This is a genomic window from Roseobacter sp. (genome assembly GCF_045106495.1).
In the GTDB taxonomy this organism is placed as follows: Bacteria; Pseudomonadota; Alphaproteobacteria; order Rhodobacterales; family Rhodobacteraceae; genus Roseobacter.
This window is the reverse complement of sequence record NZ_JBGCEQ010000024.1, coordinates 1-57,671: the sequence shown is the minus strand read 5'-3', so window position 1 is coordinate 57,671 and position 57,671 is coordinate 1. Positions and strand designations below refer to the sequence as shown.

48 protein-coding genes and 1 tRNA gene (1 of these 49 running past the window's edge) are annotated in these 57,671 nt (G+C 56.4%); 28 read left to right on the top strand and 21 right to left on the bottom strand.

Going from position 1 to position 57,671, the window contains the following annotated elements:
* On the bottom strand, window positions 1-68 hold the beginning of the coding sequence (locus AB8B75_RS15995) for a hypothetical protein (protein WP_405363721.1). The gene continues 481 nt to the left of window position 1, outside the view; 68 of the gene's 549 nt are visible here — the first part of the coding sequence; it begins with the start codon at window positions 66-68; the stop codon falls past the left edge of the window.
* 38 nt (window positions 69-106) lie between these two features.
* Here AB8B75_RS15995 and trkA point away from each other — a divergent pair, with 38 nt between their 5' ends.
* The 4 genes from trkA (at window position 107) to hflX (ending at window position 4,706) form a co-directional block, all read left to right on the top strand.
* Window positions 107-1,486 (top strand): Trk system potassium transporter TrkA, encoded by a 1,380-nt coding sequence (trkA, locus tag AB8B75_RS15990; protein ID WP_405363719.1) that lies wholly within the window; start codon window positions 107-109, stop codon window positions 1,484-1,486.
* Window positions 1,487-1,540: 54 nt separating this feature from the next.
* Window positions 1,541-3,043, top strand: coding sequence for a TrkH family potassium uptake protein (locus tag AB8B75_RS15985; RefSeq protein WP_405363718.1), 1,503 nt, complete (start codon window positions 1,541-1,543; stop codon window positions 3,041-3,043).
* Window positions 3,044-3,171: 128 nt separating this feature from the next.
* Window positions 3,172-3,411 (top strand): RNA chaperone Hfq, encoded by a 240-nt coding sequence (gene hfq, locus AB8B75_RS15980; RefSeq protein WP_007119530.1) that lies wholly within the window; start codon window positions 3,172-3,174, stop codon window positions 3,409-3,411.
* On the top strand, window positions 3,408-4,706 hold the full coding sequence (hflX, locus tag AB8B75_RS15975) for a GTPase HflX (protein ID WP_405363716.1): 1,299 nt from the start codon (window positions 3,408-3,410) through the stop codon (window positions 4,704-4,706). The genes hfq and hflX overlap by 4 nt, the downstream gene beginning before the upstream one ends.
* A gap of 6 nt (window positions 4,707-4,712) precedes the next feature.
* On the opposite strand, the gene AB8B75_RS15970 is transcribed toward hflX, so the two are convergent.
* Window positions 4,713-5,276 (bottom strand): pseudouridine synthase, encoded by a 564-nt coding sequence (locus AB8B75_RS15970; RefSeq protein WP_405363715.1) that lies wholly within the window; start codon window positions 5,274-5,276, stop codon window positions 4,713-4,715.
* Window positions 5,277-5,280: 4 nt separating this feature from the next.
* Window positions 5,281-7,746 (bottom strand): penicillin acylase family protein, encoded by a 2,466-nt coding sequence (locus tag AB8B75_RS15965; RefSeq protein ID WP_405363713.1) that lies wholly within the window; start codon window positions 7,744-7,746, stop codon window positions 5,281-5,283.
* A gap of 103 nt (window positions 7,747-7,849) precedes the next feature.
* Here AB8B75_RS15965 and AB8B75_RS15960 point away from each other — a divergent pair, with 103 nt between their 5' ends.
* Window positions 7,850-8,722 (top strand): NAD(P)-dependent oxidoreductase, encoded by an 873-nt coding sequence (locus AB8B75_RS15960; protein WP_405363712.1) that lies wholly within the window; start codon window positions 7,850-7,852, stop codon window positions 8,720-8,722.
* 55 nt (window positions 8,723-8,777) lie between these two features.
* Here AB8B75_RS15960 and AB8B75_RS15955 read toward each other — a convergent pair whose 3' ends face one another.
* Window positions 8,778-9,344, bottom strand: a complete 567-nt coding sequence (locus AB8B75_RS15955) for a YSC84-related protein (protein ID WP_405363710.1) — start codon at window positions 9,342-9,344, stop codon at window positions 8,778-8,780.
* Window positions 9,345-9,456: 112 nt separating this feature from the next.
* Window positions 9,457-10,455 carry a porphobilinogen synthase gene (gene hemB / locus AB8B75_RS15950; protein ID WP_405363739.1) on the bottom strand — a complete coding sequence of 333 codons (999 nt, stop codon included), beginning with the start codon at window positions 10,453-10,455 and terminating at the stop codon, window positions 9,457-9,459.
* Window positions 10,456-10,612: 157 nt separating this feature from the next.
* Here hemB and AB8B75_RS15945 point away from each other — a divergent pair, with 157 nt between their 5' ends.
* Both AB8B75_RS15945 and mfd read left to right on the top strand, forming a co-directional pair.
* Window positions 10,613-11,104, top strand: a complete 492-nt coding sequence (locus AB8B75_RS15945) for a component of SufBCD complex (protein WP_405363737.1) — start codon at window positions 10,613-10,615, stop codon at window positions 11,102-11,104.
* A gap of 33 nt (window positions 11,105-11,137) precedes the next feature.
* Complete coding sequence (mfd, locus tag AB8B75_RS15940; RefSeq protein ID WP_405363709.1) at window positions 11,138-14,602, top strand: transcription-repair coupling factor; 3,465 nt, start codon at window positions 11,138-11,140, stop codon at window positions 14,600-14,602.
* On the opposite strand, the gene AB8B75_RS15935 is transcribed toward mfd, so the two are convergent.
* The 3 genes from AB8B75_RS15935 to AB8B75_RS15925 form a co-directional block, all read right to left on the bottom strand.
* Window positions 14,603-15,823, bottom strand: a complete 1,221-nt coding sequence (locus AB8B75_RS15935; protein ID WP_405363707.1) for a multidrug effflux MFS transporter — start codon at window positions 15,821-15,823, stop codon at window positions 14,603-14,605.
* A gap of 128 nt (window positions 15,824-15,951) precedes the next feature.
* Window positions 15,952-16,593, bottom strand: coding sequence for a DsbA family oxidoreductase (locus tag AB8B75_RS15930; protein WP_405363706.1), 642 nt, complete (start codon window positions 16,591-16,593; stop codon window positions 15,952-15,954).
* The gene (locus AB8B75_RS15925) at window positions 16,590-18,104 is read right to left on the bottom strand and encodes a class I adenylate-forming enzyme family protein (RefSeq protein WP_405363705.1); all 1,515 of its coding nucleotides are present in this window, start codon (window positions 18,102-18,104) and stop codon (window positions 16,590-16,592) included. Before AB8B75_RS15925 ends, AB8B75_RS15930 begins: the two co-directional genes overlap by 4 nt.
* A 64-nt stretch (window positions 18,105-18,168) precedes the next feature.
* Here AB8B75_RS15925 and AB8B75_RS15920 point away from each other — a divergent pair, with 64 nt between their 5' ends.
* Window positions 18,169-18,792, top strand: coding sequence for a helix-turn-helix domain-containing protein (locus tag AB8B75_RS15920; RefSeq protein ID WP_405363703.1), 624 nt, complete (start codon window positions 18,169-18,171; stop codon window positions 18,790-18,792).
* Window positions 18,793-18,801: 9 nt separating this feature from the next.
* On the opposite strand, the gene AB8B75_RS15915 is transcribed toward AB8B75_RS15920, so the two are convergent.
* Window positions 18,802-20,619, bottom strand: a complete 1,818-nt coding sequence (locus AB8B75_RS15915) for an extracellular solute-binding protein (protein ID WP_405363702.1) — start codon at window positions 20,617-20,619, stop codon at window positions 18,802-18,804.
* Between the two features lie 364 nt (window positions 20,620-20,983).
* Between AB8B75_RS15915 and AB8B75_RS15910 the strand changes: the two genes are divergently transcribed.
* Together AB8B75_RS15910 and AB8B75_RS15905 are read left to right on the top strand one after the other, a co-directional pair.
* Window positions 20,984-21,757, top strand: a complete 774-nt coding sequence (locus AB8B75_RS15910; protein WP_405363736.1) for a 3-hydroxybutyrate dehydrogenase — start codon at window positions 20,984-20,986, stop codon at window positions 21,755-21,757.
* A gap of 62 nt (window positions 21,758-21,819) precedes the next feature.
* Window positions 21,820-22,857, top strand: coding sequence for a patatin-like phospholipase family protein (locus AB8B75_RS15905; protein WP_405363701.1), 1,038 nt, complete (start codon window positions 21,820-21,822; stop codon window positions 22,855-22,857).
* A 9-nt stretch (window positions 22,858-22,866) separates the two neighbouring features.
* Here the strand turns inward: AB8B75_RS15905 and AB8B75_RS15900 are convergent, their stop codons facing one another.
* From AB8B75_RS15900 to AB8B75_RS15885, 4 genes are all read right to left on the bottom strand, one after another.
* Window positions 22,867-23,580, bottom strand: a complete 714-nt coding sequence (locus AB8B75_RS15900; RefSeq protein WP_405363699.1) for a DUF502 domain-containing protein — start codon at window positions 23,578-23,580, stop codon at window positions 22,867-22,869.
* 75 nt (window positions 23,581-23,655) lie between these two features.
* Window positions 23,656-24,588: a pseudouridine-5'-phosphate glycosidase gene (locus AB8B75_RS15895; protein WP_405363698.1), complete on the bottom strand. Its 933-nt coding sequence runs from the start codon at window positions 24,586-24,588 to the stop codon at window positions 23,656-23,658.
* The gene (locus tag AB8B75_RS15890) at window positions 24,581-25,477 is read right to left on the bottom strand and encodes a PfkB family carbohydrate kinase (RefSeq protein WP_405363696.1); all 897 of its coding nucleotides are present in this window, start codon (window positions 25,475-25,477) and stop codon (window positions 24,581-24,583) included. Before AB8B75_RS15890 ends, AB8B75_RS15895 begins: the two co-directional genes overlap by 8 nt.
* A 42-nt stretch (window positions 25,478-25,519) precedes the next feature.
* On the bottom strand, window positions 25,520-26,326 hold the full coding sequence (locus AB8B75_RS15885; protein ID WP_405363695.1) for a DUF4198 domain-containing protein: 807 nt from the start codon (window positions 26,324-26,326) through the stop codon (window positions 25,520-25,522).
* Here AB8B75_RS15885 and AB8B75_RS15880 point away from each other — a divergent pair.
* Complete coding sequence (locus tag AB8B75_RS15880) at window positions 26,325-27,473, top strand: HupE/UreJ family protein (RefSeq protein WP_405363694.1); 1,149 nt, start codon at window positions 26,325-26,327, stop codon at window positions 27,471-27,473. The two genes, AB8B75_RS15885 and AB8B75_RS15880, sit on opposite strands and share 2 nt — an antisense overlap.
* Before the next feature lie 3 nt (window positions 27,474-27,476).
* Here the strand turns inward: AB8B75_RS15880 and AB8B75_RS15875 are convergent, their stop codons facing one another.
* Window positions 27,477-28,097, bottom strand: coding sequence for a thiamine phosphate synthase (locus AB8B75_RS15875; RefSeq protein WP_405363692.1), 621 nt, complete (start codon window positions 28,095-28,097; stop codon window positions 27,477-27,479).
* A gap of 142 nt (window positions 28,098-28,239) precedes the next feature.
* Between AB8B75_RS15875 and AB8B75_RS15870 the strand changes: the two genes are divergently transcribed.
* The 3 genes from AB8B75_RS15870 to AB8B75_RS15860 all read left to right on the top strand — a co-directional run bounded on the left by AB8B75_RS15870 (window position 28,240) and on the right by AB8B75_RS15860 (window position 31,688).
* Window positions 28,240-28,995, top strand: a complete 756-nt coding sequence (locus AB8B75_RS15870) for an RNA methyltransferase (RefSeq protein WP_405363691.1) — start codon at window positions 28,240-28,242, stop codon at window positions 28,993-28,995.
* 66 nt (window positions 28,996-29,061) lie between these two features.
* A complete protein-coding gene (gene ctaA / locus AB8B75_RS15865) occupies window positions 29,062-30,207 on the top strand; it encodes a heme A synthase (protein WP_405363689.1) in 1,146 nt (381 codons plus the stop codon).
* Window positions 30,208-30,212: 5 nt separating this feature from the next.
* Window positions 30,213-31,688, top strand: coding sequence for a carboxypeptidase M32 (locus AB8B75_RS15860; RefSeq protein ID WP_405363688.1), 1,476 nt, complete (start codon window positions 30,213-30,215; stop codon window positions 31,686-31,688).
* Window positions 31,689-31,690: 2 nt separating this feature from the next.
* On the opposite strand, the gene AB8B75_RS15855 is transcribed toward AB8B75_RS15860, so the two are convergent.
* Both AB8B75_RS15855 and gyrA read right to left on the bottom strand, forming a co-directional pair.
* Window positions 31,691-32,041, bottom strand: coding sequence for a DUF6614 family protein (locus AB8B75_RS15855; RefSeq protein WP_405363687.1), 351 nt, complete (start codon window positions 32,039-32,041; stop codon window positions 31,691-31,693).
* A gap of 55 nt (window positions 32,042-32,096) precedes the next feature.
* Window positions 32,097-34,808 (bottom strand): DNA gyrase subunit A, encoded by a 2,712-nt coding sequence (gyrA, locus tag AB8B75_RS15850; protein ID WP_405363735.1) that lies wholly within the window; start codon window positions 34,806-34,808, stop codon window positions 32,097-32,099.
* A gap of 230 nt (window positions 34,809-35,038) precedes the next feature.
* Here gyrA and AB8B75_RS15845 point away from each other — a divergent pair, with 230 nt between their 5' ends.
* A complete protein-coding gene (locus tag AB8B75_RS15845; protein WP_405363686.1) occupies window positions 35,039-35,308 on the top strand; it encodes an usg protein in 270 nt (89 codons plus the stop codon).
* 848 nt (window positions 35,309-36,156) lie between these two features.
* Here the strand turns inward: AB8B75_RS15845 and AB8B75_RS15840 are convergent.
* Window positions 36,157-37,104 carry a radical SAM protein gene (locus AB8B75_RS15840; protein ID WP_405363684.1) on the bottom strand — a complete coding sequence of 316 codons (948 nt, stop codon included), beginning with the start codon at window positions 37,102-37,104 and terminating at the stop codon, window positions 36,157-36,159.
* A 173-nt stretch (window positions 37,105-37,277) separates the two neighbouring features.
* On the opposite strand from AB8B75_RS15840, the gene zwf reads away from it, so the two are divergent.
* The 3 genes from zwf to pgi are packed head-to-tail and all read left to right on the top strand — an operon-like array spanning window position 37,278 to window position 41,010.
* On the top strand, window positions 37,278-38,744 hold the full coding sequence (gene zwf, locus AB8B75_RS15835) for a glucose-6-phosphate dehydrogenase (RefSeq protein ID WP_405363683.1): 1,467 nt from the start codon (window positions 37,278-37,280) through the stop codon (window positions 38,742-38,744).
* On the top strand, window positions 38,741-39,412 hold the full coding sequence (gene pgl, locus AB8B75_RS15830; protein WP_405363681.1) for a 6-phosphogluconolactonase: 672 nt from the start codon (window positions 38,741-38,743) through the stop codon (window positions 39,410-39,412). Before zwf ends, pgl begins: the two co-directional genes overlap by 4 nt.
* Window positions 39,409-41,010 (top strand): glucose-6-phosphate isomerase, encoded by a 1,602-nt coding sequence (gene pgi / locus AB8B75_RS15825; RefSeq protein ID WP_405363734.1) that lies wholly within the window; start codon window positions 39,409-39,411, stop codon window positions 41,008-41,010. Before pgl ends, pgi begins: the two co-directional genes overlap by 4 nt.
* Window positions 41,011-41,033: 23 nt before the next feature.
* Here pgi and AB8B75_RS15820 read toward each other — a convergent pair whose 3' ends face one another.
* Window positions 41,034-41,516, bottom strand: coding sequence for an acyl-CoA thioesterase (locus tag AB8B75_RS15820; protein WP_405363680.1), 483 nt, complete (start codon window positions 41,514-41,516; stop codon window positions 41,034-41,036).
* 123 nt (window positions 41,517-41,639) lie between these two features.
* Between AB8B75_RS15820 and AB8B75_RS15815 the strand changes: the two genes are divergently transcribed.
* Both AB8B75_RS15815 and AB8B75_RS15810 read left to right on the top strand, forming a co-directional pair.
* Window positions 41,640-43,256 carry a long-chain-fatty-acid--CoA ligase gene (locus AB8B75_RS15815; protein WP_405363678.1) on the top strand — a complete coding sequence of 539 codons (1,617 nt, stop codon included), beginning with the start codon at window positions 41,640-41,642 and terminating at the stop codon, window positions 43,254-43,256.
* A gap of 118 nt (window positions 43,257-43,374) precedes the next feature.
* Window positions 43,375-43,818 (top strand): hypothetical protein, encoded by a 444-nt coding sequence (locus AB8B75_RS15810; RefSeq protein ID WP_405363677.1) that lies wholly within the window; start codon window positions 43,375-43,377, stop codon window positions 43,816-43,818.
* A 200-nt stretch (window positions 43,819-44,018) separates the two neighbouring features.
* Here the strand turns inward: AB8B75_RS15810 and AB8B75_RS15805 are convergent, their stop codons facing one another.
* The 3 genes from AB8B75_RS15805 to AB8B75_RS15795 form a co-directional block, all read right to left on the bottom strand.
* Window positions 44,019-44,639, bottom strand: coding sequence for an NTP transferase domain-containing protein (locus AB8B75_RS15805; RefSeq protein ID WP_405363676.1), 621 nt, complete (start codon window positions 44,637-44,639; stop codon window positions 44,019-44,021).
* Between the two features lie 42 nt (window positions 44,640-44,681).
* Window positions 44,682-47,099 carry an FAD-dependent oxidoreductase gene (locus AB8B75_RS15800; RefSeq protein ID WP_405363675.1) on the bottom strand — a complete coding sequence of 806 codons (2,418 nt, stop codon included), beginning with the start codon at window positions 47,097-47,099 and terminating at the stop codon, window positions 44,682-44,684.
* A 104-nt stretch (window positions 47,100-47,203) separates the two neighbouring features.
* Window positions 47,204-48,019, bottom strand: a complete 816-nt coding sequence (locus AB8B75_RS15795) for an alpha/beta fold hydrolase (RefSeq protein WP_405363673.1) — start codon at window positions 48,017-48,019, stop codon at window positions 47,204-47,206.
* Window positions 48,020-48,183: 164 nt separating this feature from the next.
* On the opposite strand from AB8B75_RS15795, the gene AB8B75_RS15790 reads away from it, so the two are divergent.
* The 8 genes from AB8B75_RS15790 to AB8B75_RS15755 all read left to right on the top strand — a co-directional run bounded on the left by AB8B75_RS15790 (window position 48,184) and on the right by AB8B75_RS15755 (window position 57,467).
* On the top strand, window positions 48,184-49,407 hold the full coding sequence (locus tag AB8B75_RS15790; protein ID WP_405363671.1) for an aminotransferase class V-fold PLP-dependent enzyme: 1,224 nt from the start codon (window positions 48,184-48,186) through the stop codon (window positions 49,405-49,407).
* A gap of 68 nt (window positions 49,408-49,475) precedes the next feature.
* A complete protein-coding gene (locus AB8B75_RS15785; protein WP_405363670.1) occupies window positions 49,476-50,894 on the top strand; it encodes a cryptochrome/photolyase family protein in 1,419 nt (472 codons plus the stop codon).
* Between the two features lie 73 nt (window positions 50,895-50,967).
* Window positions 50,968-52,176: a class I SAM-dependent methyltransferase gene (locus tag AB8B75_RS15780; RefSeq protein ID WP_405363668.1), complete on the top strand. Its 1,209-nt coding sequence runs from the start codon at window positions 50,968-50,970 to the stop codon at window positions 52,174-52,176.
* Between the two features lie 26 nt (window positions 52,177-52,202).
* The gene (locus AB8B75_RS15775; protein ID WP_405363667.1) at window positions 52,203-52,643 is read left to right on the top strand and encodes a TrgA family protein; all 441 of its coding nucleotides are present in this window, start codon (window positions 52,203-52,205) and stop codon (window positions 52,641-52,643) included.
* 16 nt (window positions 52,644-52,659) lie between these two features.
* Window positions 52,660-53,766 (top strand): NUDIX domain-containing protein, encoded by a 1,107-nt coding sequence (locus AB8B75_RS15770; protein ID WP_405363665.1) that lies wholly within the window; start codon window positions 52,660-52,662, stop codon window positions 53,764-53,766.
* Between the two features lie 55 nt (window positions 53,767-53,821).
* The gene (locus AB8B75_RS15765; protein WP_405363663.1) at window positions 53,822-54,859 is read left to right on the top strand and encodes a cysteine synthase A; all 1,038 of its coding nucleotides are present in this window, start codon (window positions 53,822-53,824) and stop codon (window positions 54,857-54,859) included.
* Window positions 54,856-57,174, top strand: coding sequence for a DUF3772 domain-containing protein (locus AB8B75_RS15760; RefSeq protein ID WP_405363661.1), 2,319 nt, complete (start codon window positions 54,856-54,858; stop codon window positions 57,172-57,174). Before AB8B75_RS15765 ends, AB8B75_RS15760 begins: the two co-directional genes overlap by 4 nt.
* A 203-nt stretch (window positions 57,175-57,377) precedes the next feature.
* Window positions 57,378-57,467, top strand: a tRNA-Ser gene (locus AB8B75_RS15755).
* The last annotated feature ends 204 nt before the right edge of the window (window positions 57,468-57,671 follow it).

Below are 57,671 nucleotides of genomic sequence, written 5' to 3'. Positions count from 1 at the left end.
ATCGTTGCAGTTTGCCCCGCTTTGCGCCCAAGGACAATTGAATTGACCGCCCACAGGCCTTCTGCCATTCAGAAAGTCGCGAAACGGCGTGAAGGACCTCAGGCGCATGAAGGTGATTATCTGTGGCGCAGGGCAGGTGGGTTGGCAAATTGCGCGCCACCTTTCCGGCGAACGCAATGATGTCACGGTCGTTGACAGCAATCCTGACCTGGTACGCCGCGCGACGGATTCGCTTGACGTGCAGGGGATTGCCGGTTTTGCCAGCTACCCTGATGTTCTGGACCGAGCGGGCGCGCGGGATGCTGAGATGATCATTGCCGCTACCTATTCTGATGAGGTAAACATGGTCACCTGTCAGGTGGCGCATTCGGTTTTTGGCATCAATCGCAAAATTGCCCGGCTGCGCAGTCAGTCATATCTCAATGCGATTTATTCTGATCTTTACCGCCGCGATCATATGCCCATTGACGTTGTCATCAGCCCCGAAAAAGAGGTTGCAGCCGCAGCTTTGCAAAGGTTGTCGGCACCGGCGGCGTTTGACACAGAGACTTTCATGGACGGCAGGGCACACCTGATGGGCATCACGATTGAGGAGGAATGCCCCGTCGTCAACACGCCCTTGCGACAGCTCACGGACCTCTTTTCGACCTTGCGTGCCACAGTTGTTGCCGTGCGCCGCGAAGGGACGCTCTTTGCGCCAGAAGCGAAAGACCAATTGTTTGTCGGCGATGATTGCTATGTTTTCACCCATGCGGATGATATCCCGCGTACACTGGAAATATTCGGTAAGAAAGTGACCAAGCAGGACCGAGTTGTACTGGTTGGCGGCGGCAATGTCGGCCTCGCCGTTGCACAGACTTTGGAATCGCAAACGACAAAACGCGTTCGGGTCAAGGTGATCGAGAAAAACCGCATCTGCGCCGAGAAAGCTGCGGAAGCTCTGGAACGCACGATTGTTCTCAATGGTGACGGTCTGGACGCGGGGCTCTTGGCCGAGGCCGGTATTTCCCGCGCAGACGGTATGTTGGCCATCACAGATGATGACAAGACGAACTTGCTGGCCTGTGTGCGTGCCAAATCAGAGGGCTGCCCATATACCATAGCCCTGATCAATGACCCGACCCTGGTGCCGTTGATGAATCCTCTTGGCATTGACGCCTATATCAATCCGCGCGCCACGACGGTCAGCTCGATCCTGCGTCATATTCGGCACGGCCGCGTGCGCGCGGTTTATTCGATTGGCGACGCCGAAGCCGAAGTGATTGAGGCAGAGGTTCTGTCGACCTCGCCTTTGGCAGGTAAGCGCATTTCCGAAGTCGATTTCCCGGAAGGTGTTCTGGTGGGTGCGGTCAAAAAAGGCGAAGAGGTCATCAGACCCCTTGGCAGTACGCGCATTGACGAAGGTGACGTGATCGGCATTTTTGCCCTTGCGGGCGACGTGCCGGAAGTGGAGCGGCTGCTTCAGGTCTCCATCGACTTTTTCTGATCGATGCCGCAGATTCCCCATCGCAAAAACCGCCGCGGCGCATTTGTTCAACTGATGGACTTGCCGCTGTTTTTGCTGATCTTTGGCGTCGCTTCCGTGTCGATGTTGCTTCCGGCCTTGCATGGTGGCGCGGCGCGAAACCTCGATACAGCCCGCATGTTCTTTTATTGCGCTTGTCTGGGCATGGCGCTTTTTGTCATGATCTCCATCGCGCATGCCGGGCGGCGGCAGCGCAACGGCGTCTTGGGGTCATTGATTTCCCTGTTTGCGACCTTCGTTTTTCTGCCAGCCTTTCTGGCTGTTCCGTTTTTTGAAGGTCTGGGCACGACCACATATCTAAACGCCTATGTTGAAATGGTCAGTGCGATCACGACAACCGGTGCAACACTTTTCGAAGAGCCCGAACGGCTGAACGGCACGCTGCACCTGTGGCGGGCGCAAGTGGGATGGATGGGGGGAGCTGTGATGTGGATTGCGGCCTCAGCCATCCTGGCACCGTTGAATCTGGGCGGTTTCGAGGTCACGGCGCAGGCCGAACCGGGCCAGCGAGAAGCTCGTTTCAATCTGATGGACCGGGCGGACCCGAGGAAACGTTTGCTGCGCGTAACGAAAACTCTGCTGCCGATTTACATTGGTCTCACGGTCCTGCTTTGGATTTTGCTTCTGATCAGCGGCGACACACCTTTAGTGTCGCTTAGCCATGCTATGTCGATCATGTCTACGTCAGGCATTTCGCCTGTCGGCGGCGTCGAAAACGGTGGGTCCGGGATGACCGGAGAAGCGCTGATGGTGCTCTTCATGGTTTTTGCCCTGTCACGTTTAACGTTTTCCTCCGACACGATTACTGCGACTCAAGGAGGCTTGCGCACCGATCCGGAATTCAAGCTGGGCATTTTTCTGGTCTTTGGTGTGCCTGCGATTTTGTTTCTGCGCCATTGGTTGGGCGCGTTTGACGTGGCGGCCGAAGACGATCTTGACCTGGCGGTGCGGTCGCTCTGGGGCTCCGTTTTCACGGTTATGTCTTTTCTGACGACAACCGGTTTTGTGAGTGAAGATTGGGCGCAAGCGCAAGCCTGGTCAGGATTGCAGACGCCGGGTCTCATCCTCATGGGGCTTGCGTTGATTGGCGGTGGGGTGGCGACAACTGCTGGTGGCGTGAAGCTGCTGCGCGTTTTTGCTCTGTACCTCAATGGGTTGCGCGAAATGGAGCGGTTGGTGCACCCTTCATCGGTCAGTAGTGCAGGGTCCGCAACTCGGCGGCTGCAACGCAATGGTGCCTTTATTGCCTGGATATTTTTCATGATGTTTGCGCTGACGCTGGCTGTGCTCACCTTGCTGCTGGCGTTCCAAGGCGTGTCCTTTGAGGAGGCGTTGGTCTTGAGCATCGCGGGGCTATCGACCACCGGGCCTTTGACCACTTTTGCCGCAGACACGCCGATTTCATTGGTGGAACTCGAACCCTTCGCCAAGGCTGTGTTTTGCGCGGCAATGGTCCTCGGACGGCTCGAAACTCTAGCAATTATCGCCCTTTTGACGCCTGATTTATGGCGCGACTGACGCGTTTTCGCCGTTAGGTCCGTAACGGACTGTTTTTTGGGGTGGAATCTCTGCGTCTGGCGCTCCATAATCACTCTGAGGGGGGGCTCGATCTGCGAGCACCGGCAAGAAAAAAAGCGAGTTCTAGAATGGCGTCGGACAGACAGAACCTTCAGGATGCTTTCCTGAATCATGTACGCAAAACAAAAGTTCCTGTGACAATTTTTCTGATCAATGGGGTGAAGCTGCAAGGCGTCATTACATGGTTCGACAATTTTTGTGTGCTGTTGCGCCGCGACGGCCAATCTCAGCTTGTCTATAAACATGCGATTTCGACCATCATGCCCAGTCAGCCAATCAGCCTGTATGAGGGCGAAGACGCTTCTTGAGCAAGCCACCCTTTCAAGTCGAAAACGACGATGCATCACGCGTAACCCGTGCATGGGTTCTGCACCCCGAAATCAAATCCGACCCGGAGCGCCGTCTCGCTGATCACGCCTTGGCTGAAGCCATGTCCCTGGCACGCGCCTTGCCGGAACTGGAAGTTGTCGGTGGAGACATCATCCCGTTGAAAACGGTACGAGCCGGCATGTTGTTTGGGTCTGGCAAGATCGAAGAGATCAAAGCCGCGCTGCAAAGCCATGAGATTGAGTTGGTATTGGTCGATGGCCCGGTCAGCCCGGTACAGCAGCGTAACCTTGAAAAAGCCTGGGGTGTCAAACTGCTGGACCGTACCGGCTTGATACTGGAGATTTTCAGCGACCGTGCGGCGACTCGCGAGGGTGTGTTGCAGGTCGAGATGGCCGCACTTAGTTACCAACGCACCCGTCTGGTGCGGGCATGGACGCACCTGGAACGGCAGCGCGGCGGATTGGGCTTTGTGGGTGGCCCTGGAGAAACCCAGATCGAAGCGGACAGGCGTGCCATTGATGACCAGTTGACTCGACTGCGACGTCAGCTCGAAAAGGTCGTGAAAACTCGAGCGTTGCACCGTGCCGCGCGCGCCAAGGTTCCTTATCCGATCGTTGCCCTCGTAGGCTATACCAACGCCGGGAAATCTACCCTTTTCAATCGGCTAACCGGTGCAAACGTGATGGCAAAGGACATGCTCTTTGCCACGCTTGATCCGACCATGCGCCGACTTCAACTGCCTGACGGGCCCGAAGTGATCCTGTCGGACACGGTAGGTTTTATCTCTGATTTGCCGACTGAACTGGTTGCCTCCTTTCGAGCGACGCTCGAAGAGGTTCTGGCGGCTGATGTGGTGTGCCATGTGCGCGACATTTCCCACCCCGAAACCGAAGAGCAGGCGCAGGATGTACGTGACATCATGACGTCTTTGGGTGTGGAAGCGGAACGCCCCAGCTTTGAGGTCTGGAACAAGTTGGATGTGATGACACCGGACGCTGCAGATGCCATGCGCGCGCGCGCTGACCGTGAAGCACAGGTGTTTGCGATCTCTGCGCTGACGGGAGAGGGGATCAATGACCTTTTGGCGGCGATCACCCATCAGGTGCAGGGTGCCAAACGCGAAGCCGACATCTCACTCAGCTTTGCAGAAGGTAAAAAACGTGCTTGGCTCTTTTCTCAGGATTTGGTCGAGGCGGAAAACCAAACCGATGAGGGCTTCGACATTACGGTGCGCTGGACCGCCCAGCAGGAAGCTCAATACCAAAAACTCTAGCGCCTTTCAGGACCCATCGACCGATGCAAACCGCCAGCTTCCAGGCGCCATGTCGTTCAGGTGCCAGTCGCCAATCTGGGCGCGGATCAACCGCAGGCAAGGCAATCCCACATGGGCCGTCATGCGCCGCACCTGTCGGTTTTTTCCTTCGCGGATGGTGAGGCGCAGCCAGGCATCCGGCACGGTTTTGCGGAACCGCACCGGGGGATCACGAGGCCAGAGCGGATCAGGCGTGTCGATCAGTGAAACTTCCGCTGGTTTTGTCTTGCCATCTTTCAAATCGACACCGTTTCTCAGTGCGGCCAATGCCGTCTCATCCGGCGTGCCTTCGATCTGTACCAGATAGGTTTTGGCCATCTTGTGGTCGGGGTTGGCAATGCGCGCCTGCAGCTTGCCATCATCGGTCAGCACCATCAGACCTTCGCTGTCTTTGTCCAGGCGTCCCGCCGGGTAAAATCCGGGTTCATCGATAAACCCCGACAGCGTTGGTCGCGGCGATCCCAAAGTGCCCTTGTCGGTGAATTGCGACAGGACGCCAAAAGGTTTGTGAAAGAGAATCACACGCGGCATGAGTTTACCGTTTCGGTCGCAGAACCGTCACGCCCACGGCCGCTGCGCGCGCCAGATCTTCATCCAGTGACATGGGGATGTACTCACCACGCCGCCAAAGCTGTGCCATATCGTCGTAATGCCGTGACAGGAAATGACCTGACTGGCCGGTTGACGTGATGAAAACTGAGCTGTCGGGATCGGCAAAGTCATAGACACCCCGATAAGCAGCCCCGTGCACGTTGTGAAAGGGATCAGGCCCGGTGCCACGGGTCAGCCCGCGTTGCAGCGTGTTGTCCCCGCCGTTGGTCGATTGCCGAATGTTCACAAAGAACCTCAGGATCGGCACCTTTCCCAGTACTTGATGATCATGCGTAGCCTGATGCGCATCGCCCCAACGTAGGGTTTCCAAGTCCGATCCCCAAGTTTCTTCAATCCAGATCAGAGCATCGTCCAACGCCAATTGCGCCATGTCCGCGCACGTCTCTGTGCGGGCAGATTGAATGACGTCACACCAGATGGCCGCGCCGTTGATGTCCCGAAAGGCGCGTTCAATGAAAAGCGGTTCCACGTGAGTCAGCGTGTTGGCCAGTGGGCCAAGTTCATCGCGTACCAAACGGTCCTGCAGGCTGCGCAGCCATGCCGCGTAAATCAGCGGCTCTGGCATATGTTCGTTCATTTCACCCGACCACCCGGCGAGCAGTGTCAGCGCGCGTTGGCGTCGGCGCTGAGGCGTCCCTTCTGGTGCAGCCTCTCCTGTGAACCAAAGTTCTGAGCCGATCAAAGGCAGCAGTGAGCGTGCCGTGAAACTGACAGTATCCAGTTGCGCCTCGATAAAGCTGTCACGGGTGTGGACTTCGCGCGCCTGCATCAAACGTTGCCAGCGTTGGATGCGCTGGGTGTCGCCCCATTCAAAAGAAACATGGTTTGGGAAGGGGCGATCGACGGTTTTGTTGTTGGTGTTGCCAAGGATGCCGCCATTGGGCGAGATGAACTCGGGATTGGCGGAATAGGGCAAACGTCCTTGCCACCGATTGGCTTCGATCCAGCCTGGCGTGGGCAAACGCCCTTGGCTCTGATGGTTGGCATCACGGCGTGGCATGGCGCCGATCATTTTCATGCCAATTTCTTCGCCGTCGATCAGCATCAGGTTTTGCGCAGGCGCAATATAATCCTCGATGGCTGTGATCCCATCACGCACGGACTTTGCCTCCATCAGGCGCATGGCGGCGGTCATGGTTGTGTCGTTGGGGCTCAGAACGGTCCAGGCCAGCGAGGCCACGTGCCCCGGTGGCGTGATGCTGGCCAGATTATATTGCGTACTGGGCAGGACGGGGCCATTGTCGGTCCAGCGCAGCGTTATGGTGACGGGCTGGGCGTCCTTTACCTTGATGATGGAGCCGCGTTTCTCAAAGGCTTTGAAACCGTCGGGTGTGTGGTACTCTTCCGGGTTGTCCGGGTTTACTTGTTCGATATAGACGTCCTGATCGTCCATCCCCGCCGAGGTCAAACCCCATCCCAATGCCTCGCTGCGGCCGCTCAAAACAACGGGCATGCCGGGTATTGTAGCGCCGATCACACTGCCGGATTCCAGTTTGAGCCGTGCAAGATACCAGATGGAAGGTGCCGTAAAACCCAGATGCGGATCATTCGCCAGTAGCGTTCCTCCTGAGGTTGAGCGCGACGGCGCTGCAGCCCAGACATTTGACGCACCGCCAAATCCACGCGGATTAAAGGGCGACAGCGGATGCGATTCCGGCGGTTCTCCGGCTGCAAAACGTCTCACGCCGGGTACCAGTTGCGAGTACTCCGGTAGGGCGGCCAGGCCGCTACCCGGCGCATCAGGCAGGATGTCAGCCAGTCGATCTGGGTCTGGTACCGTGAGCGACATTCGCGCACGCAGAACTTCGTGACTGAGATGGCCGGAGAGCTGCAAGCCCATCAGCTTTGCAATAGCCAGCGAGTCCGAAGGACGCCACGCGGAAACCGGCGCGTTGAAAATGAACATCTCCGGTGCACCGCGCCCCAAAGCGCTGGCATTGATCTCATCCAAGCGGGCATTCACCCCTGTCGCGTAGGCACGCAGCATAAGCTTGGTGCGCTCATCTTGCGCATCCACCGATGCGCCGGCTAGCGCATAGAGGTCAAGCCGCCGGATCAGCATGTCCGTTTCCAGCGTGGCAGGACCCAGGATTTCCGACAGGCGCCCTTGGACCGTGCGCCGCAGCATCGTCATCTGCCACAGTCTGTCTTGCGCATGCGCATACCCTAACGCGTAGAAAACGTCTGTGTCGTTTTCGCCAAAAATATGCGGAACGTTGGCGTTATCACGGACAATTTCCACCGGATCGATCAGGTAGTCGAGGTCCAACACCTTGTCGTATTCAGGTAGAGACCGCGAGGCGAGGTAGTAGACAATGACCACTCCAAGCACGACACAGACCACCAAAGTGGCTGCCAGCCGCATTAACCATCTAAAGATCAGACCCATCTGCGCTCCGTGACTAATATCTGTCGTCTTATTGACCCTTGGGCCTTGACTGTTAGGTAGGACAACAGCGTAACGCAACACGGAAAAAGAGAAGGGCAACAATATGGCCAAGCTGGCATTTTTGGGATTGGGCGTCATGGGAGGCCCGATGGCGGGTCATTTGCAAAAGGCCGGGCATGATGTGACGGTCTACAACCGTACGGCGAGCAAGGCAGAAGACTGGGTCACAACCCATGGTGGAGCCATGGCACACACACCGCGGGAAGCCGCTGCGGGTGCGGATTTCGTGATGGCCTGCGTCGGCAATGATGATGACCTGCGTTCGGTATGTCTGGGCGATGACGGTGCCTTTGCGGGCATGGCGTCAGGCGCGGTGTTTGTTGATCACACAACGGTTTCTGCAGCTGTGACCCGCGAGCTTTATGCTGCGGCCAATGAAAAACAAATCAGCTTTGTCGATGCGCCAATCTCCGGTGGTCAGGCAGGTGCCGAGAACGCGGCGCTGTCCATTATGTGCGGTGGCGAGAGCGGAGCTTACGAGCGGGCCGAACCGATCATGGCAGTGTACTCAAAAATATGTCGTCGCATTGGTGACAGCGGAGCGGGTCAAATGACCAAGATGTGCAACCAGATCGCCATTGCCGGTCTGGTTCAAGGCTTGAGTGAGGCTTTGCATTTTGCCGACAAGGCCGGGTTGGATGGTCGCGCCGTTGTAGAGGTCATCAGCCAGGGGGCCGCCGGCAGCTGGCAAATGTCCAACCGTTACGAAACCATGCTTGACGATCACTTTGATCATGGGTTTGCGACGGATTGGATGCGCAAGGATCTGGGGATTTGTCTTTCCACCGCAGATGAAACGGGAGCAAGTCTTCCGGTCACTGCACTGGTCGATCAGTTCTACAAGGATGTGCAGAAGATGGGCGGTGGCCGATGGGATACGTCGAGCCTGTTCAAGCGCCTGAAAGCGGGCGGCTAATACCTGTACCGGTTTATGAAAAGGCGCTTGCAACGTGCAGAGCGCCTTTTTGCATTTAGGGAATGATGCGCGTGTATTTGGTGCCTTGAAGCGTTGCGCCGATCAGCAGACCTGCGCGACCGAATACAGCCGCGAGCACCGGTGACAACGTGGTTGTTGTATCCGCCTTGAAGCCGTCACCAACATCCGAGAAGACGTATTCAACATCACCGCCCGCGACCCAGCCCGGCGAGCTGCGAAATTCGGTCAGGGCTGCCTCGGTCATGAAGAACAGAACATGTGAATATTGCTGACCGCCGATCTGCAGGCCGCCCGACACTTGCGTTGTCGAATAGTAGTCAACAGTTGTATCATTCACCCGCAACGCTCCGCGACCATAAGCGCCGCCAAATCCAAAACCTGCCTCTGTAATCAGCGGCATCACCAACATGCCGTTCGCCTTTTCCGCCAGATTCTTCGTGTTGGGGAATTGGTTGTACATCTGTGTCAGGGTCGATTCGACACGCGCATCGATGGTGGCAGCGCCTGACGATCCGATGCCATTGCCACATGCCGCCGTTACCGACGCCCCGGCCAGCGCGCCCAGAGTAAATACCCTGCGTGAGAGTTTTGGATGATCCATTGTGTCCGCCTGTATTTTGTTGCTCGTGTGCCGGTTACTCCGGCTTATGGGCAAACATACGCCGATTGGTCTTGGGTGTCACCCGAAACGTGCGATCTTGCGCGGCATATCGCTATTGGTTCAGCAATCGCGCGGCGGCGGGAGCGAAATATGTCAGGATGCCATCACAGCCCGCGCGTTTGAACGCCATCAGGCTCTCCATCATGGTGTTTTCACCATTGATCCATCCGTGCTCCGCCGCTGCCTGGATCATGCTGAACTCACCTGAAACCTGATAGGCATAGGTTGGCGCGCCAAAGCTGTCTTTGACGCGACGACAAATGTCCAGATAGGGCATGCCGGGTTTGATCATCACCATATCCGCGCCCTCGCGCAGGTCGCGTTCAATCAGGCGAATGGCTTCGTCCGCATTGGCGGGATCCATCTGATAAGTTTTTTTGTCACCACTCAAAGCACCCGAAGCGCCGACAGCATCCCGGAACGGCCCATAGAACGCGGATGCATACTTTGCTGAATAACTCAGGATCATCACGTTCTGATGCCCCGCATGTTCCAGCGCGTGGCGCATCGCACCAATTCGACCGTCCATCATGTCAGAAGGTCCAATGATATCCGCGCCCGCATCAGCCTGCGCCAGTGTCATCTTGACCAGCGCTTCCACCGTGCGGTCGTTGACGATTTCCCCATTTTCGACAAAGCCGTCATGGCCGTTGATGTTATAGGTGTCCAGCGCCACATCCGTCATGATTGCGATTTCGGGAACCGCCGCCTTGACAGCGCGAATGGCCCGATTGGCATTGTTTTCCGGGTCCCATGCGCCTGCACAATCCTCGGTGCGTTCATTGATCCCAGTGTAGGGAAAGATGCAGATTGCTGGAATACCCAGGTCCGCTGCTTCGCGCGCTGCTTCGACGATTTTGTCAACAGACCGGCGATACACACCGGGCATGGAGGGGATCGGTTCTTCGATCCCTTCGCCGGAACGTACAAAAACCGGCCAGATGAAATCATCCACGCTCAAGCTGTTTTCGCGCGTCAGAGCCCGGATCGCCGGGCTTTGGCGTGCCCGACGCAGGCGGGTTGCAGGGAAGGGGGCTTGGGTGGGGCGCATGTCTGAAATGTCCAGTTTGAGTGACACTGCCTGCTTGCCACGGATTTTTCCGCAAGCCAAGGGTAGGAATTGCCGGAAACCAAGGCTAAGAGGGTCCGTCAAAACAACAAAAGTCATCCCCTTGAGTTTCTATCAAAGCGTTTTCGAACTTATTGACATGCGATCCTTTTCGAACCTGTGGTTCTGGATCGCATTGGCGGTGCTGTGGTCTTCGGCCAGCCATTGGGTGCTCGGCGTCCCCTACGACATGGTGTTGCGGGCCAAGCGCAACGGTGGACAAGCCGAACAGGACCTCGAAGACTTGGTGCGGATCAATACCAACCGATTGCTTTATATCGCAAATGTATCCGGTCTATGGCTGTTGGCGCTGGGGTGCTTTTTTCTGACAACACTTTGTGTGCTGGGTTTTCTCTATCGTGTTGAGATTGCCCAAGCCTTGTTCCTGCTGGGTTTTCCGATGTCGATTGTCGGTTTGATGTCCCTTTCAACCGCCCGGCTGATTCAGCAGGAAGATTTGCGCGGCGTACCGTTGCACAGCAGGCTGGCCCGGCATCGGCTATATGTCCAAATCACCGGGATGCTGTCGATTTTCGTCACTGCGCTTTGGGGGATGTACCAAAATCTCTCCGTGGGTCCACTGGGCGGTTGACACCGTCGCTGCGAACGCCAATTGAACCATCCCATGGCCGATCCATCTCATATCACTGTTTCAGGGGTCCCTGAAGGCTTCGACGCCCGCTATCTGCTCTCGGAGCTTGAACGCCAGACGGGCCCGGTTCTGCACATCGCCCGGGATGACGAGCGGCTTGTAGGCATGCAGGCGGCACTGCGGTTTTTTGCCCCCGACATGCCGGTTGTGGTTTTTCCAGGCTGGGATTGCTTGCCCTATGATAGGGTATCGCCCAATGCGGACATTTCGGCGCAACGGATGGCGACGCTGGCAGCGTTGGTGCATGGTATGCCGGCGCAGTTCATTTTGCTCACAACCCTGAATGCAGCAACCCAGCGCGTGCCGGCGCGCGCGACCCTGAAGGATGCAGCCTTCAAAGCACGCGTCGGCAATCGCTTGGATGAAACGGCCTTGCGCAACTTTCTTGTGCGTATGGGTTTCGCGCAAAGCCCGACAGTGACTGAACCAGGCGATTACGCCATTCGGGGGGGGATCATCGATATTTTCCCACCGGGTGATCTTGGACCGGTACGGCTTGATCTTTTTGGCGATGTGCTCGACGGCGCACGCCGGTTTGATGCCGCCACACAGCGTACAACCGAAAAAATGGACATGGTCGAACTGGCACCTGTGTCGGAAGTCATTCTGGATGAGGCAGCGATAACACGATTTCGGCAGAATTATCGCATAGAGTTTGGTGCCGCTGGTACCGATGACCCGCTTTATGAGGCGATCAGCGCTGGGCGTAAGCATCAAGGGGCTGAGCACTGGTTGCCCTTTTTCCATGAAAAGCTCGAAACTCTGTTCGACTATGTGCCGCAGGCGGTGGTGACACTGGATGATCAGGTCACGCCGATAAGGCTGGCGCGATGGGAGACTATTGCAGATCAATACGAGACCCGCCGTCTTGCCATGGCGCATCGCTCCAAGATGGACAGCGTATATAAACCCAGCCCTCCTGACGGGTTGTATCTTGACGATGCGGCCTGGGAGGCCGTTGTTCAGGATCGCCGTGTTCTGAAGCTGGCTGGATTACCTCAGCCCACGGGATTGGGTGTGATCGACGCCGGTGCGCGTGCTGGTCGCAATTTTGCGCCGGAACGGCAGCAGGAATCGATAAGTCTTTTCGGTGCATTGGCAGACCATATTAAAGTGAAAATGAATGATGGGCCGGTGCTTATTGCCAGCTATTCTGAGGGCGCGCGCGAACGTTTGATGGGGTTGATTGAAGACGAGGGATTGGCGGAAGCTGTTCCTGTACCCAACGTCACGCGGGTGGGAAAACGCGGACTGCACTTGGCGGTGTGGGCGTTGGAACACGGGTTTGAAGCCCCTGGTTTGACCGTCATTTCCGAACAGGATGTTCTGGGTGATCGGCTGATCCGCAGCGCCAAGAAAAAGCGCCGAGCTGAGAATTTCCTGACCGAAACGCAATCGCTGAGCCCTGGCGATCTCATCGTCCATGTGGATCATGGCATTGGCCGCTACAAGGGACTTGAGGTGATCACGGCGGCTGGGGCAGCTCACGAGTGTATCTTGCTGGAATACGCCGAAAACTCGAAACTGTATCTGCCGGTGGAAAATATCGAACTCTTGTCCAAATACGGGCATGATGAGGGTCTTTTGGATCGTTTGGGCGGTGGCGCTTGGCAGGCCAAGAAAGCCCGGCTCAAAGAGCGCATTCGTGAGATTGCTGACAAGTTGATCCGGGTGGCCGCTGAACGGGCGCTGCGCAAAGCCCCTGTGTTGGAACCCCCTGAAGGCATGTGGGATGCGTTTTCCGCGCGTTTTCCTTATCAGGAAACCGACGATCAGCTGCGCGCAATCGGCGATGTGGTCGACGATCTGACCTCCGGCAATCCAATGGACCGGTTGGTTTGTGGCGATGTGGGTTTTGGCAAGACGGAAGTGGCCATGCGCGCGGCATTTGTGGCAGCAATGTCTGGCACGCAGGTCGCTGTGATCGCGCCGACGACCCTGCTGGTACGACAGCATTACAAGAGTTTTTCAGAACGCTTTCGCGGTTTCCCTATCAATGTGCGGCAGTTGAGTCGGTTCGTCTCCACCAAGGACGCGAACGCTACGCGAGACGGAATGTCGCGCGGCACGGTGGATATCGTGATTGGGACCCATGCGCTTCTTGCCAAGGGCATACGATTTCAGAATCTCGGCCTGCTGGTGATTGACGAAGAGCAACATTTTGGAGTGACACACAAAGAGCGCCTCAAGCAAATGCGAACGGACATTCATGTTCTTACCCTGACGGCGACGCCGATCCCCCGGACCTTGCAGTTGAGCCTGACCGGCGTCCGCGATCTCAGCATCATTGGCACGCCGCCAGTGGATCGGTTGGCAATCCGCACCTATGTCAGCGAATTCGACACAGTAACCTTGCGCGAGGCGCTTTTGCGCGAACACTATCGCGGCGGTCAGTCGTTCTACGTGGTGCCGCGCATCTCCGATTTGCCGGAAATCGAAGAATTCCTCAAAGATCAACTGCCGGAACTCAGTTATGTTGTGGCGCATGGACAGATGGCAGCGGGCGAATTGGACGACCGGATGAATGCCTTTTACGATGGCAAATTCGACGTTCTCCTGGCAACGACCATCGTGGAATCCGGTCTCGACATCCCGACTGCCAACACTATGGTGGTGCACCGGGCTGATATGTTTGGACTGGCGCAGTTGTATCAGATCAGGGGGCGTGTCGGGCGGTCCAAGACCCGCGCCTATGCCTATCTGACCACAAAACCGCGCACCAAACTCACGGATACGGCGGAAAAGCGTCTGCGGGTGCTGTCCAGCCTCGACACATTAGGGGCCGGCTTTACGCTGGCCTCGCAAGATTTGGACATTCGTGGGGCTGGCAATCTACTGGGCGAAGAGCAATCCGGTCAGATGCGCGATGTGGGTTTCGAGCTTTACCAATCCATGTTGGAGGAGGCGATTGCGAAGATCCGCGCGGGCGAGATGGAAGGGCTGAGCGATGCCGATGATCAATGGGCACCGCAAATCAATCTTGGCGTGCCGGTTCTGATCCCCGAAGCCTTTGTGCCGGATTTGGATGTGCGGCTGGGACTGTACCGCAGGCTCAGCGGCCTGTCGACCAAGGTCGAGTTGGAAGGTTTTGCGGCGGAACTCATCGACCGCTTTGGCAAACTGCCGCGCGAGGTCAATACTCTGATGCTCGTTGTGCGGATCAAGGCGATGTGCAAGCGCGCGGGCATCGCCAAACTGGACGGTGGGCCCAAAGGCGCCACGATTCAGTTCCACAAAGATAAATTTGCCTCACCCAAGGGCCTGGTGGAGTTCATTCAGGATCAACGCGGGTTGGCCAAGGTCAAGGACAACAAAATTGTGGTGCGCCGTGACTGGAAAGCAGACAATGACAAGATCAAAGGGGCTTTCGCCCTTGCGCGCGATCTGGCGGAAAAGGTGATCGCCGAGAAAAAAGCGCGAAAGGCCAAGGCCAGCTAGTCACTCGGCGGGCAAACGCTCCTCGATGCGACCCATATACTGCATCAGCACAAAAGCCATCACCGCCATCACCAGGACAGCACTAACCAAAGGGCGGATTGTCCCATCAAAAAGTAGCCCGATCGGGGAGGCAATTACCGCAGCCAGTACTGTTGAAACAGCGCCGATGACACTGGCCGCCATGCCGGCAATATGCCCCATCGGTTCCATCGCGATCGCATTCAGGTTCCCGATGGTCAAGCCAGCTTGAAAGAACACGTAAGCCTGCCAAAGCGCAAACAGGGCAAAGACGCTGGTCCCCATCATTTCGCCGTGCAGTAGAATTACTGTGGACAAAGCAATTTGAATCGCCAGAGCCACGGTGATCAACCGCCTCATGCCCAAACGGACCACCAGCATCGCATTTAGAAAACTGGCAATCGCCGAAACAAGGGCGATGCCACCGAACCACAAATGAAAAGTATCCTGTTTGTCATAGACCTGTTCATAAATGGGCTGGATCATCATCAACACGGTGAACAGCATCGACATGCAGAGCGTTTGAACAATAATGGATAGCCGCACAATCGGGTGCGCGAACATGTCCCGAACGGCGGCCGCCAACAGCCGCGGTTTCAGCGGGCGACGGTCACTGCGGACAAGAGTTTCTGGCATCCGAATTATCATCCAAACCACTGAAATCATTGAAAAAGCAACAAAGGCGATAAAGATTCCACGCCAACTGCTGGTGGAGACAATAAGATACCCTAAAGTGGGGGCGACGCCGGGAACAAGCGTAAAGATCATCATCACAATGGACACGATTTTAGCCATTTCACGACCAGAAAAGAGATCACGGATGACGGCCAAGGACACAACGCGAGGACCAGCAGCACCAAGCCCTTGGACAATACGTGCAGCAATGACCACTTCGAAGGATGAACTGGCCCATGCCACCGCAGATGCGCCAATATAGATGGCTGCGCCGCAGACCATCACGGGTTTGCGTCCATAGGCGTCCGACAAAGGTCCCGTGAAGAATGTTCCGATTCCCATTCCCAGTACAAAGGATGTCATGATCAGAGGCGCGCGCAGTGGATCTTCTGGTGTGAGTTCCCTTGCAATGTCGGGCAAAGCGGGGAGCATGGCATCAATTGAAAAAGCAATGGTGGCAAACATCATTGCCATCAGTGCGATGAATTCAACGCGCCCTATAGCGGGCTGCGATACCGGTTGCGACACTCTAGAACCCCCACCCGGATGTACAGACAGGTACGCCGGTCAATAAGTTCTAACCCAGAGTTGAAGTGCAAACAATCTCACATTTTCACACAGTATGTCTCTCATTTTTGCAAGGCGCTCCAAGCAGGCTAGGAATTCGTTGAAAGCTCTTCGATCACCTTTGCCCACAGCTCTGGAGGCTGGGCGCCTGGGACCGCATGTTTGTTGGCGACGATGAAGGTTGGCACCGAATTCACGCCCATGGACCGGCTGTGGTTGTCTCGATCACGCATGTCCTGCATGTCGGCATCAGATTTCAGCAGTTTGCGTACCACAGCTGCATCCATGCCGATGCCATCGGCGATGTCCGCCAGAACATCGTGATCACCAATGTCGCGCGCTTCGACAAAGTAGGCTTCGAACAACGCCGACACCGCCGCTGTCTGACGCCCTTCAATGCCCGCCCAATGGATCAGACGATGCGCATCCAATGTGTTGGGAGTGCGTTTCATACCCTCGAAGTCGATCTTTAATCCCGCCTTCTGCGCAGTTTCTACCACGGGGGCATAGGCACGCACTGCACCATCCTTACCGCCAAATTTTCCCTCCAGATAGGCGCGCCGGTCCATTCCGTCTGGCGGCATATCCGGGTTCAGCTGAAAAGGATGCCATTCAATGACAAAGGGGTGATCGGGTATGTCCGCCAGCGCTTTGTCGAGATGGGCTTTGCCGATGTAACACCAAGGGCAAATCGGGTCGGACATGATGTCGAGTTTAATGGTTTCGGTCATATGGACGCCTCATAAATGTCCCGCAGCTTGCGCCGCAGAATTTTCCCATTCGCCCCCGTCGGTAGCTCAGGCAGGTGAACAAAAAGGCGCGGTTGCTTGTAGCGCGCCAGCTTATCCGTGACATAAGCATGTAGAACTTGATCGTCCAGTGCTGTGGGGCCGGTGTAGAAAGCGGCAATCACCCGGGCATCTTCCTTGACCTCGACATCTGTCACAGCCACGGCGTTGATGCTCGGCAACGTGGACAAGGCAGTTTCAACCTCGATCGGCGAAACCCGGAAACCACCGGCGTTCATCATGTCATCGTTGCGACCGAGATAAGTGATTTGCCCGTCTTCAGCCATCACACCCTGATCCCCAGTGACAAACCAGTCTCCTTGAAACCGGGCTGCGGTTGCGTCGGGCGCATCCAGATACTCCAGCATCAGACCGGGATCATCTCGGTGTACGGCAATGGTACCTTCCTCACCGATCGGGACCGGGCCATGCTCGTTCAGCAAAGCGATGTGGCGCCCTGGTTGGGGGCGGCCCAGCGTTTCAGGTAAACGGGTTTGACCCGGCGCGCTGGAAATGAAGGTTGAACATTCCGACATGCCGTAGGCTTCGAACACTTCGGTGCCGGTCAGCGCGGTCCAGGCTTCGGACAGTCTGGCTGACAGTTTTTCCCCAGCGCTGAGGCCGTGGCGTAGCTGGTGATTGTCAAAAGGTTCTGATGACTTCAGGAGTTGTCGATAAACACCTGGTGCAGCTGCAAAAATAGTCACTTTGTTTAGTGAAATTTGCGCCGCCAGCGCGGTGCTGGGTGTCCCGGCTGCCGGGATCAAAGCACTTGCACCCATGGTCCAAGGATCCATCAAACCGGTGCCGAGTGTATAGGTCCAGTTGAAAGCGCCCGCGTGCAATACCCGATCCTTTGGCTGCAACCCGTACCATCCCGTAAACATCATCTGCCGCGCCCAGATCGCGCGGTGTGCATGAACTACTGCGCGTGGAATCCCGGATGTGCCGGACGTGTAGATGATGTACCCAGGGCGGTTAGGGTCGCCCAGATGATAGGGAGCGGGGTCCAACGTGCGGAAATCACGCAGCATTCCCAGGGGCAGAATGCTGGCATGATCCGGGCAGGCAACACAGGTGTCGCGCAGAATCAGTTTGGGTGTGGTTTCTGCGATGATGGCTGCGGTCTCATATTCGGTGAGCGCAGAGGAGGTTGGGATCGGTACCAGACCTGCGGCAAGTGCGCCCAGATAAGCCAATGGGAAATCTACTGTATTGCCCAGTCGCATCAACACCCGATCTCCGGGAACCAACCCCAAGTCGGAAAAGCCTGTTGCCGTGCCGCGCACAGCCGCTTCCAGAGCTGCAAAGGTCCATGCTTTCGAGGCGTTCGGACCAAGGATCAGAAGCGCCTCTTTGTCCGGCGTTTTCTGTCCTTTTGCCAAAACATAAGCGGCCATATTGAAGGGAGCCGGGCAGGGCGGAAGAGAACCTTGATTGAAGATGGATCGCATATGCGCGTGCTAGCCCGGAGTGGCGTGCGTTGCAAGCCGGAGTGCTTGGCTTTATAGCTGGTCCATGACGTCAGCTGATCCCAAAACACTCATCCAAATTGCACGCCAAAACGGTGGCGAAGAAATTAGCAAGCCCGTGGACTTGGGCCAACGCGTGCGCGAGTTGCGAAAAGCACGCAATTGGACGCTGGAGCAGGCCGCAAGCCAGGCGGGTTTGGCCCGATCCACGCTGAGCAAGATCGAAAACGGGCAGATGTCGCCGACCTATGATGCGCTCAAGAAACTGGCCGTGGGCCTGGAAATCTCGGTGCCTCAGCTTTTCACGCCACCGCGTGCCGGTCAGATCAACGGCCGCTTGGCGGTGACGAAGTCCGGTCAGGGTACGGCGCAGGCAACCGTAACGTATGAGCACGAACTATTGGCTGAAACGCTCACGAAAAAGCAGATGTTACCCTACCGTGCCCGGGTGCGTGCCCGCACACTTGAGGAATTCGAAGGCTGGGTGCGCCATGACGGCGAGGAGTTCTTGTATGTTCTCACAGGCGTCATCCGGCTTTTCACCGAGTTTTACGAACCAATTGAAATGCGGCGTGGCGACAGCGCCTACTATGATGCAACGATGGGTCACAATGTAGTTTCTGTCAGCGAAGAAGACGCGAACATCCTCTGGGTGACCTCGCTGACCTAGGCCAGTGTATTACGACGGATCGTACCACCACACTTCCGGCATGAAATTCGGGCCGTCGCCATAAATCGGCAAGATATCCGGGTGCTTCATTTCCTTGACGTGGGCAATCTGGCCCGTGGTAAACTGCCAGAACGGAATCACATATCGTCCTGATGTCAAAACCCGATCCAAGGCACGTACGGCAGCGTTGAAATCAGTCTCATCTGTGGCTGAGAGCATCGCCTCGATCATGCCATCGATTGCGGGCGACGCGGCACCCATCCAATTGCGCGATCCGGGCTGGTCGGCCGCTTCCGAACCCCAATAGAACCGCTGTTCATTGCCGGGGGAAAGGGACAGCGCCCGGCGGTAAATCGTTATATCAAAATCGAACGTATTGGTCCGCGCGGTATATTGTGCGCTGTCTGTGGTTTCGATACTGGCGTCGATCCCTAGCCGTGTCAGGGCAGCGAGATAGAGATCGGCGATGGCGATGTTTTCGCTGCTGTTTTGAGACAGCAGAATGGAGAACTTGAGCGGTTGCCCATCTGCATTGCGCATGACCCCATCCTGAGGCGACCATCCCGCCTCGGCCAACAGCGCCATGGCCTTGCGGATGCCCTTGCGGTTGCGGGCCGAGCCATCTGTCTTTGGCAGTTCATATCCTTCCAATGTATCAGGCAACAGGCTGGAGGCGAAAGGCGCGAGCAGCGCAGAGACTGCCGCGTCGGCAGGCCCCGTGTGCATTGCAAGTGATGAGTTCGAAAAATAGGACGTGATACGAGGTTGCGCGCCGCCGGTTAGCGTGTCGTTGATGTACTCGAAATTGAACGCTTGTATCATCGCTTCGCGCACGCGCCAGTCATCAAATGGCGGCTTGCGGGTGTTCATGACAAATCCGGTCATGCCTGACGGTTTCTGATGTGCGATCTCGGTTTTCACAATATCGCCCCGGCTGATCGCGGGAAAATCATATTGTGTTACCCATTTCTCGGCGTTGAATTCGCGCAGAGCGGAAATATCACCGCCTTTAAAGGCTTCGAATAACACCGCAGCATCGCCATAAAAATCCAGTTTGATGGCGTCAAAATTATGAGTGCCGCGACGAAACGGGATCTGTGCACCCCAATAGTTGGGATTGCGCATCAGTTGCACAAATCGTCCGGCTTCGTAGTCCGACACGACATAAGGTCCTGTACCAAGAGGGATGTCGACCAGCGGCGCATTGGCGAAATCACGGTCGTGCCATTGCGCGCGGCTGAGGATCGGACGCATGCCGGCCAGCAGAGCCAATTCGCGATTGTCCGTGTTGAAATCGATGCGCACGGTCCGGGGACCGGTCTGCGCAATGCTGTCTATCTGCCGTGCAAGGCTGTGGTATTTGGGATGTCCCTCGGTTCCCAACAACTCATATGTAAAGATAACGTCATCGACCGAGACGGGCGAACCGTCTGAAAATTTTGCCTCCTCGCGAAGCTTGAATTCAACCCAAGACCGGTCGTCTGGCACTTCAATCGATTCGGCCAAGAGCCCGTAAAGCGTAAAGGGCTCGTCCCAGGAGCGCCCCATCAGGGACTCGTGGGTGAAAAAACTGAGCTGCCATGGCACGGTGCCTTTGCGCACAAAAGGATTGAGGCTGTCGAACCCCCCCGTGTTGCCCAGAGTGATGCGCCCCCCCTTCGGCGCATCGGGCCGTGTGTAGGGCAAAGACACAAAATCAGGTGGCAGATCGGGGGTCCCATACATAGATATCCCGTGTTGGGGTTCTGCAGGTGCGATGCCGGCCCAGAGAATCACCATGCAAGTGGCAATGATCCGCTCAAGGACGCGGAAAAAATTCGTAGTCATTTTGGAGACAATCCCCTGCTGCCCTTGTTTTCTTGGATCTCAGACTACCGAGGTATTTGCGTCTTATCAAACTTTTAGCTTGGATAGCGGCGCGAGATTGCTTATAAAGACGTTACTGCTCGATAGGTTTCTTGCCTGTATGAAACCTGCCTCAATAACTTAACGCCTGCCTTGTGCAGGCGTTTTTTTTGGCTGCGCCTTGGTGCAAGTATGCTGCGCAGGGTTGCAGGTTAGCCCGTCTTCTACAACCAACGGGTTCCAATCCTAACTTGAAAAGACCGTTTCCTTTGCACGCGCAGCAAGGCATGATGTGTGCAATGCAGCATTTAGTCCAGGCAGAAGGAACAGGGTCATGGCATATGAAATTTCGCTGGCTGGAAAGACAGCCATTATCACCGGGTCGAATTCCGGTATTGGCCTGGGCATTGCATGGGAATTGGCAAAGGCTGGCGCGGATATCGTGTTGAACTCCTTCACCGATGCCGAAGAAGATCACGCTTTGGCAAAAAAGATCGGTGACAAAACCGGCGTCAACGCGCGCTACATTCAAGCGGATATGTCCAAAGGCGACCAATGTCGTCGTTTGGTCGAGGACGCAGGTCAATGTGACATCCTCGTCAATAATGCCGGCATTCAGCATGTGGCCCCGATCCCGGACTTCCCGCAAGAGAAATGGGACGCCATCATCGCCATCAACATGTCGTCGGCTTTCCATACAACGGCCGTTGCTCTGCCCATGATGCGCACAGCCGGTTGGGGCCGCGTGATCAACATTGCTTCGGCTCATGGCTTGACCGCGTCGCCTTTCAAGGCGGCCTATATTGCCGCGAAACATGGCGTGGTCGGTTTGACCAAGACAACGGCTCTGGAAACCGCCAAGGAGCCCATTACCGCCAACGCGATCTGCCCTGGTTATGTTCTGACACCGATCGTGGAAAAGCAGATCCCCGATACGATGAAGGAATACAATATGAGCCGCGAGGAGGTGATTGAGAACGTGATGCTGACGCGGCAACCCTCCAAGGAATTCGCAACCGTTGAACAGATGGGTGGCACGGCGACTTTCTTGTGTTCTGATGCCGCGGCCCAAATCACAGGCACGACGATCAGTGTCGATGGTGGCTGGACGGCGCTGTAAGGGTTTATTTGCCTCCGACAGGCAAGTTTGCCGGTCAATCGAGCTCAAGGAGTGGACGTTCCATGGCTGTTAAAAAGATCAATTTGGCGCTGCAAGGGGGTGGGGCTCATGGTGCCTTCACCTGGGGTGTGCTGGACCGACTGCTTTGCGAGAAGGACGTTGAAATTTCTGCCATTTCCGGCACATCTGCGGGCGCGTTGAATGGCGCTGCCCTCAAAGCAGGCATGATCGAAGGCGGCAAGCAAGGCGCGCGCGAGAAGCTGGATTGGCTCTGGCGCGAAGTAGGCGCACGACCTGACCTTCAATTGCCGGCGTGGATGCACCCTTTTTCCCTTTCAGAATTCAGCCAAGCGCTTGAGTATTCCTGGCCCGTCATGGCGACGGATGCCTGGTCGCGGGCGGTGTCTCCTTATTCTTATGGTCCCTTTTACAGCAACCCGCTGCGGCCCATTGTCGAGCAATTCGATTTCGATGCCGTGCATGAAGAGGGCGGGCAGGGGCCATGCCTCTTCATTTGTGCAACGCGGGTGCGCAATGGCAAAGTTCGCGTGTTCAAGGACAGTGAAATCAGCACCAATGCGATTCTGGCGTCCGCCTGTTTGCCCACCGTTTTTCAAGCCGTCGAAGTGGAGGATGCCGAGACGGGCGCCAAGGAGGCGTTTTGGGATGGCGGTTATACCGGCAACCCCGCACTCTTCCCGCTGTTCAATCCTGCCTTGCCGGATGACATTCTGATCATCAATATCAACCCACTGGAGCGCACTGATTTGCCTCGTACCGCACAGGCGATCCAAAACAGAATCAATGAAATCAGTTTTAATTCATCTTTATTGCGTGAATTACGAGCCATTGAGTTCGTTCAGCGTTTGCTCGAGCGCGGGGAATTGAGCACGGAGCAGAAAAGCCGCGTGCTGATCCATATGGTCGCGGATGATGCCCTAATGAACGAGCTTTCGGTGGCCACAAAGATGGTGCCAACGCCCTTCACCCTGTCACGTTTGAAAGAAGCAGGTCAAAATGCGGCTGAAACGTTTTTGTCCCATCATAAGGCTGACCTCAACAAACGCAGCTCTGTCGATCTCGTTGAGATGTTTCAGTAACGCGCAGGACTACGGTTCGGGTGGGGCACTGGGATCTTTGCCGTTAGGATAGACAAGGCCTGCGGAAATCACCAGTTTGGCGGCTTCTTCCACCGTCATGTCCAGCAAGATCACGTCGTCAGCCGGGAAGAATAGCAAAAAGCCCGAGGTGGGGTTTGGCGTTGTGGGCACAAAGATGCTGACCATGGGGTTTGCGTTATTGGCGCGGGCGGCGATTTCACCTTTGGTATCTGTCGAGATAAAGCCAATGGCCCAGATGCCACGCCGGGGGTATTCGATCAGACAAGCCTGTTCGAATGACCGTTCGGATTGGGCAAAAACTGTTTCTGAAATCTGTTTGATGCCCGAATAGATCGAGCGTACCACAGGTGTCCTTTCCACCAGGCTTTCGGCGAACCGAATGAAGGACCGGCCCAGAAAACCTTTGGCCATCCAACCGACAATGACGGTGAACACCAAAAAGATCACAACACCAATGCCGCGGATGTCGATCTGAATTTCCGGATCCAGACCCAACAAATCCTGCAACAGCTTGTCGGGCTTGTAAGACCCAGGCACGAGGGGCAGAACGAAGCCGTCAATCCAACCAACCACCGACCAGATCAGCCAGATGGTCAGGCCGACGGGAGCAATGACCACCAAGCCTGTCAGAAAGGAAGCGCGAAGCGCACTGAACAGGCTGCGTTTTGTCGTGGGAGGTTCGGGATCAAACGGGGTATTCATAACGCATCTCTAACGGTCCTCGTCGTAGGTATGCGCAATAAAGGCGCATCACAATGGCTTTAGCCGTTGATCTGGTCAAATTCCCGTGGTGCGGGAGAGGTTGGTGAGTTCCGATGCAATTTTAGACGCAAACCGCGCATTGTTGCGGACCAACGCGATGTTGGCGGTTAGGGATCGGCCGTCGGTCAGTTCGAAAATTCGCTGCAACAGATAAGGTGTCACAGCCTTGCCCCTGATCCCATGAGAATCGGCATCCGCCTGCGCCTGCGCAATGATCGGTGCCAGGACCTGAGCCGAAATTTCATCTTCTTTCGGGATTGGATTGGCGACCAGCTGTCCGCCTGGCAGGCCGAGCTGAATACGCATGAAATGGGCCCGCGCGATTTGGGCCGGTTCATCCATCCGCAGGGGGGCATTCAGCGGGGACGTGGCGCTCCAGAAAGCTGGGAAAGCGTCCTGACCCACTGCAATGACCGGTACGCCTTGGGTTTCCAGAACCTCAAGTGTTTTATCGACGTCCAGAATTGCCTTGGCGCCTGCGGCCACAACAGTGACAGGCGTTTGCGCCAGTTCCATCAGATCTGCCGATACGTCAAAACTGTCTTCAGCGCCCCGATGCACCCCGCCGATGCCACCGGTTGCGAATACTGGTATGCCTGCCAGATTGGCGCCGATCATCGTGGCGGCAACCGTGGTGGCGCCAGTGCCACCGGTCGCCAAACAGGCCGCCAGATCAGCGCGCGACAATTTCGCCACGGAACGGGCCTGCGCCAGCGCTTCCAGTTGGATTTCATCCAGACCAATTTGCAAGGTGCCATCGAGGACGGCAATGGTTGCAGGGGTGACACCGCTCGCCCGAATGTCGTTTTCCACCTGGCGGGCAACCTCGAGGTTTTGGGGAAAAGGCATCCCGTGGGTTATGATCGTGCTTTCCAATGCCACAATGGGTTTGTCGGACGCTTTTGCGGCGATGACTTCGGCGGAATGGACGAGAGGCAGGTTAGTCATAGGGGGTTTCTCCCGAAACATATGTGGCGGCGGCGCTGAGGGCACGGCGCAAGGCGTCTTCTGGTCTGGCACCAAAGGCATCTGCTGCGATATGTGCGGCCATGAAGGTATCGCCAGCGCCGGTGACACGCGTGACCAGGACCTGTGGTGGGGTTTGGGTCAGGATGCCGTCTGGACGTCCTTCCGTGGCATCTGATCCGCCATCGGTGACCAACACGCGTGCAGCGCCGCGTTTCAACAACCCGGCTGCAGCGTCTTGGGAATTGTCAAAACTTGTCTGACACAAGAGGCCCGCCTCTTCGAGATTGACGTAAAGCGTGCCGCGCCCGCTTTGAACAAAGGGGCTGAGCCGCTCTGCCTTGCCTGGGGATGCGGGCGCGACCCGCAAGTCTGCCTGACCCAGAAGCGGGCTTTGGGCGATCTCGGTCAGCAGGGACAAGGTCAAGTTCCCATCAAGTGCCGCGAGGCCCGAAAAGGGGGCTTCAGGGGTTGCGACGCGCCCATTAGAAAGCGGTGCCAGAATTTTTGCGCCGGCGGCTTCCAGCGAATGCGCGTCGGCGATCGCGGCGATCAGGCCATTGGCCCCCTCAACTGCCATATACACATCGGTTGGCAAGTCTTCTGATCGGTAGACCGTATCTGTGATCATCCCCCGCGCTGTGCAAGCTGCAATCAGTTCATCTCCTTCGGGATCGCGGCCAATGGCCGTCAGAAGCGCAGGCGTCAGATCAAATCGCGCCAGTGTCATGGCGATGTTCATGGCAACACCGCCTGGCAAACGCGTAATGCGCCCCGGCACGTCAGATCCCTGTCGCATGACGCTCCCCGAACGCCCGATCACCTCCCAAACCACCGATCCTATGCACAGAATGTCAGGTTTTGCTGTCATGGGTGACTTTTGACCGGGAAACTCAACGGGTTCAAGCCCGTGTCATTGCGGGACCGAAAAAGTCATCGCAGCCCATAGCGTTTCCCATACGGGCGCGTTTTCTGAGGTGCCAGCCTGCGCGCTGGGGCGCAGCACCACAGCATCAAGAAGATATGTATGGCCCGCCGTTACTGGAATGTTTGCGACACCCGAGGCATCTGTCCGGGTCAGCGTTATTGCGACAGTGCCGTCTGGAGATTGGTCGAAAACTTCGACCTGCGCATCGGCACGGACTGCACCGGCATAGTCGACCCGGACCTGCATGAGGTTGTCAAATTCTGGCTCATAGGGATTGGTCAGGGCAACAAACTCTGTGGCCAACCCGTAGGCACGGTCGGCTCCCCGCCCGTCGCCGACGGCTACCAGTGATTTGGCGTGGCGTGTGTAGCTTTCGCGGAAACCCTGCTGCGGCCATCCTGCGGCCACGTGATCCTCTGCCGCGGTGGCGAAATCCTTATGTGCTGCAAATTTCAGGAACTTTTCCCACTCTTTATAGGTCAAAGAAGACGGCGCCGTTTCGTGTAGGATGACCAGTAAGCCGTTTTCCGGAGCGGTTATACTAAGGGCGGGCGTATCTCCCATACGCCCTTCAACAGGTGTTAACGCGTCGTCTTGTGCCATTTCGAACCGGGCGATGCGGTTGTCAAACCACGCGAGTGCGGTGCCTTTGAAATTCTGACCATTGCGTAAATCAGCAACCAACGCGTCGCCGGGATCCACTTGATATTTCTCCGGGTCGATCCAGAATTCATGGCCAACCGCTGACGATCCGGTTAGCAGTAACACACAGATTAGAAAACGTGAGAACATGATGACTTCACCTGTCGGACATCTTTTATCAAAGCTGTTGCTTTTGCTGGCAATGTCAACCGTTGCCGTAGGCACATTTGCGTCGCGGGGTGCCGCTCATGAGCTTGTGCCCACAATCGCTGATATGACGATTGTCGACGGCGAAAACATTACTCTGGAGTTGCGGATCAACCTGGAGTCCTTTTTGGCAGGCATCGATTTGGATGCCGTCGAAAACACCGATGACGATGATGCAGGTGATGTCTACAAGACACTGCGCGGCCTAAGCGCAGGTGCATTGGCAGACCAAGCGCCACAGTTGCTCGTCCTTTGGAACGACGCGCCCTTGGCTGTTGCAGGTAGTGCGTTGGAATTCACCATCAGCGGCGTCGAAGTGCCGGGCGATCTGGACGCAGAACTGCCGCGCATCTCTGTGCTTAGAATGACGGCACGCCTCCCAGAGAGGGCGGATACGATCACGGTCAATTGGCCGCTGGGGTCGGGCGCTTTGGTCTTGCGGCAACAAGGGGTCGAAGACCCTTACACAGGTTATCTGGCGGGGGGGGAGAGCAGCCCCGCGATTGCCACTGCGGGCGGTGGTGCACAAACCCCAATGCAGGCTTTCTTCGGATACATTCCCGTGGGTTTTGACCACATCTTGCCCAAAGGGCTCGACCACATCCTATTCGTTCTGGGTCTCTTTTTCCTTAGCACACGACTGCGCCCTTTGGTCTGGCAGGTCAGCGCCTTTACCTTGGCACATACGGTAACACTGGCCATTGGCGCTCTGGGTCTCGTGGCGATTAACCCAGCCGTGGTGGAACCTTTGATTGCCGCCTCGATTGTGTTTGTCGCCGTTGAAAACATATTCACTTCGGGTCTCAACCCCTGGCGGCCGTTTGTCATTTTCGGATTTGGGCTCCTGCATGGATTGGGGTTTGCATCCGTTCTGGGAGAGTTCGGATTGCCGGAGGACCAGTTCATTCCCGCGCTCATCGGGTTCAATGTGGGTGTCGAGGTCGGGCAACTCACGGTCATTGCCATCGCCTTTGCTTGCGTCGGATGGTTTGCTCGCAAAGACTGGTACCGTGCCCGCATTGCCGTCCCGGCCTCCTGCATCATCGCGTTGGTCGGGGCCTATTGGTTTGTAGAGCGCGTGTTTCTGTGACCCTCAACCGATGGCTTTGACCAAGTTGCTCAAAGCACTGACCGGGTCATCGGTGTTCCAGATTTCATCGCCAATGCCAAAAAAGTCGGTAAATGGCGTCAGTTTTCTGACCATCGCCTCATCCAGAGCGCCTTCGGCCACAACCGGAACTTCGATGGTTTCAGACCACCACTTAAAGAGGTCCATATCCACAAAGCTGCCATCGCCCAGAGCCGAAGCCTGGACTGGGCCCAAGCTCACATAATCAGCGCCTGCTTCGCCTGCGGTCATGCCATCGTGGCGTGACGTTCCGCAGAAACTGCCAACGATGGCCTCGTCGCCCAGTTTTTTGCGGGTTTCACGCACAGACCGCGCCGCATCGGTCAGGTGCACCCCGTCCAACCCGAGACGGTCGGACAGAACGGTGTGATCGCTCATCACCAGGGCGATGTCGCGGGAATGGGTGATCTCGCGTAGGGCATCGGCCGCGCGCGACAGTCGATCTTCGTCGCGGGTAGCAAGGGTCAAACGAACGCAGGCGACAGTATGAGCATCAAGTACTGCGGCCAGAACATCGGGGTAGCTGCTCAACTCGAAATCGGGCGGGGTGATCAGATAAAGCTGAGGGTGCTCAGGCGTGTCCATGGTCAGGATCCTTTGGAAGTCTTTGCCCGAGCAGTAACGCAAGCTGCGAGAAATGAAAACTTTTATGCCTGCTGGGTAAAATTGTCGCGCAAATTCCAGACCGCTCGCTTGCGAGCAGGCAAGTGTCGCCCTATGAGGCGTTATGAGCCTTCCCATCGAAAATCCCGACATTCCTGCCTTTGTGCTGGTGCGCCCGCAAATGGGCGAAAACATTGGGGCTGCGGCGCGGGCGATGTGGAATTTTGGGTTGGACCGAATGCGGATCGTATCACCACGCGATGGCTGGCCCAATCAAAATGCGGTGGCCATGGCCAGTGGCGCAGGCCGGGTGCTGGATAACGCACAACTCAGCGACGCGCTGCCTGCTGCGATTGGCGATTGCTCCTTTGTCTTTGCCACCACTGCCCGCGCGCGCGATCTGACGAAACCGGTTTTCAGCCCGGAAGCTGCCATGCAACTGGCCGCCAGAAAAATCGCGGAGGGCCAACGTGTCGCGGTGCTCTTTGGGCCAGAACGGGCGGGGTTGGAAAACAGCGATATCGCCCAAGCCAATGCGATCATTTCCGTGCCCGTCAACCCACAGTTTGCTTCGCTCAATCTGGCACAATGCGTTTTGCTCGTGGGCTATGAGTGGCAGCGGGCCGTAGGGAGTGTGACCCATGAAACGAACGAAATGGCCGGGACGGTCTGGGCAGAAACCGCAGAAGTCGAACACCTCGCCCAGCATTATGAAGACCGTCTGGAGGAGGCAGGTTTTTTCTTTCCAGCGCATAAGGCGCAATCGATGAAAACCAATCTGCGCAATATGTGGAGCAGGATGCCTCTGACACGTGCGGATGTTCAAATGATGCACGGCGTGATGCGTCAACTGGTGCGTTGGAAGATGCGCGACGACTAGACGCGCTGGACGCAGCCGCGTGCAGGGCCTAGGTATGCAGCGCCAGAGAAAGACAAGGACGCAGAGATGAGCGGTAAGCGAAAGCTTTTCGAAGAGGTGGACAGCGTGGAGGCAACCCGAACCGTGGTGCAACCCGGACTGATTGATCAAGGGCACGGGGGCGCAAGAGGCGCGATCCGCATCTGGTTGATGATCCTCTTCGCTTTGGTTTTTGTGATGATCGCTGTGGGTGGGTTGACGCGGCTTACAGACAGCGGGCTTAGCATTACCGAATGGCGCCCCTTCACCGGTGCTATTCCACCTATGAATGCGGCTGACTGGGAGGCCGAATTTGCCAAGTACCAGGCGATTGATGAATTTCGAATTCAGAACCAGTGGATGGAATTGAACGATTTCAAGGTCATCTATTGGTGGGAATGGGGGCATCGTCAATTGGGTCGTGTGATCGGGTTGGTCTGGGCAGCTGGCTTTGGTTGGTTTGCGCTGCGTCGCCAGATTCCGACCGGATGGACGCCCAAACTTCTGTTGCTGGGTGTTTTGGGCGGCGCTCAGGGCGCCATTGGCTGGTGGATGGTGTCCTCCGGTGTGACGCAGGGCGAAGGCACCACGGATGTAGCAAGCTACCGATTGGCCACCCATCTGGGTCTGGCCTTTGTCATCCTGGGATTCATTGCGTGGTACGTCATGGAGATGGGCCGCTCCGCCCGGGATCTGATGCAGGCCCGGCGCGCCAAAGAAGCCAAACAGTGGAGCATGTCGACCGGTCTGATGCATTTTGCTTTTCTGCAGATCCTGATTGGTGCTCTGGTCGCGGGGATTGACGCGGGGCGCAGCTATACCGATTGGCCGTTGATGGGGGGGCAGTTTTTCCCGGCAAGCGCATTTGTACTGGACCCGGTCTGGTGTAACTTCTTTGAAAGCCCGGGGCTGGTGCAATTCATTCATCGTATGACCGGGTATCTGCTGGCGGCTTTTGCACTTGTGGTTTGGCTGCGTGGACGTCAATCGGCCCACCCTAACACGCGATTTGCTTTCAATGCCGTCATAGCGGCCATCGCCTTGCAAGTGGTGATTGGGATTGCGACGGTGCTCTATGGTGCGCCGGTGCATATCGCCTTGTTGCACCAGGTGATGGCCGTCATCCTTTGGGTGCTGATCCTGCGCGCGCGCTTCCTGAGCGGCTACCCCATTGCCACGTCGTTGAGAGGATAATCTGCATGTCAGCCTATGATGATCTGATGGAATTCACCCGCGAAACACAGGCATTGTCGCAGATTGCCGGACGTCTGGAATGGGATCAGGAGACGATGATGCCCCGCGGCGCCGCCGCACAACGCGGGGAAGAATGCGCGGCAATCGCCAGCGTACTGCACGCCCGCCGTGTCGATGGGAGGGTCGCGGACTGGTTGGACAGCCTTGAGGGTATGGCCTTGGATCAAACAGCTGAGGCTCAACTGCGTCACATCCGGCGTAGCTATGACCGTGCCAGCAAAGTGCCTGCCGCTCTTGCCGCCAGGATTGCGCGCGTGACCTCCAATGCGCAGGGGGTTTGGGCCGATGCACGGGCGGCCAATGATTTCGCGGCCTTTGCGCCGACATTGAAAGAGGTGATCACGCTGAGGCGTGAGGAGGGACATTGTTTGGCGGATGGCGGTGATGTCTATGACGCTTTGTTGTCTGACTATGAACCGGGCACATCCGGCGCGGAACTGGAAACCATGTTCGGCACGATGCGGCCTGAGCTCGCGTCCTTGCGTGCGGCGGTTCTGGATGCTGAAGCCCCCGCGCGTTTGACCGGGCAGTTTGATGATGCCGCCCAGATGAAGTTGACGTGCAAGCTGGCGGAGAGTTTTGGTTACGACATGCAGCATGGTCGGATTGATAAAGCTGTGCATCCTTTCAGCTCTGGCTCGGGGCTGGATGTGCGGATCACCACGCGCACCAATCCGACCGACCCTTTCAATTGTTTTTACTCCACAATTCACGAGGTAGGTCACGCCACCTATGAGCAAAACATCAACCATGACTATCTGCTGACGCCCTTGGGGCAGGGTGTCTCGATGGGTGTCCACGAGAGCCAGAGCCGCATCTATGAAAACCAGATTGGCCGCAGCCGCGCCTTTACAGGATGGCTCTATGGCGAGATGCGTGATGCATTCGGTGATTTCGGTATTCCCGATGCAGATGCGTTTTACGCTTGTGTGAATCGCGTGTCCGATGGGTTTATCCGCACCGAAGCGGATGAGTTGCAATACAACATGCACGTCCTGATGCGCTTTGATCTGGAACGCGCATTGATGTCGGATGATCTGCGGGTTGCGGATCTCGAAGCGGCCTGGAACGACCGATTCCTAGCCGATTTCGGCTTCGCCGTAGATCAGCCATCGAATGGGGTTTTGCAGGATGTGCATTGGTCTGTCGGGCTTTTTGGCTATTTCCCGACCTATACGTTAGGCAATGTCTATGCTGGCTGTTTGCACGATGCCATGCGTGCGGAATTGCCAAATCTTGACGCAAATCTGGCACAGGGTGACACCTCCGCTGCAACGGCTTGGTTGCGCGACAATGTTCAGACTCACGGGGGCCTCTATGAACCGCGCGATGTGATTGCCAACGCGACAGGCGCACAACCATCTGAAACGCCATTACTGGCCTATCTCAAAAATAAATTTGCCGGGATCTACGGGCTTTGACGCTAGAGCAGGGCCATCCGTTCGGCACGTTCCATATCCGGATAGGGACGATACAAAGCAAAATCTGCAGTATCGATTAGATCGTGCACGGCGCGGTGCAGTTGCGCAACTTCATCGTCATGGCTGCCGGTAAGGCGGAACGCAGCTTCCAGCTGCGCCAACCCGTCCACCTCAATTTCAAGCATGAAATCGCGATAACAATCCGCCGCCAAATTCAGCTTGCGCCGCATCAGGCGCCATTCTCCGATTACGTCCGCACTGCGCAAATGGCTCATCCAGTCCTCAACAGCCTTGGCAAACAGCAAGGCCTTGGCGCTGTCTTTCAGCGTGATCATGCAGCAATAAACATTCATTTCGGCACCTCATCGTCTTGAAGTCCCACGATGTTCGAAAACAGTTGAGAAGCGGTTAAGCCTCGTCTTCTCCACCTTCCTCAGTCTCACCCTGATCGGCAATCCAAGCAACACTCACCACTTCTTCGCCTTTGCCAGTGTTGAAAACCTTGACGCCACCTGCAGACCGCGAGCGGAATGAAATACCTTCAACCGGCACGCGGATCGATTGACCCTTGGACGTAGCGAGCATAATCTGGTCATCCATCTCAACCGGGAAAGAAGCCACCAGGGCGCCGCCGCGCATGGCCTTGTCCATCGCCTGGACGCCCATACCGCCACGCCCGCGCACGGGGTAGTCATGGCTGGAGCTGAGCTTGCCTGCGCCCTGCGCTGTCAGCGTTAGTATTAGGTTTTCGGCCGCTGACATTTCTGCGTAGCGATCCGGACTGATCGTGGCATTTGCATCCGTCTCATCATCATCTGAGGTTTCTGCGTCATCCGTTAACCCGACCATGGCCCGCCGCATTTTCAGATATGCGGCCCGTTCGTCCGAGGTCGCATCGAAGTGGCGGATCACCGACATCGACACCACTTTGTCCTTGCCCGTCAGCTTGACGCCTCGCACGCCCACAGAACTGCGCGAGTTGAAGACCCGAACGTCCTCGCTCGGGAAGCGGATCGCGCGACCGGAAGCGGTGACCAGCATGACGTCTTCATCCCGCGACGCGATCTTGGCGTTGATCAGCGTGGTGTCGGCATGATCATCCTCGAATTTCATCGCGATCTTGCCGTTGGACTTCACATTTGTGAAGTCGCTCAGGGCGTTACGGCGCACAGTTCCAGCAGAAGTTGCAAAGACGATCTGCAACTCGGACCAGTCTTCTTCATCGCGGTCTACCGGCATGATGTCAGCCACCGAGACGCCTGGGGGAATCGGCAGGATGTTGACAATAGCCTTGCCTTTCGACGTGCGCCCACCCTGCGGCAAGCGCCATGTCTTGAGCTTGTAGGCCATGCCATCCGTGGTGAAGAACAAAAGCTGGGTGTGCGTGTTGGCCACGAAGAGGGTCGTGATGACATCCTCTTCCTTGGTTTGCATTCCCGACACCCCTTTGCCACCGCGTTTTTGGCTGCGGAAATCGGCAAGAGGCGTGCGTTTGATGTAGCCGCCAGAGGTAACCGTCACTACCATATCTTCGCGTGCGATCAGATCTTCGTCGGCCATATCTCCGGACCAATCGACGATCTCAGTGCGCCGCGGCACGGCGAAGAGTTCACGGACTTCGCGCAATTCGTCGGCAATGATGCCCATAATCCGGTCGCGCGATCCCAGAATTTCGAGGTATTCCTTTATCTTACCCGCCAATTCTTCAAGTTCGTCGGTGACCTCTTTCACGCCAATCTGGGTGAGCCGCTGCAGACGCAGTTCCAAGATCGCCCGCGCCTGTGTTTCGCTGAGATTATATGTGCCGTCCTCATTGGCCGTGTGGGTCGGATCATCTATCAACGCGATATAGGGCAAAATGTCCTGCGCGGGCCACCGACGGGTCATCAGTTTTTCGCGTGCCTCAGGTGCATCGGCGGACGCGCGGATGGTTGCAACAATCTCGTCGATATTCGTAACGGCAACAGCCAAACCACAGAGCACATGACTCCGCTCGCGTGCTTTTCGCAGAAGATACGCCGTACGCCTTGCAACAACATCCTCACGGAAGTCTATGAAATAGGTCAGAAATTTACGCAAAGTCAGTTGTTCAGGGCGTCCGCCGTTCAGTGCCAGCATGTTACAGCCAAAATAGGTCTGCATGGGCGTGAACCGGTAGAGTTGGTTCAATACGACTTCAGCCGTTGCGTCCCGTTTTAGCTCAACAACCACCCGCACGCCATTGCGGTCAGATTCGTCTTGAACGTGGGAGATGCCTTCAATCTTTTTCTCGCGCACCTGCTCCGCGATCTTTTCGATCATGCTCGCCTTATTGACCTGATAGGGGATTTCATCGACCACAATGGCCCAGCGATCTTTGCGGATTTCCTCGATGCGTGTCTTCGCGCGCACGATGACAGACCCGCGCCCTTCCAGATAGGCTTTGCGCGCGCCTGAACGGCCCAGCATGATGCCGCCGGTCGGAAAATCGGGGCCGGGCACATATTCGATCAGTTGCTCGGATGTCAGGTCCGGCTCCTCGATCAGGGCAAGTGTGGCATCGACCACTTCGCCCAGGTTGTGCGGCGGAATATTTGTCGCCATACCCACCGCGATCCCGCCTGCGCCGTTGACCAGCATGTTCGGAAAGCGGGCCGGCAAGACGGTTGGCTCCTTTTGCTTGCCGTCGTAATTGTCCTGGAAATCAACAGTGTCCTTGTCAATATCCGCCAAAAGATAGGCCGCTGGTTTGTCCATGCGAACTTCTGTGTAGCGCATTGCCGCCGGGTTATCGCCATCCATGGATCCGAAGTTGCCCTGACCATCCAGCAAAGGCAGTGACATGGAAAAATCCTGCGCCATACGCACCAGTGCATCATAGATCGCGCTGTCGCCATGCGGGTGATACTGACCCATCACATCACCGACTGGGCGCGCCGACTTGCGGTAGGATTTATCATGCGTATTGTTGGTTTCATGCATGGCAAAGAGGATGCGGCGATGCACTGGTTTCAATCCGTCGCGCAGATCCGGTATTGCGCGGCTGACGATGACGGACATGGCATAGTCGAGATATGACGTGCGCATCTCATGTTCGATGCTGACCGAAGGGCCATCATAGATTGGGCGCTCTGGAGCCATTTCATCATCGTTTTCAGGTGGTTGTGGTCTATCGCTCACGTGGTCTGCCCATTTTTTTTGCAGAGACTATATCTTGTGGTCCCACTCTATCAGAGGGGACACATAAGGTGCAATCCTTCTATGGTCTTGCGGTTAGCAGCCAGCAGCCGAAAGTGATAACACGCTGTTTTCATTGAAAAGTAATTTGTTCATGGCATTCTGGTAGGAGTAAGCAGTCAAGAGGACAAGAAATGCCCCCAACTGAAACCGAATTGATGCTCAAGGGTTACGGCCTGACCACTGCCGAATTCTTCTATCGCATGCCGGACTATCAACATGTCCTGAACACTTATGTGTGGCAGGAGTATGATCTTGCTCCGGACCATCCGCGGCTGTTTGAATTTGTAGAATTCTGGCAGTCAGAGATCGAAGGCCCACTCCATTCAGTACGCTTTACCCATCGCAAAATGATCCGTCCCGGAGAATGGCGAAATGTGACCGGTGAATTCACGCTGCACTGATTTCTAGCGCAACACGGACTGTGCACAAACTGTGCACAGAGCGTGCACTGTAAAGCTGTATCACCCGGTCCCATGTTGTTTCATGCTTTCACAACGACCGTCGTAAGCTTCTGTTTTATATTAATTTTGTGTCTTGTCTTTTTCAATCCTCCTCAATCTACACTAAAAATAGGGTGCGGATAGATAGGGTGACGAGGTGCTCACGTTGCACAAGTGGGCCTGTGAGAAAGTGTAAGCGACCTATCTGAAAAATACTCCGACGATGATGGTTTTTTTGCGGTTCAAGCACCGAAATACAGGTGAGCAAAGCTCCGGGCGTTTTACTGTACGGGACAGGCGTCGTGAAATGGGTTTGCCAAGAAGCCGGAGCGCTTCGTCAGCAATGACCACTTCCATGGCAAACGTACGAAATATGATGTCATCCACAGCGCATTTCGGCCGGTGCCGCAGCTTGGTCGCAGCAGGGATACTTTTTTGGTCAGTGTCTGCTTGCACCGAGTGGAAAGAGATGTGCTTGGAATGGTTTCTGTTTGCCGCGCTTCGGATTGACCGTGCGATCCCTGCATCTGTTGACGCGGACTGGTATTGTCAAATTTGAAATGCGGGCAAATTCAATAATTGAAGGATTCCGCGCGCACGGGTCAGATGTGAGGTACAGGCCAGCGCTGTTAATGACACCAGCATTGAAAATCGTAGATGGCAAAGCTTAGAACTTAGATCATTGATTTGGTTCAATATTAAGGCGCACCTCAGTTCACGAACCATGCATCCGCAAGCCACAGGAAACTTTCATACTCCTGTTTCGTCGCGCATCGGCAGAGCGTGCAATGGAGGGGCTTCTCAGGCGATCATGCAGAGCAGCTGGCCCCGCCTAGGACGCAGAACTTGGCGCAATGAGGATGGTTCAGCGCGACGTCGCGTTCGGCGTCTTCAAGGCTGGCGCCCAGCTCGAATTCGGGCGCATAGGGCAGTAGGGTGCAGGCCAGAACCACAGGGCGTGGCGCACCTTTGCGCTTGACCACCATCCGTGAGGAAGCGCACATCAAAGCGTCGGGCGAATTGTTTAGGATGTCCCAACAAGAGGTGGTGATCTCGGGCACTTCAACGGTTTCATCCATTTCCGGGAACAACACGGTAGCGCCAGGATCCTGCGCATCGATGTCGAACCCGTGAGTGGCGTAAAACTGGGCATAGCCCGCCCGGCTTTCCGCATCGCTGTGCGCCATGATGGACCGGCCGGCCACCGCCATTTTGATCCCGGCGTCGCGCAGCCAGATCATGCCTTCAAGTGTTTTGGCAAAAGCGCCGACACCGCGTTCCGCATCATGCAGGGCAGGCTGATGGTGATCTAAGGAAATCCGAAGCGTGAGCTTGCCGGGATAGTTGGCATTCAGATCTACCAGGCCGGCCTGCATACTGGGCCGCATCATCGGCCGCATGGCATTCGTCAGGATCAGAACCTCATACCCCCGCGCCAGCGATTTTCTGGCCATCTCTATCATCTCTGGGTTCATGAAGGGTTCGCCCCCGGTAAAGGCGATCTCGGTCACCGGCCAGCGCCGCGCCGTGATTTGATCGAGGTACTCGGCCACTTCATGGGCAGAAAAATAGACGAGCCGATCATTTGTCGGGCTGCTTTCGATATAACAATGTGCACATTCAATGTTGCAAAGCGTTCCGGTGTTGAACCAAAGCGTTTTGGGCGCATTCAAATGCACTCTGGCACGCTTTTCCCCCTTGGCAGTCCAGTCAGGATCGATAAATTTGCCAATATTGGCCTGCGCCAGGTCTTTCATTCGAGTGGTTGTCCTTGATCCCGAGTTGCCGTGACTGTGTGCTATTGGATAGAAAGAGGCAAGAAAACTGGTTTTCGCCCGTAAGCACGCTCTTGTGATCACCTTAAAAATGAGGCATGTTTGCGCTAACATCAAAAGCGGGCCAAAGGCGCCGCGTAACAGGATGACTTCTCATGGTTTCGCGCGTTATTCCGGTTGATCCTTTCGACCTCGTGATCTTTGGCGGCACAGGTGACCTGGCAAGACGCAAGATTTTACCGGGGCTATTCAGACGTTTCTGCGCTGGCCAGATGCCCCCAGAAGCCCGCATCATAGGGGCCGCGCGGGCGGATATAAGCGAGGCAGACTACCGCGAGATGGTGGGCGACGCGATCGAAGAATTTAGCGATGGGGCTGTTGTCGATCAAGATCACTTGGCAGCATTTTTGGCCGACCTGACCTATGTTGCGATTGACGCCAAAGGGGAAAACGGCTGGCGAGAGCTGGCAGGACACATGCGGCGCGACGTGGTGCGGGCATTTTATTTTTCGGTCGCGCCGGGTCTTTTCGGTGATCTGGCAGAGCGGTTGAACAATCATGGCTTGACGGACGAGAAAAGCCGTATCGTGGTCGAGAAACCTTTTGGGCGCGATCTGGCCACGGCGCAGCAGCTGAACCGGGATCTTGCGGCGTTTTTCGACGAAACTCAAATCTACCGGATCGATCACTATCTGGGCAAGGAAACGGTTCAAAACCTGATGGCCGTGCGCTTTGGCAACGTTCTGTTCGAGCCACTTTGGAACAGCCAGTTTGTGGATCATATCCAGATCACTGTGGCCGAAACTGTGGGCGTCGGCGGGCGCGGCGAATATTATGATAAATCCGGCGCGATGCGCGATATGGTGCAAAATCACCTTATGCAGTTGTTGTGTTTGATCGCTATGGAACCACCCGCGCGCTTTGATCCAGATGCTGTGCGGGACGAAAAGCTGAAGGTTATTCGCGCATTGGAGCCGGTGGAGCCGCATCACATCGTGCGCGGGCAATACGGCGCTGATACAGAGGATCCGATAGCGCATCCCGACTATCGCACAGCAGTGGCCGATCTCAAGTCGGCCACGGAGAGTTTCATTGCGCTTAAAACCCATATCGCCAATTGGCGGTGGGCGGGAACACCGTTCTATTTGCGCACCGGAAAGCGTCTGGTCGCGCGGTCTTCGGAGATTTCGATTGTGTTTAAAGAAACGCCACATTCGATCTTTGGCGAAGAGGCGGGCCGGCACCGCAATGTTCTCTCGATTCGGCTCCAGCCCAATGAAGGCATCAAATTGGGGGTGACCATCAAGGAGCCGGGCCCAGGTGGTATGCGATTGATGGACGTGCCGCTGGATATGACCTTCGCGGATGCTCTTGGGGAAGAAGGTGCTGAGAATGTAGATGCTTACGAGCGTTTGATCATGGATGTGATCCGAGGCAATCAGACATTGTTTATGCGCGGCGATGAGGTCGAGGCGGCGTGGGCCTGGACCGATCCCATCATCAAGGGGTGGCAGCAACGCAATGACGTACCCAAGCCCTATGACAGTCACAGCGCCGGTCCAGATGCCGCGACGCAGCTGATGCGCCGGGACGGACGGGAATGGCGGGAGGTTGCCCTTTGAAGTTTGTGGAAAATGCCGACCGTGACATGGCGATCATGAATATCGCCCATGCGCTGACAAGTGATTTGCGAAAGTGTCTTTTGCAGCATGAATTTGCCAGTTTTGCGGTGCCTGGGGGTACCACTCCGGGTCCGATATTTGATGCCATGAGTTCAGTCGAGATTGATTGGGACCGTGTGCATGTTATGCTGACCGACGAGCGTTGGGTGCCGGAAGATCATGCGCGCTCGAACGCAGGTCTGGTCAAGGCAAGATTGCTGGCCGGGCATGCGGCGGCGGCCAAATTCATTTCCTATTACCAGCAGGGCATGTCGGCGCAAGAGGCGACGGCACAGCGGTCACAGGCTTTAGTGGGTGAGGTTCCGATTTCCGTTTTGCTATTGGGCATGGGCGCGGACATGCACACGGCCTCGCTTTTCCCAGGTGCGTCTGGACTGGCCGAGGCCATGGGTCAGGATGCGCCGATTTTATGTGCGGTTGAACCCGGTGATCAACCTGAAGCTCGGGTATCGCTGAGCGCACAGGTTTTGGAGGGCGCGATGGACAAGCATCTTGTGATTTTCGGCGAAGAAAAGCGGCGGGCGTTTGAGCGCGCAATGACATTACCTGCGCTTGAGGCACCAATTGGCGCGGTGATCGGCGGAGGAACAGTACATTGGGCGGCTTGAAATCACAGTGGGCAGAATTGAACGCCTTGAAGGAAACATGCCAGGGCAGGTCCATCTTGTCGCTTTTCGAGACCCCGGATCGCGCCTCCGATTTTCGTGCACAGACGGGCGACATGCTGTTCGATTATGCCAAAACCAATATTGACGCAGAGACGCGTGCGGCCTTGCTGGCGCTCTATGAGGCCGCAGGCGTAGCAGAAAAGCGCGATGCAATGTTCTCCGGTGCTCCGATCAACGACACCGAAGGGCGCGCTGTGTTACACACGGCGCTGCGCAACCTGGATGGCGGGCCTGTTTTGGTAGACGGCCAAGACGTCATGACCGGCATTTACGGCACGTTGGAGCGCATGCGCAGCTTTGCCGATCACGTTCGCGACAGCGCCATCACGGATGTGGTTAACATCGGGATTGGCGGATCTGACCTGGGCCCTGCCATGGCCGTGCAGGCCCTGTCGCCCTATCATGATGGCCCTAGGTGTCATTTCGTGTCCAACGTCGATGGCGCGCATATCGCCGATACGCTGCGTGGGTTGGACGCCAAGAGCACGCTGATCATTGTGGCGTCCAAAACCTTTACCACCATTGAGACCATGACAAATGCGCGAACGGCCAAAGCCTGGATGGTCGATCATGGCGGCGATCCCGCGACGCAGTTTGCCGCACTGAGTACGGCCGCCGAGAAGACCCGAGACTTCGGAATACCTGCCGAGCGTGTCTTCGGGTTCGAGGATTGGGTCGGCGGACGCTATTCGCTCTGGGGGCCGATCGGTTTGTCCCTGATGATTGCGATCGGGCCGAAAGGCTTCGATGCCTTCTTACGCGGCGGGCAGGCCATGGATGTGCATTTCAAATCCGCCACAGGGCCTGAAAACCTGCCCGTCATGCTGGCGCTGGTCGGGATCTGGCACGCTCAGGTCTGCGGGTATAGCAGCCGGGCGGTTTTGCCCTATGATCAGCGCCTGGCGCGACTGCCGGACTATTTGCAGCAGCTGGAGATGGAATCAAACGGCAAGGGTGTTCAGATGGACGGCTCCGATGTTGCCGTCTCAAGCGGTCCTATCGTGTGGGGCGCGGCAGGCACAAATGGCCAACACGCCTTTTATCAGCTGATCCATCAAGGGACACGAGTAGTGCCTTGCGAGTTCATGATCGCCGCCGAAGGGCACGAACCGGATCTCGCGCACCAACATCAATTATTGATCGCGAATTGTCTGGCGCAATCCGAGGCATTGATGCGAGGCCGCAACCTTGACGAGGCCCGCGCCAAAATGTCTGCCGCGGGCCTAACCGGTTCTGAGCTGGAACGTCAGGCACGGCATCGGGTCTTTGGCGGCAACCGGCCCTCGGTTACCTTGGCCTATCCCAAGCTGGATCCCTTTGTGCTAGGCCAGATCGTGGCGCTTTATGAGCATCGCGTGTTTGTGGAAGGGGTCATATTGGGCATCAACTCCTTTGATCAATGGGGCGTTGAGCTGGGCAAGGAACTGGCAACCTCGCTGCAGCCAGTCGTCGATGGGCAGAAGGATGCTTCGGATAAAGACGGGTCAACTGCGGCTCTGGTCCGGTTCATTCACGCGCACCAGAGAACGACGCCTTAACCAAGCTGGGCGCCGGGCGCGCTTTACGACATTAGAGTTGCGCCATCGATTTCCATAAATCGGTTGCGGACATCCTGCGGGATCGGAAAGCGGCCGGATCCATCCGATTGCAGCAACACCAAAACACATTCAAAAGTCGCGCGCAGAGTGCCACCGGACCACAGTCTTTGCGACAGCGAAAAGGACGTAGTGCGAAAGGCAGTACACGCGCAGGTGACCACGTAATCCTCGTCCATTCGCATTTCCTGACGGTAGTGAATCTCTCCTGACCGGATTACGATACGCGGGTCCTTTCCGGTGCCCATGTACCGCGATATGCCCCAGTCCTGAGTATACCTGATGCGCAGGCGCTCGAACCAATGCATGTAGACGGCGTTGTTAACGTGGTTGAGCACATCCAGCTCTGAAAACCGGACCTGATCCGCCATAGCCAGCGGTGCCGGAGGGTCAATGCCCAGGCCGGACTGTGTTTGGGGCGACAGCGGCGTGTGATAAATAAGGGTCATACCATGGGGTTACGCATTTCGAGGAGATTTGCCAAGGCTTGCCAGACAGTTGTCCGCCATGCAGTGTGGAACTCAGATTAGCCGCACAGGCAAAAAGCAATACGGTACCAATGGGAGTTTTCTATGCTAGGCCAGATGATGTCAGCACCACTTTTGATATCCTCACTCATCGATCACGCAGAACGCTATCATGCGACCACGGATGTGATTTCTGTGAATACTGGCGGCGGGGAAGAGCATACCAGTTGGGGTGAAGTTGCACGCAACGCAAGGAGGCTGGCGTCAGCACTGGAAAAACTGGGCCTTGGGCCGCAGGCGCGCTGTGCCACGATTGCCTGGAACAACCGCAGGCACCTTGAGATTTACTTCGGCGTTTCAGGCGGTGGGTTTGTCTGTCACACCATCAACCCGCGCCTGTTCCCTGAACAACTGATCTATATCATCAATCATGCCGAAGATGAGGTGCTGTTCATCGATCGCACCTTTGTCCCGCTTGTCGCTGCCATCCGAGATAAGCTGACAACGCTGAAGCATATCGTTCTTCTGGAGGCCGAGCTTGGCGATGCTGAAAACGATCTGCCCGGCATTGTAACCTATGATGGCCTGTTGGCCACGGATGACGCGACTTATGTTTGGCCTCAGTTTGATGAGCTTACGGCTTCAAGTCTTTGTTATACATCAGGAACCACGGGAAATCCCAAAGGTGTTCTCTTCTCGCACCGCTCGACCGTCTTGCATAGTTTTGCAGGCAATCTGGCCGACTCTGTCGGACTGTCCGCTATGGATATCGTGCTACCGGTTGTGCCGATGTTCCATGTCAACGCCTGGGGCGTGCCGTATTGCTGTGCCATGGTGGGCTCGCGTATGGTGTTACCGGGTCCGGGTTTGGACGGGCCATCGCTTGTGGGCCTGATCGACCATCACAAGGTTAATGTGGCCCTTGGTGTGCCGACGATCTGGCTAGGTTTGCTGGGTCAGGCAGAAGCGGCGAGCAGTGCGCTGGTCAGCCTGGAAAAGACCGTGGTGGGCGGGTCTGCCTGTCCGCCGTCGATGATGGCGGCTTTCCGGGATCGCTACGGGGTGGAAGTCATCCATGCTTGGGGCATGACGGAGATGTCGCCCATTGGCAGCGTCAACCAACCATTGGCCAAGCATCTCGATCTTGAGCTGGATGCGCTGCACCGACTGCGCGAAAACCAGGGTCGCCCACCCTGGGGTGTTGAACTGGCAATCGTGGATGAAAAAGGCGCAGCATTGCCGCATGACGGCAAGACACAGGGTGAGCTGATCGTGCGCGGGCATTTCATTCTGGACGCCTATTTCAGATCGACCCGCGAAGAGACACTGCAGGACGGCTGGTTTAACACAGGTGACGTGGCGACGCTGGACGCGGATGGTTTTCTGACCATTCGGGACAGATCCAAGGATATCATCAAATCGGGGGGCGAGTGGATCAGTTCGGTTGAGTTGGAAAACATCGCCATTGCGCATCCCAAGTTGACCGACGCGGCTGTGATTGGTGCGCGTCACGAAAAATGGGATGAACGGCCTGTGTTGGTGGCGGTAAAAGCGCCGGGCGAAGATCCAGATATTGCGGAAATCCTGTCGATTTTCGATGGAAAGATTGCCAAATGGCAGATACCGGACACGGTGGTTTTCACGGACGTGCTGCCGCGTAATGCCACCGGAAAGGTGCTCAAGCGTGACTTGCGGGACACGTTTGGAAATGTATTGACCTGATAAGGGAGTCTTAATCCTTGTCTCCCAGACTTGGTACTGGAATAGTTCAACTATAAATATAGCGCAGTGCAATAATACTCGTAAAAAGTGTGTTTGAATTGCCATCCAGGAGACCGTCATGAAACGCGCCGCATTCATTCTTGCTGCATTCTTGCCGACGGCGGTTTTGGCCGGACCGGACCGCGCATCAATACTGTTGGGCACCGAGCACTTTAACGCGACCGAAGATTTTCGGGAATTTAATCCGGGTTTGTTTCTGACTTGGGAGGAGAATACCTTCGACTACAGCGTCGGGATTTTCCAAAACAGCTATTCTAATGTCTCCGTGCTGGCCTCCATTGGATATGATGTGGAAGTTGCAACTGAATTTGAGGTGGGCGCCTTTGCCGCACTCGCGCTGTATCCCGGAGAAGGGGATCGTTTCGACCATTCCATTGGCGATGTCGTGCCCTTGATCGGATTGAAGGCACGCTATAGAAACTTCTTTGCACAATTGATCCCGTCCGATGGTGATACGACCGACGGCATTCTGGCGGTCGGATTGACCTTCGCGTTGGACTAGACTTCGCGGTCATTCTCGGCTTGTTGGGTTAGACAGAACGCGCCAAAATCAAGGTCGCTCATCTGGAAGTTCGTCCATCAGTTCTTTTGCCAAAAGGGCGCAAAAAACTCGGAGGCGCGGCCTCATTTACGTGGTCGCGTTTGGCAAAGAGGAGCTCGGGGATTGTGCCGGAGAGTATGCGATGCGATGCCTTTCGGCCGTTAATTCGAACGGGCCGCGCGCCAGGTCGCCCAATCTTCCGGTGTGTCGAGATCCATGCGGGCTCGGTTGTTGGGAAGGGGCACCAGAGCCACACGATCACCTGCGGCCTCAACCACGGCCTGCCCTCCGGAATCGCCAGACAAGGCCACGAGGTCGTTGAACACACGGGCGGAAAATACAATCGGATGGCCAGGCTCACCGGTCTCTGTAACGCCACGCCATATCAGAGAATTCGATTTTAAATCAACGGATTGAATTATGGACTTAAGGTCATCCTCAGTGAGCTCCGGTAAATCACCTAGCAACAGCATTGCGGCGGGCGTCTCATCCGGCAGTGCCGCAATCGCCGCTCGGATACTGGCGCTCATGCCGTCAGCGGCATCCGGCACGGGAATGCGATTGACGCCAAGCCCATCGAGGCATTGATATCTTGGATGCGGCGCAGACGGCAGGGCCACTAACACCGGCCCCTTTGTGACCGCACAGGCCAAATTGGCCTGACGGCGCAACAAAGCAACGCCATCGATGAGTTCAAGCAGTTTATCGGTGCCGCGCATCCGTTTTGATTGCCCAGCTGCAAGCACAATGATTGGAATATCGAAAAGTGCCTGATGATCCATGAGATTACTCTAAAGCAATCGCAGAAAGATTGATACAAATACTCATCCCCGCATGCGCTTACCTTCGGGGTCAAAAAGCGGTTGGTCTAGAACGGTCGCCGCACGCATTTTGCCCAGGATTTCGATGAGCACATCAGGCTTCTCATCAACCCGTACTGTGGGCAGAAAACCCAAGGCGATCGATTTTTCGGCATAGTGCGAATATCCGCCTGACGTGCAAAATCCGACGACCGCATCTTCCAGCCAGATCGGCTCATAGCCCTGGACATCGGCGTCTTCGGCATCGACCTCAAAGGCAACCAGTTTGCGGGCAGGGGCTTCTGCGTTCTCTGCTTCTGCCGCTGCGCGTCCGATGAATGCGTCGTTTTTCTTGAAATGGATAAAGCGATCCAATCCGGTCTCCGCAGCGGTGTAGTCGGGCGAAAATTCTGCCATCCAGCTGCCAAAGAACTTGTCAAGCCGTAACGACATCATTGCGCGCATCCCAAAAGGCGTCATGCCGTGGGGTTGCCCTGCCTGCCACAGGCTGTGCCATAAGCTGCGTTGATCCATCGGGTCGCAGTAGATCTCAAAACCCAAGTCTCCGGTGTAGCTAAGCCGTTGAACGATGCAATCGGCGCTGCCAACGGTCAGGCGGCGCACATCCAGGAACTTCATGGTGGTCACATCGTCCCGTGTCACGGCTGCAAGCACGTTTCGCGCGTTTGGCCCGGCGATTTGAAAACCTGTTCTCTGATCACTTATATTACAAATGGTCACGCCCATTTCTTGATGTTGCAAGAACCACCGGAAGTGAAAGGCCTGACTGCCATAGGAGGCCGTGAGTTGAAAATGCTCATCGGCTAGGCAAGAAATGGTGAAATCCCCGATCAGCCTGCCTTTTTCAGACAGCATCGGGCTCAGTGCCACCCGACCGGGTGAGGGCACGCGGCCTGCCATGATCCGGTTCAACCAGTCGCGCGCTTTGGGACCGGTCACCCGATACTTGCCAAAATTCTGCAGCTCGTTGATACCGACGCCGCCACGGACTGCCTTGACCTCGCGCGCGGTAGCGTCAAAGGCGTCCGATCGCCGGAACGACGGTGTTTCGTAAGTTGGCTCACCCGTTTTGGCGAAGTAATTGGGCACCTCAAGCCCGAACTGATGCCCCCAAACCGCGCCCATATTCGAGAATAGGTCATACATCGGCGTCGTGCGGTGCGGTCGCGCGGCGGGTAGTTCCTCGTTTGGGTAGGCAACTGAAAATCGTTTTTGGTAGTTCTCTATGACCTTGGGAAGGGTGTAGCCCGGCGTGATCCAGTCACCGAAGCGGGCCACATCCATGGCCATGGTGTCGCGCTCAGTTTCGCCTTCCACCATCCATTGCGCGAGCATCAATCCGACGCCGCCGCCCTGGCTGAACCCGGCCATAACACCGCAAGCAGACCAGTAGTTGCGCACGCCGGGCACAGGACCCACCAGAGGATTGCCATCCGGCGCAAAGGTGAAAGGCCCGTGGATCACGTTCTTCACCCCGGCGCGAGCCAAATCGGGAAACCGTTTGTAAGCAAATTCAATGCTTTGTTCGATCTTATCAAAGTCATCTGGCAAGAGATCCTGTCCAAAATCCCACGACGTGCCCTCCACCGCCCAGGGCCGGCAGGTTTGCTCGTAAAACCCGATGCAAAGCCCACGGCCTTCCTGACGCAGATAGCTTTCGCCTGCCGGGTCCATCACATGCGGATGTTCCTTGCCATCCTGTGCCATGTCGCGGATCAGAGGCACGTCTTCGGTCACGATATACTGGTGTTCCATCGGGTGCAGCGGGAAGTAGATGCCCGCCATGGCCCCCACCTCGCGGGCCCATAGACCGCCGGCGTTAACGACATGTTCCGCGTGGATCGTGCCCTTGCCGGTGACCACGTCCCATGTGCCATCGGTGCGTTGTGTGGTGGCGCGCACCATACAGTGGGTTTCGATTGTGGCACCGCCCATGCGCGCGGCTTTGGCATAGGCGTGGGTGGTGCCAGAAGGGTCCAGATGCCCGTCAAGCGGGTCATAAAGCGCGCCGATAATGCCATCAACCTTGGTTACGGGCGCGATTTTCTTGATCTCTTCGGGGCCGACGATTTCGGTTTCCAGCCCCATGAAGCGGTGTTTGGCGCGCTCCGCCAGCAGCATGTCAAACCGGTCTTGATTGTCTGCCAGAGTCACGCCGCCCACGTGATGCAACCCGCAGGACATGCCGGTGATCTCTTCGAGTTCTTTGTAAAGCCGGATCGTGTAGCCTTGGAGCGCAGCCATGTTGGTGTCGCCGTTCAGCGTGTGAAACCCGCCCGCCGCGTGCCATGTGGAGCCCGACGTGAGCTCCGATCGTTCGATCAGCATGACATCCGACCACCCCAGTTTGGTCAGGTGATAGAGTACCGAGGCGCCGACAACGCCTCCACCGATGATGGCAACGCGCGTGGTGGTTTGCATGGGGCCTCTCCGTTTTGCTCTTGGCGCCATACTGGAAGGGGGTCGCCCACGCGGCTGGTTCACTCGCGACAGAAAATGCCGTTTCCGGATGATTGGGCTGGCGTTTAGATGAAATCTGTCAGGGCGCTGAGCACGCTTTCGGGGGCTTCCAACTGCGGCAGGTGACCCACCGATGGCAGGACCTCCAACAGCTCCTGTCCAATCAGCTTGTGCAAGGCTTGGCCCCGTTCAAGCGGGATCCACGGATCTTTCGCGCCCCAGATGATTTTGACCGGACAGCGGATGTCATCAAAAAGGGGTTCTACCTCGGCAGTGTATTTTTCATCGGCCAGGGCAAATTGTTTGTAGAAGCTGTTTGCGCCGTCATCAGTGAGCCAGGGGGCGATCAGGTGTTCAAGGTCTGACGGTGCGATATCGCTGATCAGTGCTCCGCGGATGTAAGCCTCGACAATGGCTTGGTGGATATGCGGGGGCAGCCCGGCAAAGGCGTCGATGTGGCGCTTGACATGATCGAAAAAGTCAGACCCCCAGGGACGCATGGCGACCACATTCATCAGTGCATATTTTTCATAGTCGCATTCATGCAGCAAATGCGCCCGCAGCGTGGTCGCGCCGCCAAAATCATGAGCCAGAACGGAGGGGCAGACAAGCCCCCAGTGGCGCAGCATTTCGGCAAAAACCAGGCCTTGGACATCTAGAGACGTGGCTTGTTGTACGCGCATTTCGGATTGCCCGTACCCCGGCATGTCATACCAATAAACGGTGTGGTTCTGGGCCAGTTTTGGGATCACACGGTGCCAAGAAAACGATGACCAGGGCCAACCGTGGGCCAGCACCAGATCTGGCCCCTGTCCAGCTTTTCCGGCGGCAACGCGACCGGCGGATGTTTGATGGGTGTCAGACAGGTGCCACTGCGGCATGATCGGTCTCCTGCGAATTGGTAAATCGCGCTCGGGCCCGTGCATTTGGGCGCAGGATACAAAATAGGAAGCGCGCTAAAAGGGCGCAAGCTGTTTGCAGTTGACGCGGCGTCTGTGCGCATAGAGTTCTTGACCTCTCAGGCCGGGCAAGAGACTTTGTCGGCATGGAACTGGATATCGAATTTGTGCGCCGGCATTTCCCGGCTTTTGGCGCAGCCCCGTTGCGGGGACAGGCGTTTTTTGAAAATGCGGGCGGGTCTTATACCTGTGCCCCCGTGATTGACCGGCTCACGCGGTTTTACAAGGAGCGCAAGGTGCAACCCTATGCGCCTTACGCCGCCAGCCGCCTTGGCGGTGCCGAGATGGACGAAGCACGCACGCGACTGGCGGGCATACTTGGCGTTGAAGACGATGAGGTAAGCTTTGGGCCCTCGACCACTCAGAACACCTATGTTCTTGCGCAGGCCTTTGTAGAGATGATGGCGCCCGGTCAGGCGATCATCGTGACCAATCAGGACCATGAAGCCAATTCCGGACCCTGGCGTCGCCTTAAGGCGCGGGGCGTTGAGATCCGCGAATGGCAGGTGGATCCGGAGACCGGTCACCTGAACCCGGAAGACCTCGAGGATCTGCTGGACGAAAACGTACGGCTCGTGTGTTTCCCGCATTGCTCGAACGTGGTTGGCGAAATCAACCCGGTGGTCGAAATTACCGCACTGGCCCATGCGGCGGGGGCCTTTACCTGTGTCGATGGGGTTTCATATGCGCCACATGGGTTGCCGGATGTGGGCGGGCTTGGTCCGGATATCTATCTCTTTTCCGCCTATAAAACCTACGGCCCGCATCAGGGTATCATGGTGATCCGCCGCACCCTGGGAGGGCTCTTGCCCAATCAGGGGCACCACTTCAATGGGGATAAGCTTTATAAACGTTTTACTCCGGCGGGTCCGGATCATGCACAAGTGGCTGCCTGCGCTGGCATGGCGGACTATATCGACGCGCTCTATGATCACCATTTTGAACAGCCTGCGAGCCCGAGGGCGCGCGGGGCTGCGGTGCACGGTCTTATGCGCGCGCATGAACAGCGCCTGCTGGCGCCACTGCTGGACGCGGTGAAAGATCGTAACTCTGTTCGGCTGATCGGACCGGCAGATGCGATCAACCGGGCACCAACAGTGGCGCTGGCGCTGGCACGGCCCGGTGAAGAGGTAGCCTCTGAACTGTCATCTCATGGCATCATGGCGGGCGGCGGTGACTTCTATGCGGGGCGTGCATTGGCGGCGATGGGGGTTGATGACAAAAATGGCGTTCTGCGCCTGAGTTTCACCCACTACACATCCGCGGCCGAGATCGACAAGTTACTGACAGCACTGGATCACGTCTTGTGAGTTCTGGGTTTGATCCAATCGCTTGCGCCTGACGTAGAACTCTTAACAAAACGTGAAGGCCTTGCTGCGTGAGCACATCACCTGTTCTAGTCTGGTTCCGCCGCGATCTGCGGCTGACGGATCACCCTGCTTTGCATGCGGCATGTGCCATGGGACGACCGGTCATTCCGGTGTTTATTTACGACGAAACAGTTGACCAACTTGGAGCAGCCCCGAAATGGCGAATGTGTCTGGGGATTGGGCAATTCTCTGAACGTCTGGCGAAAGGCCAAAGCCGCCTGATCTTGCGCCGTGGCAATGCTTTGGATGTGTTGTGCGCGCTGGTGAAGGAAACCGGGGCGACCAGCGTCTTTTGGTCCCGTCTTTATGATCCGGGGGCAGTGACACGGGACACAGAGGTCAAATCCGCGTTGAAAGAACAGGGGGTCGAGGCGCGTTCTTTCGGCGGACATCTGATGTTTGAACCCTGGACGGTCGAGACCAAGACAGGCGGTTTCTACAAGGTCTACACGCCGTTCTGGAATACGGTTAAAACCCGCGATGTGGACGCGCCATTACCCGCGCCAGGACGTCTTCCCGCACCAGAAAAATGGCCCTCTGGTGATGATTTGTCGTCTTGGCAGATGGCACAACCCATGAACCGAGGTGCCGAGATCGTCAGGCCCCATGTGCGTCTGGGAGAGGATGTAGCGCAGGCCAGATTGCAGACCTTCATTGCAAAGATCGTCGGCGGCTATGACACCACGCGTGACCTGCCAGGCGTGGATGGCACCTCAGGCCTGTCGCAAAACCTCGCCCTGGGCGAGATCAGCCCGCATCAGTGCTGGCACGCGGGTCTGCGGGCTCGGCAGGAGGGCAAGGCGGGCGCCGAGACTTTTCTCAAAGAGTTGGTTTGGCGCGAGTTTGCCTATCACCTGATGCATCATACACCTCGGCTGCTGAGTGGGAATTGGAAAGAAGCCTGGGATGCCTTTCCCTGGCGCACCGATCCGGACACGCCGGAAGTCACTGCCTGGAAACAGGGGCGCACGGGGCTTCAATTTATCGATGCTGCCATGCGTGAACTCTATGTAACCGGGACCATGCACAACCGCGGACGGATGATTGTGGCCAGCTACCTCACCAAACACCTACTGACCCACTGGAAGATCGGCATGGCCTGGTTTGAGGACTGCCTGATTGACTGGGACCCGGCCAGCAATGCCATGGGCTGGCAATGGTCCGCAGGCTCCGGGCCAGACGCCACCCCATATTTCCGGGTGTTCAATCCGGTGACCCAGCTCGACAAATTCGACAAGAACCGTGACTACGCCAACCGCTGGATCGCAGAAGGACGCAGCAACCCGAGTGCGGAAGCGCTGTCTTTTTTTGAGGCCGTGCCGCGTCGTTGGAATCTGTCTGCCGATGCGCAAATTCCCGCCCCGGTAGTAGCCGCGGACGTAGGCCGCAAAATTGCGCTTAATGCTTATGAAAACAAAGGCTTCTGAGCACTTGATCATACCCTCCCGCGTCCCGTAACATTCGATTTTCAAACCGACCATTAGAGCAGACGGAATTCACATGATCCTCACCACGACCCAAGGTCAGAACGATTTGCCGCGATACTTCACGCATGTATTTGCGATGGCGCAGCAGATGAACAATGGCCGCGTTGATTTTGTTGTACCGGACGGCCGTCGTTTTCGCGCGGAGGGCCAAGATCCCGGCCCGATTGCAGAAATCAACATCCACAACGATGACCTTTTTGCCCGATTGATCCGTGAGGGCGATCTGGGGTTTTGTGACGGGTACCTCGATGGGTGGTGGTCGACGCCGGATTTGCAGGCGTTCATGGACCTTGTGCACGCGGACAATGAAGACATCTATGACGGCTTTCCGGGCATGTTTATTTTGCGCAATTATGAAAAATTTCGCTTCTGGCTACAGCGCAACCACAAAAACCAAGCGCGCAAAAACATCAGTTACCACTACGATTTGGGCAACGAGTTTTACGGGCTGTGGCTTGATGACACGATGACCTATTCCTCGGCCCTGTTTCGCACTGGTCAGGAAAGTACCGAAACCGCCCAGATCGAAAAGTATAAATCCATGGTTGACGAGATGGGGGCTCAACCGGGCGATCATATATTGGAGATCGGCTGTGGTTGGGGCGGCTTTGCCGAATATGCTGCAAAGGAGCGCGGGCTGCGTGTGACAGGGTTGACCATATCCGAGGAGCAGATCAAGTATGCCAGACAACGCATTGATGATGCGGGACTTTCAGCGCAAGTTGACTTCAAATTGCAGGACTACCGCGACGAGGTTGGGATCTACGACGGCATTGCCAGCATCGAGATGTTCGAAGCAGTAGGTGAAAAGTACTGGCCCACCTATTTCAATGTAGTGCGCGACCGTCTGAAGCCGGGTAAAACCGCAACGTTGCAGATCATCACCGTAGCGGACCGGCGGTGGCATGTGTATCAGCGCGGCGTCGATTTTATTCAAAAGTACATATTCCCCGGTGGTATGCTACCCAGTCCGACCGCGCTGCGTGAACAGGTTTCCAAAGCGGGGTTGAGTGTCGAGAAATCTGTCGAATTTGGTCACAGTTACGCCATAACTTTGCGCCGATGGCACGATACCTTCAACGAGAAGTGGGATCAGGTGAGCACACTTGGGTTCGATGACCGTTTTCGGCGGATGTGGAATTTTTACCTGACCTCTTGTGCGTCGACGTTCGAAAGTTCGAATTGCGATGTCACGCAAATCACCGTGAAGCGGCCTGTGTAGGGGCGCCAACTAAGAGGTAAAGACAGATGCCTGACGCAGCCCGGCTCATAGCAGCGCTTTGCATTTGTTGTGTGGGATTCATTGTATCGCACCAGATCATTCCGTTGATGCCGGAAAGCACGAGCTTTGGGTATTTCACATATGTGAATGCCATCATTGGGGTCTGCGTTGGCTGGACGGTGATGGGCAAGCGCGCAGGTCGTGGACCGACAGCAGCGATACACAACGGCTTCGGTGGGGTGATGATGATGGTGCTGTGGTGCCTCTTTGTCCATTCCAGCTATCAGATGTTCGACCGGGCCATGGCCAATTGGTACAACGGCGCTTTTGACGCGCTTTTGGCGATCTTCAAGTTCATGGCTGAATACGGCTTGGTGATGATCAATCCGTTGGTGATCTTCTCGCTTATCGCTGGTGGCATTTTGTCCGGGCTGGCGACGGAATTCGCATGGCGGACGTGGCGCTGACGCGCTAAGAGGCGGCATGACGCCGCTTTTTTTCTTTGGAACGCTCCGGCATCCCGCGCTCATCGAAGCGGTTCTTGGTGATGTTGCACATCTTCAACTGTCCGATGCTGCCGTCTCGGATTATGCAATTGAGGCCGTGGCAGAAGGGCCGTTTCCGACCATTGTGGCGCGACAGGGGTCTCAAGGCCCCGGTCTGTTGGTCGAGGGTGTGACGAAGGCGGATCTGAAACGCCTCGATTTTTTCGAGCGCAGCTTTGGTTATGAATTGAAGGATGTCATGCTCGCGGATGGCACGAAGGCCAGCGCCTATCTGCCCCAGCTGGGGCTCTGGACGGCAGATGGTGCTTGGTCCCTTGAGACTTGGGTGGAGACCTGGGGCGCGTTGAGTGTGTTTGCCGCGCGAGAGGTCATGCGTTACATGGGGCAAAAGTCGCCCGATGACATCGCACAGATGTTCCCGATGATCCGAGCGCGGGCATGGTCTCATTTAAATGCCCTGCAAAGCCGTCATGGTGCGGGTACGTTGATGGGCAAGGTGGATGTTGTAGAACGGCGCCGCGTCTATGCCCAGTATTTTGCGCTTGACGAGTTCGACTTGAGCCACGCGCGGTTCGATGGATCAATGACCCCCATACTCATGCGCGGCGTATTTTTAGCGCCAGATGCCGCACTTGTACTACCCTATGATCCGGTCCGGGACCGGGTGCTCGTTGTTGAACAGATGCGCATGGGGCCGCTTGCGCGCGGCGATCACGTAGTCTGGCAGCTGGAACCGGTGGCAGGCAGGCTTGATCCCGGGGAAAGCCCTGAGGACGCCGCTCGGCGCGAAGCCAGAGAAGAGACGGGTCTTAACATTGGGGCATTGCATCCGGTTGGGGAATGCTACGGCTCGCCCGGCAACTCTTCTGAGTTTCATTACTCCTACGTCGGCCTTGTGGATCTACCCGATCAGGCCGCAGGCGTCGGCGGGCTGGCGAGCGAGGATGAAGACATTCGGTCCCATGTCATGCCCTTTGACGAGCTTCTCCGGCTTTGCGACGCCCAGCAGATTGCCAATTCACCGCTGGTGTTGATCGCCTATTGGCTGGCACGACACCAGGCACGGTTGCGCGCTTCCTCTTGAGGTCGCGCCGGTGCGGGGCTAGGTGTAAAAGACGCATTATTTAGGGGGTAGGGCGATGCATGTAGCAAGCGATCTGGCAGCGGCCATCGGAAACACACCGCTGATCCGATTGAAGCAGGCCAGCGCCGAGACCGGTTGTGAGATATTGGGCAAAGCTGAATTCATGAACCCCGGTCAGTCGGTCAAGGACCGTGCAGCCTTGTTCATCATCAAGGATGCGGTTGAAAAAGGGCTTTTGAAACCGGGTGGGACCATTGTGGAAGGTACCGCGGGCAACACCGGTATCGGTCTGGCGCTTGTGGGGGCCTCCATGGGCTTTAAGACTGTGATCGTCATTCCCGAGACCCAAAGTCAGGAAAAGAAAGACATGCTGCGTCTTGCGGGGGCGGAACTGGTGCAGGTGCCCGCTGCCCCTTACCGGAACCCCAACAACTTTGTGCGGTATTCGGAACGGTTGGCCCATGAATTGGCACGCTCGACAAACGAAGGCGTGATCTGGGCCAATCAGTTTGACAATGTGGCCAACAAGCAGGCCCATGTCGAAACCACAGGGCCTGAGATCTGGTCGCAAACCGACGGCAAGGTGGACGGGTTTATCTGCGCCGTTGGTTCCGGTGGCACGCTTGCCGGGGTGTCTGAGGTGTTGAAACCCAAAGGGGTCAAGATCGGGCTTGCCGATCCGGATGGCGCGTCGCTCTACAATCACTACACCAAGGGCGAACTGGTGATGTCCGAAGGGTCATCGATCAATGAGGGCATTGGCCAGATTCGCATCACCAAGAACCTCGAAGGCTTCACGCCGGATTTTGCCTATAACATTCACGATGCCGAAGCGCTGCCGATTGTCTTTGACCTGCTTGAACACGAAGGCCTCTGTCTGGGTGGATCTTCGGGCATCAACATCGCTGGCGCGATGCGCATGGCGCGCGATATGGGGCCGGGACATACGATTGTCACGATCCTGTGCGACTATGGCACGCGGTACCAATCCAAGCTCTTCAACCCGGAATTCCTGCGCGAAAAAGGTCTGCCAACACCCGGTTGGCTGGAAAAGGGCCCGGCGAGCATTGCCGGAGTGTTCGAAGACGTATGAACCGGTTCACCCATGCCCTTGCAATCTTTCTTGTTGCGCTTTGTTTTATCTGGGGTGGCGTTTTGCAGGCGCAGACCGCGCCCGAGGACGGGCCTGATTACACGGCTTGGGAACAACTGGCAGATTTGACCGAAACCGCCATTGAAAAGCGCGTCAGCACAAATGACCAATTCGAGACGTTGCGCCAAGGTGTTTCCAATTTCCGCACCCGGTTTTCCAACGTGCAAAGCGCCAGCCAGGCGCGAATTTCGGCGTTGAAAAAACAAATCGAAGCGCTCGGCCCCAAACCTGAAAACGGGGATGAACTGCTTGAAATTGCGTCGCGGCGTTCGGACTTGGAAACCCAATTGCTCGAAGTGCAGGCGCCAGTGCAGGTAGCTCTGGCGGCGTTTCAGCGGGCAGAAGGGCTAATCAGCGAAATCGACGGTATTATTCGCGAACGCCAGGCAAAACGCCTCTTGTCGCTGGGCGCATCGCCCCTTAATCCGTCAAACTGGCCCATTGCGCTGCAGGAATTGAAGCGCACCATCAGAAATCTGTTCGAAGAAGCGCAGCAACACAAGGATCCCGTCAGGCGCCTTGTGCTGCGCGAAAACGCACCACTTGTCCTGTTCCTGATGGCGGTGTCTTTGACGCTCATCTTCCGCGGACGGGCCTGGGCTGGATACGCGCTCAGACGGCTGCGTGCGATGGGCGGTGCTGGCAGTGGTGTATGGCGATTTCTGGTATCGCTTTTCCGGATCATCATCCCGTTGATTGGCGTTGCTCTTTTTGCCCATGCCTTGCGCGTCACCGGGCTCGCAGGCGACAGTATCAATCAGATCCTGGATGCTTTGCCGATTTGGGCCGCCTTTTTACTGGGTTTTCGCTGGTTGGCTGAGCGTCTGTTTGCGCGCAACGGAGACGACGCCCTGATCCCCTTGCCGGATGAAAAGCGCGCGCAGGCGCGATTCTTGATGCTGCTCCTATCCATATTTTTTGTCATGCGTGGCATTGTGCATCTGCTTTTGGAATTTGACGACATGACGGTCGAAGCCGAGGCTGTAGTCTCGTTTCCAATTGTGGTTTTGATCGCCTTTTCGCTGGCCTGCATTGGACAATTGTTACGCGGACACGAAATACCACCAGAGACTGAAGATGGCGAAGCCGCAAGAGGCAGTTCATTTGCGCGCACCGACAGGATTGCAGGAGCGCTTCTGATCTGCGTTTCAATTGTCGCACCAACGATGGCGGCCATTGGCTATACCGAGGCCGGCAATGCGCTGCTCTATCCGACCGTGATGACGATGCTGGTGCTAGGTGTGGTTGCGACCGTGCATCGATTTGTGGCGGATACATATGGGTTGATCACGGGAATGGGCGTTCAGGCGCGCGACGCTCTGTTGCCGATTTTCGCAGGCTTTCTATTGCTGTTGGGCTCCTTGCCGATCCTTGCGCTTGTGTGGGGCGCGCGCGTGGCAGATCTCACCGAGTTGTGGGCCCGCTTCAAACTTGGGTTTGCCATTGGTGACACCCGCGTGTCGCCTGGAGACTTCCTGACCCTGGTGGTGATTTTCGCCCTTGGCTACGGCATCACGAGATTGTTGCAAAACACACTTCGAGTCAGCGTTTTGCCCAAGACAAAAATCGACATTGGCGGCCAGAACGCCATCGTCTCAGGGTTGGGGTACATCGGTATTTTCCTGGCGAGCCTGCTAGCGGTAACGGGTGCGGGGCTTGATTTGTCTTCGCTGGCGATCGTCGCAGGTGCATTGTCCGTTGGTATTGGTTTTGGACTTCAAACCATTGTGTCCAACTTTGTGTCCGGGATCATCCTTCTGATCGAAAGACCGATCTCCGAAGGAGACTGGATCGAAGTGGGCGGCCAGATGGGCTATGTACGAGACATATCTGTGCGCTCTACACGGATTGAGACCTTTGACAGGACCGATGTTATCGTCCCGAATGCGGATCTCGTTTCGGGCACAGTGACAAATTACACCCGTGGTAATAAGGTAGGGCGTCTGATTGTTTCCGTAGGTGTTGCCTATGGCACCGACACCCGCCGGGTTGAAACAATCCTCAAGGAAATCGTGGATGACCAGCCCATGGTGCTGCGCAACCCGCCTCCAATGATTTTGTTCAACAACTTCGGGGCAGACTCGCTGGAATTTGAACTTCGTATGATCCTACGCGATGTCAATTGGATCATGAACGTCAAGAACGACATCAACCATGCAATTGCAAAACGCTTCGCCGAAGAGGAGATTGAGATCCCCTTTGCGCAGCGAGATGTCTGGTTGCGAAATGCCGAAGTGCTCAAAGACGCAACTTGATGGGTGCGGTTTTGTTGACAGCACCACCTCCAGCAACGTTGCCTCTCAGCATCAAACCCATCGCGCAACACCGGGTCAGAGCTTCATCCTGAACTGGTTCTCTTAGCTTGTGTATCATCATTTCTACAGTTGGAGAAATCTCCATATAGCGAATGAATTTGCCCCTTGCACATGTGACCGCCGGCACGTTACACCGCCGCAACGGAGCGGTGGCCGAGTGGTCGAAGGCGCACGCCTGGAAAGTGTGTAGGCGGGAGACCGTCTCCAGGGTTCGAATCCCTGTCGCTCCGCCACTATACCTTTTTCCCGAATTTGATAAGGCCGCTTTGGGCGGCCTTTTTCTTTGTTTAACCGATGGTTGCGCCGTTTCATCTTTTCCTTGAGTTTCTTTCGGTGGTGTCTATATTCGTTCCTTGAGTGGTAGGGAATGTGGTATATTTTGAATGGCCCTCTCCGGCAAGTTGACAAAGAAACTGGTGGAAAACCTTGGCCCCGGT

Bases quoted from the DNA above. Each gene is read 5' to 3' on its own strand.
- trkA (WP_405363719.1), top strand. From the start codon at position 107: ATGAAGGTGATTATCTGTGGCGCAGGGCAGGTGGGTTGGCAAATTGCG.
- AB8B75_RS15985 (WP_405363718.1), top strand. From the start codon at position 1,541: ATGGACTTGCCGCTGTTTTTGCTGATCTTTGGCGTCGCTTCCGTGTCG.
- hfq (WP_007119530.1), top strand. From the start codon at position 3,172: ATGGCGTCGGACAGACAGAACCTTCAGGATGCTTTCCTGAATCATGTA.
- AB8B75_RS15970 (WP_405363715.1), bottom strand. From the start codon at position 5,276: ATGCCGCGTGTGATTCTCTTTCACAAACCTTTTGGCGTCCTGTCGCAA.
- AB8B75_RS15965 (WP_405363713.1), bottom strand. From the start codon at position 7,746: ATGGGTCTGATCTTTAGATGGTTAATGCGGCTGGCAGCCACTTTGGTG.
- AB8B75_RS15960 (WP_405363712.1), top strand. From the start codon at position 7,850: ATGGCCAAGCTGGCATTTTTGGGATTGGGCGTCATGGGAGGCCCGATG.
- AB8B75_RS15955 (WP_405363710.1), bottom strand. From the start codon at position 9,344: ATGGATCATCCAAAACTCTCACGCAGGGTATTTACTCTGGGCGCGCTG.
- hemB (WP_405363739.1), bottom strand. From the start codon at position 10,455: ATGCGCCCCACCCAAGCCCCCTTCCCTGCAACCCGCCTGCGTCGGGCA.
- AB8B75_RS15945 (WP_405363737.1), top strand. From the start codon at position 10,613: ATGCGATCCTTTTCGAACCTGTGGTTCTGGATCGCATTGGCGGTGCTG.
- mfd (WP_405363709.1), top strand. From the start codon at position 11,138: ATGGCCGATCCATCTCATATCACTGTTTCAGGGGTCCCTGAAGGCTTC.
- AB8B75_RS15930 (WP_405363706.1), bottom strand. From the start codon at position 16,593: ATGACCGAAACCATTAAACTCGACATCATGTCCGACCCGATTTGCCCT.
- AB8B75_RS15925 (WP_405363705.1), bottom strand. From the start codon at position 18,104: ATGCGATCCATCTTCAATCAAGGTTCTCTTCCGCCCTGCCCGGCTCCC.
- AB8B75_RS15920 (WP_405363703.1), top strand. From the start codon at position 18,169: ATGACGTCAGCTGATCCCAAAACACTCATCCAAATTGCACGCCAAAAC.
- AB8B75_RS15915 (WP_405363702.1), bottom strand. From the start codon at position 20,619: ATGACTACGAATTTTTTCCGCGTCCTTGAGCGGATCATTGCCACTTGC.
- AB8B75_RS15905 (WP_405363701.1), top strand. From the start codon at position 21,820: ATGGCTGTTAAAAAGATCAATTTGGCGCTGCAAGGGGGTGGGGCTCAT.
- AB8B75_RS15900 (WP_405363699.1), bottom strand. From the start codon at position 23,580: ATGAATACCCCGTTTGATCCCGAACCTCCCACGACAAAACGCAGCCTG.
- AB8B75_RS15895 (WP_405363698.1), bottom strand. From the start codon at position 24,588: ATGACTAACCTGCCTCTCGTCCATTCCGCCGAAGTCATCGCCGCAAAA.
- AB8B75_RS15890 (WP_405363696.1), bottom strand. From the start codon at position 25,477: ATGACAGCAAAACCTGACATTCTGTGCATAGGATCGGTGGTTTGGGAG.
- AB8B75_RS15880 (WP_405363694.1), top strand. From the start codon at position 26,325: ATGATGACTTCACCTGTCGGACATCTTTTATCAAAGCTGTTGCTTTTG.
- AB8B75_RS15885 (WP_405363695.1), bottom strand. From the start codon at position 26,326: ATGTTCTCACGTTTTCTAATCTGTGTGTTACTGCTAACCGGATCGTCA.
- AB8B75_RS15875 (WP_405363692.1), bottom strand. From the start codon at position 28,097: ATGGACACGCCTGAGCACCCTCAGCTTTATCTGATCACCCCGCCCGAT.
- AB8B75_RS15870 (WP_405363691.1), top strand. From the start codon at position 28,240: ATGAGCCTTCCCATCGAAAATCCCGACATTCCTGCCTTTGTGCTGGTG.
- ctaA (WP_405363689.1), top strand. From the start codon at position 29,062: ATGAGCGGTAAGCGAAAGCTTTTCGAAGAGGTGGACAGCGTGGAGGCA.
- AB8B75_RS15860 (WP_405363688.1), top strand. From the start codon at position 30,213: ATGTCAGCCTATGATGATCTGATGGAATTCACCCGCGAAACACAGGCA.
- AB8B75_RS15855 (WP_405363687.1), bottom strand. From the start codon at position 32,041: ATGAATGTTTATTGCTGCATGATCACGCTGAAAGACAGCGCCAAGGCC.
- gyrA (WP_405363735.1), bottom strand. From the start codon at position 34,808: ATGGCTCCAGAGCGCCCAATCTATGATGGCCCTTCGGTCAGCATCGAA.
- AB8B75_RS15845 (WP_405363686.1), top strand. From the start codon at position 35,039: ATGCCCCCAACTGAAACCGAATTGATGCTCAAGGGTTACGGCCTGACC.
- AB8B75_RS15840 (WP_405363684.1), bottom strand. From the start codon at position 37,104: ATGAAAGACCTGGCGCAGGCCAATATTGGCAAATTTATCGATCCTGAC.
- zwf (WP_405363683.1), top strand. From the start codon at position 37,278: ATGGTTTCGCGCGTTATTCCGGTTGATCCTTTCGACCTCGTGATCTTT.
- AB8B75_RS15820 (WP_405363680.1), bottom strand. From the start codon at position 41,516: ATGACCCTTATTTATCACACGCCGCTGTCGCCCCAAACACAGTCCGGC.
- AB8B75_RS15815 (WP_405363678.1), top strand. From the start codon at position 41,640: ATGCTAGGCCAGATGATGTCAGCACCACTTTTGATATCCTCACTCATC.
- AB8B75_RS15810 (WP_405363677.1), top strand. From the start codon at position 43,375: ATGAAACGCGCCGCATTCATTCTTGCTGCATTCTTGCCGACGGCGGTT.
- AB8B75_RS15805 (WP_405363676.1), bottom strand. From the start codon at position 44,639: ATGGATCATCAGGCACTTTTCGATATTCCAATCATTGTGCTTGCAGCT.
- AB8B75_RS15800 (WP_405363675.1), bottom strand. From the start codon at position 47,099: ATGCAAACCACCACGCGCGTTGCCATCATCGGTGGAGGCGTTGTCGGC.
- AB8B75_RS15795 (WP_405363673.1), bottom strand. From the start codon at position 48,019: ATGCCGCAGTGGCACCTGTCTGACACCCATCAAACATCCGCCGGTCGC.
- AB8B75_RS15790 (WP_405363671.1), top strand. From the start codon at position 48,184: ATGGAACTGGATATCGAATTTGTGCGCCGGCATTTCCCGGCTTTTGGC.
- AB8B75_RS15780 (WP_405363668.1), top strand. From the start codon at position 50,968: ATGATCCTCACCACGACCCAAGGTCAGAACGATTTGCCGCGATACTTC.
- AB8B75_RS15775 (WP_405363667.1), top strand. From the start codon at position 52,203: ATGCCTGACGCAGCCCGGCTCATAGCAGCGCTTTGCATTTGTTGTGTG.
- AB8B75_RS15770 (WP_405363665.1), top strand. From the start codon at position 52,660: ATGACGCCGCTTTTTTTCTTTGGAACGCTCCGGCATCCCGCGCTCATC.
- AB8B75_RS15765 (WP_405363663.1), top strand. From the start codon at position 53,822: ATGCATGTAGCAAGCGATCTGGCAGCGGCCATCGGAAACACACCGCTG.
- AB8B75_RS15760 (WP_405363661.1), top strand. From the start codon at position 54,856: ATGAACCGGTTCACCCATGCCCTTGCAATCTTTCTTGTTGCGCTTTGT.